General features: G+C 72.5%; 52 protein-coding genes and 2 pseudogenes (1 of these 54 running past the window's edge). 37 read left to right on the forward strand and 17 right to left on the reverse strand.

The features are described from left to right. From K7B10_RS31100 to K7B10_RS31110, 3 genes are all read right to left on the reverse strand, one after another. Positions 1-407, reverse strand: partial view of a gamma-glutamyl-gamma-aminobutyrate hydrolase family protein gene (locus K7B10_RS31100; RefSeq protein WP_229341219.1) — the 5' portion only. It extends 298 nt beyond the left edge of the window; the window shows 407 of its 705 coding nt (coding positions 1-407); it begins with the start codon at positions 405-407; the stop codon falls past the left edge of the window. 33 nt (positions 408-440) lie between these two features. Further along, entirely contained in the window at positions 441-1,910 is a 1,470-nt protein-coding gene (gene eat / locus K7B10_RS31105) for an ethanolamine permease (RefSeq protein WP_229341221.1), read from the reverse strand. A 149-nt stretch (positions 1,911-2,059) separates the two neighbouring features. Then, the gene (locus tag K7B10_RS31110) at positions 2,060-2,806 is read right to left on the reverse strand and encodes a FadR/GntR family transcriptional regulator (protein WP_229341229.1); all 747 of its coding nucleotides are present in this window, start codon (positions 2,804-2,806) and stop codon (positions 2,060-2,062) included. Between the two features lie 77 nt (positions 2,807-2,883). Here K7B10_RS31110 and K7B10_RS31115 point away from each other — a divergent pair, with 77 nt between their 5' ends. The 4 genes and pseudogenes from K7B10_RS31115 (at position 2,884) to K7B10_RS31130 (ending at position 7,942) form a co-directional block, all read left to right on the forward strand. Then, positions 2,884-4,248 carry a glutamine synthetase family protein gene (locus K7B10_RS31115; RefSeq protein ID WP_229341231.1) on the forward strand — a complete coding sequence of 455 codons (1,365 nt, stop codon included), beginning with the start codon at positions 2,884-2,886 and terminating at the stop codon, positions 4,246-4,248. Positions 4,249-4,304: 56 nt separating this feature from the next. Then, positions 4,305-5,700, forward strand: a pseudogene (locus tag K7B10_RS31120) (aldehyde dehydrogenase family protein). A gap of 7 nt (positions 5,701-5,707) precedes the next feature. Next, the gene (locus tag K7B10_RS31125; RefSeq protein WP_030860205.1) at positions 5,708-6,499 is read left to right on the forward strand and encodes a 3-oxoacyl-ACP reductase; all 792 of its coding nucleotides are present in this window, start codon (positions 5,708-5,710) and stop codon (positions 6,497-6,499) included. A gap of 141 nt (positions 6,500-6,640) precedes the next feature. Continuing rightward, complete coding sequence (locus K7B10_RS31130) at positions 6,641-7,942, forward strand: haloacid dehalogenase-like hydrolase (protein ID WP_229341239.1); 1,302 nt, start codon at positions 6,641-6,643, stop codon at positions 7,940-7,942. 42 nt (positions 7,943-7,984) lie between these two features. Here K7B10_RS31130 and K7B10_RS31135 read toward each other — a convergent pair whose 3' ends face one another. Beyond that, positions 7,985-9,190 carry an amino acid deaminase/aldolase gene (locus K7B10_RS31135; protein ID WP_229341241.1) on the reverse strand — a complete coding sequence of 402 codons (1,206 nt, stop codon included), beginning with the start codon at positions 9,188-9,190 and terminating at the stop codon, positions 7,985-7,987. Between the two features lie 181 nt (positions 9,191-9,371). On the opposite strand from K7B10_RS31135, the gene K7B10_RS31140 reads away from it, so the two are divergent. Genes K7B10_RS31140 through K7B10_RS31150 form a run of 3 tightly spaced genes read left to right on the forward strand, consistent with a single transcriptional unit; the run spans position 9,372 to position 12,093 of the window. Continuing rightward, positions 9,372-10,148 carry a hypothetical protein gene (locus tag K7B10_RS31140; RefSeq protein ID WP_229341243.1) on the forward strand — a complete coding sequence of 259 codons (777 nt, stop codon included), beginning with the start codon at positions 9,372-9,374 and terminating at the stop codon, positions 10,146-10,148. Next, complete coding sequence (mycP, locus tag K7B10_RS31145) at positions 10,145-11,341, forward strand: type VII secretion-associated serine protease mycosin (protein ID WP_229341247.1); 1,197 nt, start codon at positions 10,145-10,147, stop codon at positions 11,339-11,341. The genes K7B10_RS31140 and mycP overlap by 4 nt, the downstream gene beginning before the upstream one ends. Positions 11,342-11,343: 2 nt before the next feature. Next, positions 11,344-12,093, forward strand: coding sequence for an SseB family protein (locus K7B10_RS31150; RefSeq protein WP_229341249.1), 750 nt, complete (start codon positions 11,344-11,346; stop codon positions 12,091-12,093). Positions 12,094-12,209: 116 nt separating this feature from the next. Here the strand turns inward: K7B10_RS31150 and K7B10_RS31155 are convergent, their stop codons facing one another. Then, entirely contained in the window at positions 12,210-12,596 is a 387-nt protein-coding gene (locus K7B10_RS31155) for a DUF1844 domain-containing protein (protein WP_053688768.1), read from the reverse strand. Between the two features lie 378 nt (positions 12,597-12,974). Here K7B10_RS31155 and infC point away from each other — a divergent pair, with 378 nt between their 5' ends. From infC to K7B10_RS31205, 10 genes are all read left to right on the forward strand, one after another. Further along, the gene (infC, locus tag K7B10_RS31160; protein WP_229341256.1) at positions 12,975-13,712 is read left to right on the forward strand and encodes a translation initiation factor IF-3; all 738 of its coding nucleotides are present in this window, start codon (positions 12,975-12,977) and stop codon (positions 13,710-13,712) included. 104 nt (positions 13,713-13,816) lie between these two features. Beyond that, complete coding sequence (rpmI, locus tag K7B10_RS31165) at positions 13,817-14,011, forward strand: 50S ribosomal protein L35 (RefSeq protein WP_030860183.1); 195 nt, start codon at positions 13,817-13,819, stop codon at positions 14,009-14,011. Between the two features lie 104 nt (positions 14,012-14,115). Continuing rightward, complete coding sequence (gene rplT, locus K7B10_RS31170; protein ID WP_030860181.1) at positions 14,116-14,508, forward strand: 50S ribosomal protein L20; 393 nt, start codon at positions 14,116-14,118, stop codon at positions 14,506-14,508. Between the two features lie 149 nt (positions 14,509-14,657). After that, positions 14,658-15,524: a TrmH family RNA methyltransferase gene (locus tag K7B10_RS31175; RefSeq protein ID WP_229341258.1), complete on the forward strand. Its 867-nt coding sequence runs from the start codon at positions 14,658-14,660 to the stop codon at positions 15,522-15,524. A 55-nt stretch (positions 15,525-15,579) separates the two neighbouring features. Next, positions 15,580-16,836 carry a sensor histidine kinase gene (locus K7B10_RS31180; protein ID WP_229341261.1) on the forward strand — a complete coding sequence of 419 codons (1,257 nt, stop codon included), beginning with the start codon at positions 15,580-15,582 and terminating at the stop codon, positions 16,834-16,836. A gap of 152 nt (positions 16,837-16,988) precedes the next feature. After that, positions 16,989-18,116, forward strand: coding sequence for a phenylalanine--tRNA ligase subunit alpha (pheS, locus tag K7B10_RS31185; protein WP_229341266.1), 1,128 nt, complete (start codon positions 16,989-16,991; stop codon positions 18,114-18,116). Beyond that, entirely contained in the window at positions 18,116-20,644 is a 2,529-nt protein-coding gene (gene pheT, locus K7B10_RS31190) for a phenylalanine--tRNA ligase subunit beta (protein ID WP_229341268.1), read from the forward strand. The genes pheS and pheT overlap by 1 nt, the downstream gene beginning before the upstream one ends. A gap of 171 nt (positions 20,645-20,815) precedes the next feature. After that, entirely contained in the window at positions 20,816-21,880 is a 1,065-nt protein-coding gene (locus K7B10_RS31195; protein ID WP_229341270.1) for a PP2C family protein-serine/threonine phosphatase, read from the forward strand. A gap of 343 nt (positions 21,881-22,223) precedes the next feature. Continuing rightward, positions 22,224-23,564 (forward strand): NsdA family TPR-like regulatory protein, encoded by a 1,341-nt coding sequence (locus K7B10_RS31200; RefSeq protein WP_229341272.1) that lies wholly within the window; start codon positions 22,224-22,226, stop codon positions 23,562-23,564. Positions 23,565-23,618: 54 nt separating this feature from the next. Next, entirely contained in the window at positions 23,619-24,149 is a 531-nt protein-coding gene (locus K7B10_RS31205) for an NUDIX hydrolase (protein ID WP_229341274.1), read from the forward strand. Between the two features lie 32 nt (positions 24,150-24,181). On the opposite strand, the gene K7B10_RS31210 is transcribed toward K7B10_RS31205, so the two are convergent. Beyond that, positions 24,182-25,075 carry a 3-hydroxybutyryl-CoA dehydrogenase gene (locus tag K7B10_RS31210; protein WP_051805126.1) on the reverse strand — a complete coding sequence of 298 codons (894 nt, stop codon included), beginning with the start codon at positions 25,073-25,075 and terminating at the stop codon, positions 24,182-24,184. Between the two features lie 153 nt (positions 25,076-25,228). On the opposite strand from K7B10_RS31210, the gene K7B10_RS31215 reads away from it, so the two are divergent. Beyond that, positions 25,229-26,467, forward strand: coding sequence for a glycoside hydrolase family 10-like protein (locus K7B10_RS31215; protein WP_229341283.1), 1,239 nt, complete (start codon positions 25,229-25,231; stop codon positions 26,465-26,467). Positions 26,468-26,501: 34 nt separating this feature from the next. Here K7B10_RS31215 and K7B10_RS31220 read toward each other — a convergent pair whose 3' ends face one another. Both K7B10_RS31220 and K7B10_RS31225 read right to left on the reverse strand, forming a co-directional pair. After that, complete coding sequence (locus K7B10_RS31220; RefSeq protein ID WP_229341285.1) at positions 26,502-26,699, reverse strand: DUF1918 domain-containing protein; 198 nt, start codon at positions 26,697-26,699, stop codon at positions 26,502-26,504. A gap of 61 nt (positions 26,700-26,760) precedes the next feature. After that, complete coding sequence (locus K7B10_RS31225; RefSeq protein ID WP_229341291.1) at positions 26,761-27,771, reverse strand: DMT family transporter; 1,011 nt, start codon at positions 27,769-27,771, stop codon at positions 26,761-26,763. On the opposite strand from K7B10_RS31225, the gene K7B10_RS31230 reads away from it, so the two are divergent. Together K7B10_RS31230 and K7B10_RS31235 are read left to right on the forward strand one after the other, a co-directional pair. Continuing rightward, positions 27,770-29,209, forward strand: a complete 1,440-nt coding sequence (locus tag K7B10_RS31230) for an aminotransferase-like domain-containing protein (protein WP_229341293.1) — start codon at positions 27,770-27,772, stop codon at positions 29,207-29,209. The genes K7B10_RS31225 and K7B10_RS31230 overlap by 2 nt on opposite strands. Before the next feature lie 41 nt (positions 29,210-29,250). Further along, a complete protein-coding gene (locus K7B10_RS31235; protein ID WP_229341295.1) occupies positions 29,251-30,009 on the forward strand; it encodes an N-acetyltransferase in 759 nt (252 codons plus the stop codon). Positions 30,010-30,018: 9 nt separating this feature from the next. Here the strand turns inward: K7B10_RS31235 and K7B10_RS31240 are convergent, their stop codons facing one another. Next, positions 30,019-31,917 (reverse strand): alkyl/aryl-sulfatase, encoded by a 1,899-nt coding sequence (locus K7B10_RS31240; protein ID WP_229341302.1) that lies wholly within the window; start codon positions 31,915-31,917, stop codon positions 30,019-30,021. Between the two features lie 248 nt (positions 31,918-32,165). Here K7B10_RS31240 and argC point away from each other — a divergent pair, with 248 nt between their 5' ends. Genes argC through K7B10_RS31265 form a run of 5 tightly spaced genes read left to right on the forward strand, consistent with a single transcriptional unit; the run spans position 32,166 to position 37,077 of the window. Then, positions 32,166-33,206 carry an N-acetyl-gamma-glutamyl-phosphate reductase gene (gene argC, locus K7B10_RS31245; protein ID WP_229341304.1) on the forward strand — a complete coding sequence of 347 codons (1,041 nt, stop codon included), beginning with the start codon at positions 32,166-32,168 and terminating at the stop codon, positions 33,204-33,206. Then, positions 33,203-34,375 carry a bifunctional glutamate N-acetyltransferase/amino-acid acetyltransferase ArgJ gene (gene argJ, locus K7B10_RS31250; protein WP_229341306.1) on the forward strand — a complete coding sequence of 391 codons (1,173 nt, stop codon included), beginning with the start codon at positions 33,203-33,205 and terminating at the stop codon, positions 34,373-34,375. The genes argC and argJ overlap by 4 nt, the downstream gene beginning before the upstream one ends. Continuing rightward, the gene (argB, locus tag K7B10_RS31255; protein WP_229341308.1) at positions 34,372-35,310 is read left to right on the forward strand and encodes an acetylglutamate kinase; all 939 of its coding nucleotides are present in this window, start codon (positions 34,372-34,374) and stop codon (positions 35,308-35,310) included. The genes argJ and argB overlap by 4 nt, the downstream gene beginning before the upstream one ends. Continuing rightward, positions 35,307-36,506 carry an acetylornithine transaminase gene (locus tag K7B10_RS31260; protein WP_229341310.1) on the forward strand — a complete coding sequence of 400 codons (1,200 nt, stop codon included), beginning with the start codon at positions 35,307-35,309 and terminating at the stop codon, positions 36,504-36,506. The genes argB and K7B10_RS31260 overlap by 4 nt, the downstream gene beginning before the upstream one ends. A 7-nt stretch (positions 36,507-36,513) precedes the next feature. Continuing rightward, positions 36,514-37,077: an arginine repressor gene (locus tag K7B10_RS31265; protein WP_229341312.1), complete on the forward strand. Its 564-nt coding sequence runs from the start codon at positions 36,514-36,516 to the stop codon at positions 37,075-37,077. Positions 37,078-37,348: 271 nt separating this feature from the next. Here the strand turns inward: K7B10_RS31265 and K7B10_RS31270 are convergent, their stop codons facing one another. From K7B10_RS31270 to K7B10_RS31280, 3 genes are read right to left on the reverse strand one after another with little or no spacing between them, the layout of a single operon-like run. Further along, positions 37,349-38,017, reverse strand: coding sequence for a L,D-transpeptidase family protein (locus tag K7B10_RS31270; protein ID WP_229345554.1), 669 nt, complete (start codon positions 38,015-38,017; stop codon positions 37,349-37,351). Positions 38,018-38,050: 33 nt separating this feature from the next. Beyond that, complete coding sequence (locus tag K7B10_RS31275; protein ID WP_229341314.1) at positions 38,051-38,632, reverse strand: pyridoxamine 5'-phosphate oxidase family protein; 582 nt, start codon at positions 38,630-38,632, stop codon at positions 38,051-38,053. Between the two features lie 5 nt (positions 38,633-38,637). Then, a complete protein-coding gene (locus K7B10_RS31280) occupies positions 38,638-40,149 on the reverse strand; it encodes a hypothetical protein (protein ID WP_229341316.1) in 1,512 nt (503 codons plus the stop codon). A gap of 172 nt (positions 40,150-40,321) precedes the next feature. Here K7B10_RS31280 and K7B10_RS31285 point away from each other — a divergent pair, with 172 nt between their 5' ends. Together K7B10_RS31285 and argH are read left to right on the forward strand one after the other, a co-directional pair. Further along, positions 40,322-41,515 (forward strand): argininosuccinate synthase, encoded by a 1,194-nt coding sequence (locus K7B10_RS31285; RefSeq protein ID WP_229341318.1) that lies wholly within the window; start codon positions 40,322-40,324, stop codon positions 41,513-41,515. Between the two features lie 99 nt (positions 41,516-41,614). After that, positions 41,615-43,045: an argininosuccinate lyase gene (argH, locus tag K7B10_RS31290; RefSeq protein WP_229341320.1), complete on the forward strand. Its 1,431-nt coding sequence runs from the start codon at positions 41,615-41,617 to the stop codon at positions 43,043-43,045. Between the two features lie 150 nt (positions 43,046-43,195). Here the strand turns inward: argH and K7B10_RS31295 are convergent, their stop codons facing one another. Together K7B10_RS31295 and K7B10_RS31300 are read right to left on the reverse strand one after the other, a co-directional pair. Beyond that, positions 43,196-44,380: a hypothetical protein gene (locus K7B10_RS31295; protein WP_229341322.1), complete on the reverse strand. Its 1,185-nt coding sequence runs from the start codon at positions 44,378-44,380 to the stop codon at positions 43,196-43,198. 75 nt (positions 44,381-44,455) lie between these two features. Further along, the gene (locus K7B10_RS31300) at positions 44,456-44,965 is read right to left on the reverse strand and encodes an HAD domain-containing protein (protein WP_229341324.1); all 510 of its coding nucleotides are present in this window, start codon (positions 44,963-44,965) and stop codon (positions 44,456-44,458) included. Between the two features lie 89 nt (positions 44,966-45,054). Between K7B10_RS31300 and K7B10_RS31305 the strand changes: the two genes are divergently transcribed. The 3 genes from K7B10_RS31305 (at position 45,055) to K7B10_RS31315 (ending at position 48,721) form a co-directional block, all read left to right on the forward strand. Further along, complete coding sequence (locus K7B10_RS31305; RefSeq protein ID WP_229341326.1) at positions 45,055-45,606, forward strand: TetR/AcrR family transcriptional regulator; 552 nt, start codon at positions 45,055-45,057, stop codon at positions 45,604-45,606. Beyond that, the gene (locus K7B10_RS31310; protein WP_229341328.1) at positions 45,603-47,177 is read left to right on the forward strand and encodes an MFS transporter; all 1,575 of its coding nucleotides are present in this window, start codon (positions 45,603-45,605) and stop codon (positions 47,175-47,177) included. The genes K7B10_RS31305 and K7B10_RS31310 overlap by 4 nt, the downstream gene beginning before the upstream one ends. 68 nt (positions 47,178-47,245) lie before the next feature. Continuing rightward, positions 47,246-48,721 carry a membrane-associated oxidoreductase gene (locus tag K7B10_RS31315; protein ID WP_229341330.1) on the forward strand — a complete coding sequence of 492 codons (1,476 nt, stop codon included), beginning with the start codon at positions 47,246-47,248 and terminating at the stop codon, positions 48,719-48,721. 9 nt (positions 48,722-48,730) lie between these two features. On the opposite strand, the gene K7B10_RS31320 is transcribed toward K7B10_RS31315, so the two are convergent. Beyond that, positions 48,731-49,360, reverse strand: a complete 630-nt coding sequence (locus K7B10_RS31320; protein ID WP_229341332.1) for a lysophospholipid acyltransferase family protein — start codon at positions 49,358-49,360, stop codon at positions 48,731-48,733. Between the two features lie 304 nt (positions 49,361-49,664). Here K7B10_RS31320 and K7B10_RS31325 point away from each other — a divergent pair, with 304 nt between their 5' ends. From K7B10_RS31325 to K7B10_RS31340, 3 genes and pseudogenes are all read left to right on the forward strand, one after another. Further along, positions 49,665-50,867 carry a glycerophosphodiester phosphodiesterase gene (locus K7B10_RS31325; protein WP_229341334.1) on the forward strand — a complete coding sequence of 401 codons (1,203 nt, stop codon included), beginning with the start codon at positions 49,665-49,667 and terminating at the stop codon, positions 50,865-50,867. Positions 50,868-51,021: 154 nt separating this feature from the next. After that, positions 51,022-51,542: pseudogene (locus K7B10_RS41695) on the forward strand (cold shock domain-containing protein); the annotation flags it as partial. Between the two features lie 37 nt (positions 51,543-51,579). Then, positions 51,580-52,086 carry a GNAT family N-acetyltransferase gene (locus K7B10_RS31340; protein WP_030157307.1) on the forward strand — a complete coding sequence of 169 codons (507 nt, stop codon included), beginning with the start codon at positions 51,580-51,582 and terminating at the stop codon, positions 52,084-52,086. Between the two features lie 25 nt (positions 52,087-52,111). Here the strand turns inward: K7B10_RS31340 and K7B10_RS31345 are convergent, their stop codons facing one another. Then, positions 52,112-52,528, reverse strand: a complete 417-nt coding sequence (locus K7B10_RS31345; RefSeq protein WP_229341336.1) for a hypothetical protein — start codon at positions 52,526-52,528, stop codon at positions 52,112-52,114. Continuing rightward, positions 52,521-52,889 (reverse strand): hypothetical protein, encoded by a 369-nt coding sequence (locus K7B10_RS31350; RefSeq protein WP_123515313.1) that lies wholly within the window; start codon positions 52,887-52,889, stop codon positions 52,521-52,523. Before K7B10_RS31350 ends, K7B10_RS31345 begins: the two co-directional genes overlap by 8 nt. An 81-nt stretch (positions 52,890-52,970) precedes the next feature. Between K7B10_RS31350 and K7B10_RS31355 the strand changes: the two genes are divergently transcribed. From K7B10_RS31355 to K7B10_RS31370, 4 genes are all read left to right on the forward strand, one after another. Next, a complete protein-coding gene (locus K7B10_RS31355) occupies positions 52,971-53,159 on the forward strand; it encodes a hypothetical protein (protein ID WP_372481492.1) in 189 nt (62 codons plus the stop codon). A 364-nt stretch (positions 53,160-53,523) separates the two neighbouring features. Continuing rightward, positions 53,524-54,588 (forward strand): methionine ABC transporter ATP-binding protein, encoded by a 1,065-nt coding sequence (locus tag K7B10_RS31360; protein WP_229341343.1) that lies wholly within the window; start codon positions 53,524-53,526, stop codon positions 54,586-54,588. Then, positions 54,585-55,253 (forward strand): methionine ABC transporter permease, encoded by a 669-nt coding sequence (locus tag K7B10_RS31365; RefSeq protein ID WP_229341345.1) that lies wholly within the window; start codon positions 54,585-54,587, stop codon positions 55,251-55,253. Before K7B10_RS31360 ends, K7B10_RS31365 begins: the two co-directional genes overlap by 4 nt. 96 nt (positions 55,254-55,349) lie before the next feature. Beyond that, entirely contained in the window at positions 55,350-56,213 is an 864-nt protein-coding gene (locus K7B10_RS31370; RefSeq protein ID WP_229341347.1) for a MetQ/NlpA family ABC transporter substrate-binding protein, read from the forward strand. Positions 56,214-56,375 lie beyond the last annotated feature (162 nt).

A 56,375-nucleotide genomic window follows, 5' to 3' on the forward strand; every position in this document is an offset into this window, starting at 1 on the left:
ACGTGGCCGTCGATGTGCTGGATCAGCGTGCCGCCCAGGGCCACGTTCAGCGCCTGCATGCCCCGGCAGATGCCCAGCACCGGCAGGCCCGCCGCCAGGGCCGCCTCGATCAGGGCCAGTTCCCACTCGTCCCGCTTGGTCGCGGGGGCGCCCGTACGGGGGTCCCGGTCGGCCCCGTAGCGGACCGGGTCCACATCGGGGCCGCCCGCGACGACCAGGCCGTCCAGCCGGCTCAGCACCTCCGCCGCCGAACCGGGTTCGTCCGGCGGGAGCAGCACGGCCGCGCCGCCCGCCGCCTGGACGAGCTCGTAGTACCCGGTGGGCACGAGGGACGTGGGGACGTCCCACACCGCGTAGCGGGTGGATTCCTCCACGTAGGTCGTGATGCCGATGAGCGGCCTGGGCACGGTTTCTACCTCCAAGGGGTCGAAGAACGGCGGTCAGTCGCGGGTGAGTTCGGCCTCGGCCTCGGCCAGCGCCGCGAACTCCTCCTCCGGCGCGGAGGCCACGAGGTGGTGCCGACTGTAGAACGCGAAGTAGGCGAGGGCGACCGCGTACACACCGAGGGCGATGAACGCCGCGTCCTTGTCCACGAGGAAGGTGGCGACGAGCGCCGACAGGGCCAGGACGAAGGCCACCGAGGAGGTGGCGATGCCTCCGGGCGTGCGGTACGGGCGCTCCAGGCCCGGCTCCCGCCTGCGGAGCACGATGTGGGACAGGGCCATCAGGGCGTACGAGATGGTCGCTCCGAACACCGCGATGTTGAGCATGCGCGGGCCGTTCCCGGTGGCCGCGGCGAGGGCGAAGCCGATCGCGCCGGGGATGAGCAGGCCGAGGTACGGGGCCTTGCGCTTCGAGGTGAGGGAGAGGAAGCGCGGCAGGTATCCGGCCCGGGAGAGGGCGAAGAGCTGGCGGGAGCCGGCGTAGATGAGGGAGAAGAAGGAGGCCACGAGGCCCGCGAGACCGGCGTAGTTGACGAAGGTCTTCAGCCAGGAGAGGCCGGAGTCGCCTTCGAGTGCGACGACCAGCGGGTTCCCGGCGTCCTTGATGGCGTCGGCGCCGCGCGCACCGGTCGAGGCCAGGAAGGTGAGCAGCGCGAGCAGGACCAGGATGCCCATGGAGATCGACAGGGCCCGGGGCATGGAGCGCACCGGGTCCTTGGCCTCCTCGGCCGCCAGCGGTACCCCCTCGACGCCGAGGAAGAACCACATTCCGAAGGGGAAGGCGGCCCAGATGCCGAGCACGCCCAGCGGCAGCCAGGAGCTCGATCCGGCGGCGGTGGTGTCCACGGCGATGTCGTCGAGGTTCGAGGGGTCGAACTCGGTGAAGGCGCCCAGCGCGAAGACGATCAGGGCGAGGACGGCGATCGCCGTGACGACGAGGGAGAAGCGCAGGGCCTCGCCGACGCCCCACAGGTGGATGCCGATGAAGACCGCGAAGCAGGCGAGGTAGACCGGCCAGCCGGAGGTGAGGCCGAAGAGGTTCAGGGATTCGACGTAGTCGCCGATGAAGATGGAGATCGCGGCCGGGGCCAGGATGTACTCGATGAGGATCGCGGTGCCGGTGAGGAAGCCGCCCCAGGTGCCGAGCGCCCGGCGGGCGAAGCCGTAGCCGCCGCCCGCCGTGGGCAGGATCGCGGAGAGTTCCGCGAGGGAGAAGACGAGGCAGGCGTACATCGCGCCCATGAGGACGGTGGCGATGGCGAGCCCGCCGAAGCCGCCCTGGGCGAGGCCGACGTTCCAGCCGGAGAAGTCGCCGGAGACGACGTACGCGACGCCGAGGCCGGTCAGCAGCAGCCAGCCGGCGCTGCCGCGGCGCAGCGTACGGCGTTCCAGGTAGGTGTCCGCGCCCTCGGGGGAGGTGGTGGGTTCGGGTACGGCTGCGAGCCGTGCCTCGGTGTCGTCGGCCATGTGCGCTCCTGCCTAGGGCAATGGTTGTGGGGCGTACCTTTGCCGTAGGGGAGTGGAGTGCGCAAGACCCCTGCGTTAAACAGGGGTTACGAAAAGTTCACGAGCCGCTCCCGCCGCCCCCGTTTCCGGCCCGATCGACGGGACACCCCCTAGGCGAGGAACCCGCGCAGCAGGGCGGCCGTTCCGCAGCAGTGTTCGCGCATCACCTCGCGCGCCGCGTCGGGGTGGCGCTCCAGCACCGCCTCCACGAGCGCGCTGTGCTGCTGCTGGGAGTGCTCCAGGTTGCGCACCAGCAGCGGGATGCAGTCCAGCAGGTCGTTCACGGTGGCCCGGACGGCGGCGTACTGGGCCGTGAGGCTGGCCGATCCGGCCAGCTCGCACAGGGTGAGGTGGAACAGGGTGTCCTGGCGGCGGTAGTCGGTCAGCGGCGCGTCATGGGTGGCGGACAGCGCGCCGAGCAGACGCTCGGAACCCTCCTCGGTCAGCCCCTGGGAGGCGCACAGTCCGGCCGCGCCCACCTCCAGGACCTCGCGGAACCGCAGCACGTCCTCGATGTCCACGCCCACCACGCGCCGGCGCAGCTCGTCCTCGGTGCCGCCGGCCGGGGTGTCGGGGCGGGGGAGCACGAACGTTCCTCCGTACCGCCCGCGCCGCGCCTCCACCAGGCCCTGGTCCTGGAGCACCTTCAGCACCTCGCGCAGGGTGACCCGGCTGATCCCCATCCGCTCCGCCAGCTCCCGTTCGGGCGGCAGCCGTTCGCCGCCCGGCACCAGACCCAGCCGGACCACCTGGAGGATCTGCTCCAGGGCCTCCTCGAAACCGTTGCCCGCCCGCACCTGCCGCAGTACCGGATTCAGCCGCGCGATCGCGCCGCCTTCGCTCGCCGTGTCGGTCATCTCGGCTCCTCCCCTTCCCAAGCAATGGTTCTATTCAATACCTTAGGGCTTCTCGGCTCACCGAAGGAGAGATTCCAGTGGTAGACCGCAAGCCGCCGCTCGCGCCCGAGGAGCTCCGCGCTCTCGTGGCGAGCGGCGAGATCGACACCGTGGTCCTGGCCTTCCCCGACATGCAGGGGCGGCTCCAGGGCAAGCGGTTCGCCGCACAGTTCTTCCTCGACGAGGTCCTCGACCACGGCACCGAGGGATGCAACTACCTCCTCGCCGTCGACACGGACATGAACACCGTCGACGGATACGAGATGTCCTCCTGGGACCGGGGCTACGGCGACTTCGCCATGCACCCCGACCTCGCGACCCTGCGCCGGATCCCCTGGAACCCCGGCAGCGCCTTCCTCCTGGCCGACCTCGCCTGGAACGACGGCTCGCCCGTGGTCGCCGCGCCCCGGCAGATCCTGCGCCGCCAGCTCGAGCGCCTCGCCGGGCACGGGTACACGGCCATGGTCGGCACCGAGCTGGAGTTCATGGTCTTCCAGGACACCTACGAGCAGGCCTGGAACTCGGGCTACCGCGGGCTGACGCCCGCCAACCAGTACAACATCGACTACTCGGTCCTCGGGACCGGCCGCATCGAGCCCCTGCTGCGCCGGATCCGCAACGAGATGCAGGCCGCGGGCCTGGTCGTCGAGTCCGCGAAGGGCGAGTGCAACCTCGGCCAGCACGAGATCGCCTTCCGCTACGACGAGGCGCTGACCACCTGCGACCAGCACGCCGTCTACAAGACGGGCGCCAAGGAGATCGCCTCCCAGGAGGGCGTCTCGCTCACCTTCATGGCCAAGTTCGACGAGCGCGAGGGCAACTCCTGCCATATCCACCTCTCGCTGGGCGATGCCGACGGGCACAACGCGATGGCCGGCGACGGTCCGGGCGGAATGTCACCGGTGATGCGACACTTCCTGGCCGGCCAGCTGGCCGCGCTGCGCGACTTCTCCCTTCTCTACGCCCCGAACATCAACTCGTACAAGCGTTTCCGGCCGGGATCCTTCGCGCCGACCGCCGTCGCCTGGGGCGTGGACAACCGGACCTGTGCGCTCCGCGTCGTCGGCCACGGCCGCTCCATGCGCTTCGAGAACCGCCTCCCGGGCGGGGACGTGAACCCGTACCTCGCCGTCGCCGGCCTGGTCGCGGCCGGGCTCTACGGGATCGAGAACCGCCTCGAACTGCCCGAGGCCTGCGCGGGCAACGCCTACACGGCCGACTTCGCGCACGTCCCCACCACCCTGCGCGAGGCCGCGGAGCTCTGGGAGAACAGCGAGATCGCCAAGGCGGCCTTCGGGCCCGAAGTGGTCGCCCACTACCGCAACATGGCCCGCGTGGAACTGGACGCGTACGACTCCGCCGTCACCGACTGGGAACTGCGCCGCTCCTTCGAACGCCTGTAGCCACCACCCGTAGCCACCCTCACCGAACATCTGAGAGGCACCACGTGTCCGATGCGCTGGCCCCCTTCGCTCTGGAAGTGTTGAATCCGGCCACCGAGGAAATCGTCGCCACCGTCCCGGCCGCCACACGGGACGATGTCGACGCCGCCGTCGCCCGGGCCGCCGCGGCCCAGCGCGGCTGGGCGGCCGCCGCCGGCCCAGCGCGGCTGGGCGGCCGCCGCCCCCGCCGACCGGGCCCGGCTGCTGCGCCGCTTCGCCGCGGTCGTCGACGGGCACATCGAGGAGCTGGCCCAGCTGGAGGTCCGCGAGGCCGGACACACCATCGGCAACGCCCGCTGGGAAGCCGGCAACGTCCGCGACCTGCTGGAATTCGCCGCCGGGGGAGTGGAACGGCTCTCCGGCCGGCAGATCCCCGTCGCCGGCGGCATCGACGTCACCTTCCTCGAACCCCTCGGCGTCATCGGCGTGATCGCCCCGTGGAACTTCCCCATGCCGATCGCCGCCTGGGGCATCGCCCCGGCCCTGGCGGCCGGCAACGCCGTCCTCCTCAAGCCCGCCGAGACCACCCCGCTCACCGCGCTGCGCCTCGCCGAACTCGCCCTCGAAGCCGGGATCCCCGAGCACCTCTTCCAGGTGCTCCCCGGCCACGGGACCGTGGCCGGCGACGCGCTCGTAGAGCACCCGGGCGTCGCGAAGATCGTTTTCACCGGATCCACCCCGGTCGGCAAGCAGATCATGGCCAAGTGCGCCGACCGGGTGAAGCGGGTCACCCTCGAACTCGGCGGCAAGAGCCCCAACATCGTCTTCGCCGACGCGGACCTGGAGGCGGCCGCCGCGGCGGCGCCGATGGCCTTCCTCGACAACACCGGCCAGGACTGCTGCGCCCGGACGCGGATCCTCGTCCAGCGCTCCGCGTACGACCGGTTCCTGGAGCTGCTCGCCCCCGGCATCGAGGGCGTCGTGGTCGGCGACCCCGCCGACGAGAAGACCCAGATGGGACCGCTGATCTCCCGCGCGCAGCTGGACCGCGTACGGTCGTACGTCACCGACGACCTCACCGCGATCCGCGGCACCGCCCCCGACGGCCCCGGCTTCTGGTACCCGCCGACCCTCGTCACGGACGTCGCCCCCACCGCGCCCGTGGCGGCGGCGGAAGTATTCGGCCCCGTCGCCGTCGTCCTGCCCTTCGAGGACGAGGAGGACGCCGTACGCCTGGCCAACGCGACGGAGTACGGGCTCTCCGGCTCCCTCTGGACCCGTGACATCGGCCGCGCGCTGCGCGTCTCGCGCGCCGTCGCCGCGGGCAACCTGTCCGTCAACTCCCACAGCAGCGTCCGCTACTGGACCCCCTTCGGCGGCTACAAGCAGTCCGGACTCGGCCGCGAGCTCGGACCCGACGCCCTCACCGCATTCACCGAGACCAAGAACGTCTTCATCAGCACGGAGGCCTGAGCCCATCATGACCACTTCTGACACCGAGATCGTCTGCCGCCGCCTGGTCGGCCGTACCGCCGTCATCACCGGAGCCGGCAGCGGCATCGGCCTCGCCACCGCCCGCCGCCTGGCCTCCGAGGGTGCCAACGTGGTCTGCGCCGACATCGACGAGACGGCCGGCAAGGCCGCCGCCGAGGAGGTCGGCGGCCTCTTCGTGAAGGTCGACGTCACCAGCCCGGAGGAGGTCGAGGCCCTCTTCAAGACCGCCTTCGACACCTACGGCTCCGTCGACATCGCCTTCAACAACGCGGGCATCTCGCCCCCGGACGACGACTCGATCCTCACCACCGGCCTGGAGGCCTGGAAGCGGGTCCAGGACGTCAACCTCACCTCCGTCTACCTGTGCTGCAAGGCCGCCCTGCCGTACATGCAGCGCCAGGGCCGCGGTTCCATCATCAACACCGCCTCCTTCGTGGCCATCATGGGCGCCGCCACCTCGCAGATCTCGTACACCGCCTCCAAGGGCGGCGTGCTCGCCATGTCCCGCGAGCTCGGCGTGCAGTTCGCCCGAGAGGGCATCCGCGTGAACGCGCTGTGCCCGGGGCCGGTCAACACCCCGCTGCTGCAGGAGCTGTTCGCCAAGGACCCCGAGCGGGCGGCCCGCCGCCTCGTGCACATCCCGCTGGGCCGGTTCGCGGAGCCCACCGAGATCGCGGCCGCCGTCGCCTTCCTGGCCAGCGACGACTCCTCCTTCATCAACGCCACCGACTTCCTGGTCGACGGCGGCATCTCGGGCGCGTACGTCACCCCCCTGTAGGCCCGGGCCGGCGGGCGCCGCGGGCCCCGACCGTTCACCCGCATGCCTTCCCCCCGACAGCCGGGCGTCGCACGACGCCCGGCTGTCCTGTTCTACCGTCCGAGATGATCTTCGTAGGAACGTTAGGGAGTGTTCACCTCAGTGACCCCACGTAGCACCGTCCGACGGCTCCAGGCCGTGGGCGCCGCCGCAGCGATCGCCGCCGGCACCCTCGTCGCCACCGCGCCCGCCGCCCAGGCGGCCCACTGCACCGCCCCACGGCTCGCGGCCGGCTGGTACGGGGACAACCGGGCCCGGCTCCAGCAGCTGATCGACGAGTACGGCACGTGCAATCCGTACCGGCCCAGCCGCACCAAGCCCGTCGCGGTCTTCGACTGGGACAACACCGTCGTCAAGAACGACGTCGGCGACGCCCAGATGTACTGGCTGCTGCGCAGCGGCAAGATCCGCCAGCCCGCCGGCGACTGGACCGGCACCAGCCGCTACCTCACCCCGGCCGCCGCCCGGGCCCTCGCCGACGCCTGCGGCGCCCTCGCCCGTCCCGGCGCCCCGCTGCCCACCGGCACCCCCGCCGGCGCGGGCTGCGCCGACGAACTCGCCGCCGTCTACGGCACCGCCGCGACCCGCTCGGGCGCCGCCGCCTTCGCCGGCTGGGACCACCGCACCATCGAGCCCGCGTACGCCTGGCTGCCCCAGTTGATGCAGGGCTGGACCGCCCGTGAGGTCCGCGGCTTCGCGGCCGCCGCGCGGGCCGAGAACCTGGCCGCGCCCGTCGGCGCCACGCAGCGGGTCGGCACCGCCGACGTCACCGGCTGGGTCCGCTACTACGACCAGCAGAAGGACCTCATCGGAGGCCTGCAGAAGGCCGGCTTCGACGTCTGGATCAGCTCGGCCTCGCCGCAGCCGGTCGTCGAGGTCTGGGCCCGGGGCGTCGGCGTCGCCGCGGACCACGTCATCGGCATACGCAACACGACCACCTCCGGCGGAAAGCTCACCGCGCACCTGCAGGGCTGCGGGTCGGTCAAGGACGGCGCCGACACGATGATCACGTACATCGACGGCAAGCGCTGCTGGATCAACAAGGAGGTCTTCGGCGTGCGCGGCGCGGCCGCCGAGAAGGTCCAGCCGGCCGCCCGCCGCCAGGTGTTCGCCGCGGGCGACTCCGACACCGACATCTCGTTCCTGCGGGACGCGACCGCGCTGCGGCTGGTGGTGAACCGCAACAAGAACGAGCTGATGTGCCGCGCGTACGACGACAGCGACGGCAAGTGGATCGTGAACCCGATGTTCATCGAGCCCAAGAAGCCCAAGAGCACCCCGTACCCGTGCTCGACCACGGGCTACGTCGACCACGACGGCACGCCGGGCCCCGTCCGCCGGGGCGACACGAGCATCATCCCCGACCAGACGGACAGCGTGTACCAGGGGGTTTCCGCAAAGTAGCGCCGGCCGCCCGGAGGGCAGGCGGGAGTTTGCGGACACCCCCTAGAGGAACGTGCGGCCCTCGCCCCGATAGGTCGGGGCGGTGGCCGTCACCCGGTCGCCCTCGACGAGGTGCAACTCGTCGAAGCGTTCGCACAGTTCGCCCGCCTTGGCGTGACGGAACCAGACCCGGTCGCCGATCAGCAGATCGTCGGCCGGGCTGCCGAGCAGTGGCGTCTGCACCTCGCCGGCCCCCTCCTGGGGGTCGTAACGCAGGCCCTGCGGGAGGTACGGGACCGGGAGCCGGTCCGCGCCTGCCGCGCCCGAGGCGGGGTATCCGCCGCCCAGGACGGTGACCACGCCGACGCCGGGCCTGCGGACCACCGGCTGGGCGAAGAGGGCGGCCGGGCGGCCGCGGAAGGACGTGTAGTTGTCGAACAGCCGCGGTACGTAGAGCCCCGAGCCGGCGGCGATCTCCGTGACCGCGTCCTCGGCGGCGGTCTGCTGGACGCTGCCGGTGCCGCCGCCGTTGACGAACTCCAGGTCGGGGACGACCGCGCGCACGGCCCGTACGGCCTCCGCGCGACGGGCCGCGAGCTCCTTGCGGGCGGCGGCCTGCATGAGCCGGATGGCACGCGAGCGGAAGGGGCGCCCGGCGAGGGCGTCCCCGACGCCGGCGACGTGGCCCTCGTACCCCATGATGCCGACGACACGGAAGCCGGGCCGGGCGGACACGGTACGGGCGAGGTCCGCGAGCTGGGCGGGCTCGCGCAGCGGCGAACGGCGGGCGCCGACACGGACCCTGCCGCCGAGGAGGTGGAGGGCGGTGTCGAGTTCCAGGCAGACGCGGATCTCCTGCGTCCCGCCTTCGCGTGCCCCGTCGATCAGCTCCAGCTGGGCGGGGTCGTCGACCATGACGGTGACGGCCGCGGCCAGCTTGGGGTCGCCCGCGAGCTCGGCGAAGCCGGTGCGGTCGGCGGAGGGGTAGGCGAGGAGCACGTCCTCGAAACCGGACCGGGCCAGCCAGATGCTCTCGGCGAGGGTGTACGACATGATCCCGGCGAACCCGGGCCGGGCGAGGACCCGTTCGAGGAGCGCGCGGCAGCGGACGGACTTGCTGGCGACGCGGATCGGCTTGCCGCCCGCGCGGCGGACGAGATCGTCGGCGTTGGCGTCGAACGCGGCGAGGTCGACGATGGCCAGGGGCGCGTCGAGGTGCGCGGTGGCCCGGTCGTAACGGGCCCGGTCTCCACTGGCGGGAAGATTCATGGCGGCAGCCTGCCAGATGGTTCTACCGGTGGGTAGGGGCGTGCGGCCGCTCAACGGTCCGGGGCGGCCACCGGACGTGGCGCCCCCACCGCCGGCGGGGCCGCAGCGGCCCCGGGCGGGGCGGTGAGGGCGCGTAGAGTACGGGGTGGCAGCCGGACGGAACGGGGGGCGGAGCCGCCGGATGAGTGCGTCTACACCGCAGACCGCGGTCCTGACCGAACCCGTGGCCGAATCCGGACCGGGGCGGCGCGGGGCCGGGCGGCACGTCGCCGTCGTGGTGTGCGCCGTGCTCGGGGTCGGCCTCCTCGGGGGAGCCGGGGTCAGCGGATGGGCCGAACAGCGCGACGCCCACCGGCCCTTGGCCGCCGGAGCCGCCTACCGCAAAGCCGGATCGCTGTGGCGTGAGACGCCCGTGGACAGCCTGTTCCCGCCCGTCCTCCACGGCGCCGACGCAGGACCCGGCGGAGCCGACCGCACCTGGACCCGGGTCGCGCTCGCACCCGACTCCGACTGCGGACCCGCGCTCGCCGCCGACTGGCGGGCGGCCCTCGCCGCCACCGGCTGCACCCGGGTCCTGCGCGCCACCTACACCGACGCCACCCGCAGCTCCCTCGTCACCGTCGGCATGGTCTTCACCCCCGCCGACGCCGCGGGGATGGAGGCGCTGCGCGGACGCCTCCCGGCCCCGCCCGGCTACGGCTTCGCCGACAGCCAGCGCGCCGCCTGGACCGCGTCGGTGGTCCCGCAGGCCCCCGTCGTCGTGTACGCCGTCTCCGCGTTCACCGACGGCCGTACGCTCGACGCCCCCCGCCCCGCCGAGGACACGATGCGCAAGGACGCCACCGGAGCCGTCGCCCGGGCCGGCCTCGGCCACGAGGCCAAGGCCGTCGCCGACCGGACGCAGCGCACGCTGCGCACCCTCGCCGCACCGCCCGCCCCCGGCGGAGACCCGAGGTGACCCCCTTCCGGGCCGCCGTCGCCCTCGTGCTCGGGGCGGTGCTCGTCGGGGTCGGCGCAGGCCCGGCCGCCGCCGACAACATCCGCGACCGGCAGTGGGGGCTCACCGCGTTGCGGGCCGAGGAGGCCTGGGGGACCACCAGGGGCGCCGGGATCACCGTCGCCGTCCTCGACACCGGGGTCGACGGCTCCCACCCCGACCTGGCCGGGCAGGTCCTCGACGGGACCGATCTGATCGGGATGGGCGCCGGGCGCGGCGATCGGGCCTGGGCCCGGCACGGGACCGCCATGGCCGGGATCATCGCCGGGCACGGCCACGGCGGGAACCGCCGCCAAGGCGTCCTCGGCATCGCCCCCCAGGCCAGGATCCTCCCGGTCCGCGTGATCCTCGAAGAGGGCGACCCCGGCCGGGCCAAGGCCCGCGAGAGCAAGGGCGGCGCGCTCGCCGAGGGCATCCGCTGGGCCGCCGACCACGGCGCGAACGTGATCAACCTCTCCCTCGGCGACGACAGCGACTCCGCCCACCACGAGGCCGCCGAGGACGAGGCCGTCCAGTACGCCCTCGCCAAGGGCGTGGTCGTCGTGGCGTCGGCGGGAAACGGCGGCCGGCAGGGCGACCACGCCTCCTACCCGGCCGCCTACCCCGGGGTCATCGCCGTCACCGCCGTCGACCGCGGCGGCCGCAAGGCCGACTTCTCCACCAGCAACTGGTACGCCACCGTCAGCGCACCCGGCGTCGACGTCGTCATCGCCGACCCCGACCGCGCCTACTACGAGGGCTGGGGCACCAGCGCGGCCTGCGCCTTCGTCTCCGGCGCCGTGGCCCTCGTCAAGGCCGCCCATCCGGATCTCTCCCCGGCCCAGATCAAGAGACTGCTGGAGGAGACCGCCTCCGACGCCCCGCCCGGCGGCCGCGACGACTCCCGCGGCCACGGACTCGTGGACCCGGTCGCCGCCCTCCAGGCCGCCGACGCGCTGCGCGCCGAGCCGCCGGTCCCGCTACCCGTCGCGGCCGGGCAGCCGTACTTCGGCCCCGGCCCCGAGCCGGTCCGGGCCGCCGGGCGCGGCAACCGGCTCGGGACCCCGGTGGCCGCGGCCGCCGGGCTCGCGCTGCTCGTACTGGCCCTCGTACTGGCCCGCCGCCCGCGGGGCGCCCGACGGGACCCGGACCCGGGCCGGGATAGGGTCGGGTAACTGTGGCGAACAAAAACATTCCCGACCCCGGCTTCTCCGACGACGACGGCTCCGCCGACCCCCGGCTGAGCGCGGCCCTGGCCGCCTGGTCCGAGGACCGGGCGAAGGAGCCGCAGGTGCTGGCGGCCCTCAAGGGGGCCCGCCTGCTGGTCCCGGTGGTCGCCGTGCTCGGCGAGGTCGAGACCGACCCGGAGACGGGCCTCAAGCGCGAGAAGACCAGCGACATGGCCGTCCCGACCCTGCGCGCGGGGGACCGGCGGGCGCTGCCGGCGTTCACCTCGATCGCCTCGCTGGCCCTCTGGGACCCGGCCGCCCGGCCGGTCGCCGTACCGCTGCACCAGGCGCTGGCCGCCGCCGCGCACGAGAAGGCCGACACCGTGGTTCTGGACCTGGCCGGTCCCGTCACCTACCAGCTCACCGGCCCCGCGCTGCTCGCGCTGGCCGAGGGCCGTACCGACGCGGGGCCGCTGGCCGATCCCGCGGTGCGCGAAGCCGTACGGGCCGCCGTGGCCGCGGAGCCCGCCGTGCTCCGCGCCCACCTCGGGCCGGGCGGGGCGGACGCCGACGGCACGCTCGCGATCGTGCTGGCCCAGGGGGCGCAGGGGGCGCAGGCCCACACCGCGGCCCGCCGCGTCGCCGAGGCGCTGGCCGCCGACGAGACCCTGCGGGCCCGCCTCGTGCACGGGCTGGACCTGGCCCTGCTCCCGCAGGAGGCCCCGGCCCCGTCCGGCGAGCCGCTCTTCACGCGCTGAGCGCCTCAACCGCCGGAATCGCCGCCGAATCGCCGAATCGCCGAATCGCCGAATCGCCGAAAACGCCGAAGGGCCGGGGCAGTGCCCCGGCCCTTCGGCGTACGCGTACGGGCGGCTCAGCCGAAGACCGGGCCCGTGAACTTCTCGCCCGGACCCTGGCCCGGCTCGTCCGGCACGATCGAGGCCTCGCGGAAGGCGAGCTGCAGCGACTTCAGGCCGTCGCGCAGCGGGGCCGCGTGGAAGGAGCTGATCTCGGTGGCGCTCGCCGTGACCAGGCCGGCGAGGGCGGTGATCAGCTTGCGGGCCTCGTCGAGGTCCTTGTGCTCGGAGTCCGGCTTGTCCAGGCCCAGGTTGACCGCCGCGGCGCTCAGCAGGTGCACGGCCACCGTGGTGATCACCTCGACGGCGGGCACGTCCGCGATGTCGCGGGTCATGGCGTCGTAGTCGGGGGCGTCCGGCGTGCTGCCGGCCTCGGTGGCGGGGGTGGGGGTCGCGTCAGTCATGCCTCACACGATAAGCCGGGCCGTGCACGCCGCCGACCGGGCCCCGGGTCGGCACGACGGCGACACCGCCGGGTGAGCGGACCCGCCGCGGAATGCTATATTGGGCTGACGACCGGCCGGAGACGCATGTCCCCGGCCCACAAGTGGAGGCTCCGCTCTCCCACCCGACCACCCTCCGGGGCGGCGGGTCACCGGTCAGGTGGCATCCATCGTTCCGTACGGACGATGGAAAGCTGCCCGAGTCTGCGCCCCGCGATCGCACGCGGCGGTGCTCCGGTTGTATTGGAGCCCCTGCCTGTGCCTCGGCGGGGCATTTTTCATGTTCCGCCGCGGTCGGTCTGACGACATCAGACGTCAGCGGCTGTCTGCCAGGCAGCCGTGTGGTGCTACCGAGGAGGATCCATCAGCACCGAGCCCCGCATCAACGACCGGATTCGCGTTCCCGAGGTACGACTCGTCGGTCCCAGCGGTGAGCAGGTCGGCATCGTGCCGCTTGCCAAGGCCCTTGAGCTGGCGCAGGAGTACGACCTCGACCTGGTCGAGGTCGCGGCGTCCGCACGCCCGCCGGTCTGCAAGCTCATGGACTACGGCAAGTTCAAGTACGAGTCGGCCATGAAGGCCCGTGAGGCGCGCAAGAACCAGGCGCACACGGTCATCAAGGAAATGAAGCTCCGGCCGAAGATCGACCCGCACGACTATGACACCAAGAAGGGTCACGTCGTTCGGTTCCTCAAGCAGGGCGACAAGGTCAAGATCACGATCATGTTCCGTGGTCGCGAGCAGTCCCGGCCGGAACTCGGCTACCGACTGCTGCAGCGCCTCGCTTCGGACGTCGAGGACCTCGGGTTCATCGAGTCGAACCCGAAGCAGGACGGCCGCAACATGATCATGGTCCTCGGTCCGCACAAGAAGAAGACCGAGGCGATGGCCGAAGCCCGCGAGGCGCAGGCCGCCCGCAAGGCCGAGCGCCAGGGTGTCGCCACCGACGAGGCTCCTTCCGAGGAAGCCCCCGTCGAGGAGGGCACCGAGGTCGTCTCTGCCGAGGGCGACGCCGAGGCCGACGCCGAGGCCGAGGGCACCGAGGCCGCCTCTCCCGAGGCACCGGCCGAGGCCTGATTCCGAGGCAGCCTGTCTCGGATCACCGACACAACATGACGCTCCCTGGCGCCGGTCCCCAACCGGACCGGCGGGGGCGCCACCGACGAGGAGATAACGGCGCCATGCCGAAGAACAAGACGCACAGCGGTACCAAGAAGCGCTTCAAGGTCACCGGCTCCGGCAAGGTGCTCCGTGAGCGCGCCGGCAAGCGCCACCTGCTCGAGCACAAGTCGTCCCGTGTCACCCGCCGCCTGACCGGCACCGCGGAGATGGCCCCCGGCGACGCCGCGAAGATCAAGAAGCTTCTCGGCAAGTGATGTTCTCCGCTCCCGCGCAGGGAGCGGATGAGCGTCAAGACCGGGACCCCATCGAATTCGGGCCGTGTGAAGACACCCACGGCCCCGCTACAAGGAGTTAAAAAGTGGCACGCGTCAAGCGGGCAGTAAACGCCCACAAGAAGCGCCGGGCGATCCTCGAGGCAGCCTCCGGCTACCGCGGTCAGCGTTCGCGCCTGTACCGCAAGGCCAAGGAGCAGGTCACCCACTCGCTGGTCTACAACTTCAACGACCGCAAGAAGCGCAAGGGCGACTTCCGTCAGCTGTGGATCCAGCGCATCAACGCCGCTGCCCGCCAGAACGGCATGACGTACAACCGCCTCATCCAGGGTCTGAAGGCCGCCAACATCGAGGTGGACCGCAAGATCCTCGCGGAGCTGGCCGTCAACGACGCCAACGCTTTCGCCGCGCTCGTCGAGGTCGCGCAGAAGGCGCTTCCGGCCGACGTGAACGCCCCGAAGGCCGCTGCCGCCGCCTAAGCAGCAGGCAGCAAGCAGCACGCTTCGCGCGCAGCAAGCCCTTCACAGGCTTCAGCCCGGACCCGCAGGCCCCGTGCCTGCGGGTCCGGTGCGTTGTAGCCGATCCACCTGTTTCGACCCGCAGTACGCACGGAAGCGAGCCGACCGCCATGGGTACCCCCGCCCCCGCCGAGCTGATCTCCCCCCGATCCCCGAGGGTGGCCGCCGCCAGGCGACTGGCGCGGCGCAACTTCCGCACCAAGGAGCGCCGGTTCATCGCCGAGGGCCCGCAGGCCGTCCGCGAGGCCGTCGAGCACCGGGGCGCCGGCGGCGCGTCGACCCTGATCGAGCTGTTCGCGACCGTGGAGGCCGCCGAGCGCTACGAGGGGATCATCGAGGCCGCGCTGGCCGCCGGCGCGCGCGTCCACTACGCCTCCGACGAGGTGCTCGCCGAGGTCTCGCAGACCGTCACCCCGCAGGGGCTCGTCGGCGTCTGCCACTTCCTCGACTCGCCGTTCGAGGACGTCCTCAAGGCCGAGCCCAAGCTGGTCGCCGTCCTCGCGCACGTCCGCGACCCGGGGAACGCCGGCACGGTGCTGCGCTGCGCCGACGCCGCCGGCGCGGACGCCGTCGTCCTGACCGACGCCTCCGTGGACCTCTACAACCCGAAGTCCGTACGCGCCTCCGTGGGCTCCCTCTTCCACCTGCCGGTGGCGGTCGGCGTCCCCGTCGAGCAGGCCGTCGAGGGGCTGCGGGCGGCCGGCGTGCGGATCCTCGCCGCCGACGGGGCCGGCGAGGACGACCTGGACGCCGAGCTCGACGCGGGCACCATGGGCACTCCCTCGGCCTGGATCTTCGGCAACGAGGCGTGGGGCCTGCCCGAGGAGACCAGGGCGCTCGCCGACGCCGTCGTACGCGTCCCGATCCACGGCAAGGCCGAGAGCCTGAACCTCGCCACGGCCGCCGCCGTGTGCCTCTACGCGTCCGCGCGTGCACAGCGGGCTCCCGGAGGGTGCCGCTCCGTGACCCCCAGCTAGTAATGTGGCGGCCCGGGGGCCCACTGCGCTACTCGGAGATGTGGGGTACGGGGACATGACCGTCGGTACGAACAGCTCGCCAGGGGCCGCGACGGCGTCCGGGACGCCGTCCCTGGCGGCCGTGCCCCCGCAGGGTGCGGGCCGCGCCGCTCCGGCCGCACCCGAGGCCCGCGAACCGCGCGAGGCCCGCGAACCGCGCGAGGCCCGCGACCCGTCCGGGCCCGGCGAGGTCCCCGAGCTCACCGCGCTCGGGATCGACCCCGACGACCTCCCCGACGGGCTCGTCGTCGCCGACCACACCGGCCGGGTGATCTGCTTCAACTCCGCCGCCGCCCGGATCACCGCGCTGGCCCCCGGCGAGGCGCTCGGCGCACGCATCGACCGGGCGCTGCCGCTGGAGGACCTCGACGGCCGCCGCTGGTGGGCGCTGACCGATCCGTACGGGGGCCTCGCCACCCGGCGCGGCCAGCCCGAGCGCAACCTCCTGCTGCCCGGCGGCCGCGAGGTGCTCGTCTCCGCCCGCTACGTACGCGCCCATCCCACCGGCCCGCTGCGCCGCCTCGTCGTCACCCTGCGCGGCACCGAGGCGCGCCGGCGCACCGAGCGCAGCCACGCCGAGCTGATCGCCACCGTCGCGCACGAGCTGCGCTCGCCGCTGACCTCCGTCAAGGGGTTCACCGCGACCCTGCTGGCCAAGTGGGAGCGGTTCACCGACGACCAGAAGCGGCTGATGCTGGAGACCGTCGACGCCGACGCCAACCGCGTCACCCGCCTCATCGCCGAGCTCCTCGACATCTCCCGCATCGACTCCGGCCGCCTGGAGGTGCGCCGCCAGCCGGTGGACATCGCCACTGCCGTGGGCCGGCACGTACAGGCGCTCACCGCGAACGGCCAGGCGCCCGAGCGGTTCCTCGTACGGGTCGGGTGCGCGCTCCCCGACCTGTGGGCCGACCCGGACAAGATCGACCAGATCCTCGGCAACCTCCTGGAAAATGCGGTGCGGCACGGCGAGGGAACCGTCACCATCGACGTATCGCCGACCAGCCTGACGAACGCAGCGGGCAAGACCGAGAAGGGAACCGCCGTCACCGTGACCGATGAGGGCCCCGGTATCCCCGAGGAGTCGATGGGCCGCGTCTTCACCCGCTTCTGGCGGGGCAGCAAGCGCGGCGGCACCGGCCTGGGCCTGTACATCGTCAAGGGCATCGTCGAGGCCCACGGCGGGACCATCACGGTCGGCCGCGGCCCCGGCGGCGGCGCCGAGTTCCGATTTATCCTGCCCGTGGGGGCGCCTGCCTACCTCACGCAGTAACCCTGCGGAGCGTCTCGCCAGGCGGCCCACGGGCTCCTTCACCCCCAGCGACCTTTAGACTCGTCCTTTGGCACCTTTGTGTCCTTGTGCCGAGCGCGTCGAGCGTGTCGCGCGGGGGACCCACCAGCCAGCCATCGGAAGTACGGGAAGAGATGTCGGCACCGAACAAGTCGTACGACCCTGTCGAGGTCGAGGCACTGAAACCGGAAGAGATCGAGCGCATGCGGGACGAGGCGCTCGCCGCCTTCGCGACCGCCGGCGACCTCGACGCGCTGCGTGAGGCGAAGACCGCGCACATGGGCGACCGCTCGCCCCTGGCGCTCGCCAACCGCGAGATCGGCGCCCTGCCGCCGCAGGCCAAGGCCGAGGCGGGCAAGCGCGTGGGCCAGGCCCGCGGCGCCGTGAACAAGGCCTTCGGGGCCCGCACGGTCGAGCTCGAAGCCGAGCGCGACGAGCGGGTGCTGGTCGAGGAGGCGGTGGACGTCACGCTGCCCTACGACCGCGTCCCCGCCGGTGCCCGGCACCCCCTGACCACGCTGATGGACCGCATCGCGGACATCTTCACGGCCATGGGCTACGAGGTGGCCGAGGGCCCCGAGGTCGAGGCGGAGTGGTTCAACTTCGACGCCCTCAACTTCACGCCCGACCACCCGGCGCGCCAGATGCAGGACACCTTCTTCGTCCAGGGCCCCAAGGGCACCGAGGGCGACGAGTCCGGCGTCGTGCTGCGCACCCACACCTCCCCGGTGCAGGCGCGCTCGCTGCTCGACCGGGAGCCGCCGGTCTACGTGGTGTGCCCGGGCCGGGTGTTCCGCACCGACGAGCTCGACGCGACGCACACCCCGGTCTTCCACCAGGTCGAGCTGCTCGCGGTGGACGAGGGCCTGACCATGGCCGACCTCAAGGGCACCCTGGACCACATGGTCCAATCGCTCTTCGGCAAGGACATGACCACCCGGCTGCGCCCGAACTTCTTCCCGTTCACCGAGCCGTCCGCCGAGATGGACATGCAGTGCTACGTGTGCCGCGGCGAGTCGGTGGGCAACCCCGACCGCCCGTGCCGCACCTGCTCCAGCGAGGGCTGGATCGAGCTCGGCGGCTGCGGAATGGTCAACCCCAAGGTGCTCATCGCCTGCGGTGTGGACCCCGAGAAGTACAGCGGGTTCGCCTTCGGGTTCGGCATCGAGCGGATGCTGATGTTCCGCCACAACGTCGAAGACATGCGAGACATGGTCGAGGGTGACGTCCGGTTCACCCGGCCGTTCGGGATGGAGATCTGATGCGGGTCCCGCTTTCTTGGCTGCGGGAGTACGTCGACCTGCCTGCGGGCGAAACCGGTCGTGACGTACAGGCCAAGCTCGTAGATGCCGGCCTGGAGGTCGAGAGGGTCGAGCAGCTCGGCGCCGGCCTCAAGGGTCCCCTGGTCGTCGGCCAGGTGCTGACCATCGAGGAGCTCGAGGGCTTCCGCAAGCCGATCCGTTTCTGCACGGTCGACGTCGGCCAGGCCAACGGCACCGGTGAGCCGCAGGAGATCGTCTGCGGCGCCCGGAACTTCTCCGTCGGCGACAAGGTCGTCGTGGTCCTGCCCGGCGCGGTGCTGCCCGGCGACTTCGCGATCGCCTCGCGCAAGACGTACGGCCGCACCTCGCACGGCATGATCTGCTCCGGCGACGAGCTGGGCATGGGCGACGACGGCACGCACGGCATCATCGTGCTGCCGCCCGAGCACGAGGTGGGCACCGACGCGATCGAGCTGCTCCAGCTCGTCGACGAGGTCCTCGACATCGCCGTCACCCCCGACCGCGGCTACTGCCTGTCCATGCGCGGCGTGGCCCGCGAGACCGCCACCGCGTACGGCCTGCCGCTGCGCGACCCGGCGCTGCTCGACGTGCCCGCGCCGAACTCGTACGGCTACCTGGTCAAGATCGACGACCCGGCCGGCTGCGACCGCTTCACCGCCCGCACGGTGACCGGCCTCGACCCCGAGGCGAAGTCCCCGATCTGGCTCACGCGGCGCCTGCAGAAGGCCGGCATGCGGCCGATCTCGCTCGCCGTCGACGTCACCAACTACGTGATGCTCGAGCTGGGCCAGCCGCTGCACGCCTACGACCGTTCCCGCCTGGACGGTGCCATCGGCGTGCGCCGGGCCGAGCAGGGCGAGAAGTTCACCACCCTCGACGGGGTCAAGCGCACGCTCGACGCCGAGGACCTGGTGATCACCGACAACAGCGGGCCGATCGGCCTCGCCGGTGTCATGGGCGGCGCCAACACCGAGATCGCCGACTCCGTGACCGACCCCGAGACCGGCATCGTCTCGGGCACCACGGACGTCGTGATCGAGGCGGCCCACTTCGACGCCCTGACGATCTCGCGCTCCGCCCGCCGCCACAAGCTCGCCTCCGAGGCCTCCAAGCGCTTCGAGCGCGGCGTCGACCCGCAGGCGGCCTCCGCGGCCGCGCAGCGGACCGTCGACCTGCTCGTGCTGCTCGCGGGCGGCACCGCCGAGGCCGGCGTCACCGAGCTCACCGCCCCGGGCGCCCCGCGCACCATCGCGATGCGCGCGGACCACCCGGACCGGGTCGCGGGCATGGACTACGGCCGCGAGACCGTCGTCCGCCGCCTCCAGGAGGTCGGCTGCGACGTCTACGGCCAGGACGAGCTCGTCGTCACCGTCCCCTCGTGGCGGCCCGACCTCGCCGAGCCCAACGACCTCGCCGAAGAGGTCATCCGGCTGGAGGGCTACGGGAACCTCCCGTCGACCCTCCCGAAGCTGCCCTCCGGCCGCGGTCTGACCGCCCGCCAGCAGCTGCACCGCCGGGTCGGCCGTGCGCTGGCCGGTGCCGGCTACGTCGAGGCGCTCAGCTACCCGTTCGTCGGCGAGGGCGTCTTCGACCAGCTCCAGCTGCCGGCGCACGACGCGGCCCGCCAGGTCGTCAAGCTGGTCAACCCGCTCTCCGACGAGGAGCCGGCGCTGCGCACCACGCTGCTGCCGGGCCTGCTGGGCGCGCTGCGCCGCAACGACAGCCGGGGCAGCCACGACCTCGCCCTCTTCGAGACGGGCTCGGTCTTCCGGGCCGGCCCGCAGCCGGGTGTCGCCGTACGACTGCCCGTCGACCGCCGTCCCACGGCCGAGGAGATCGCCACGCTGAACGCCGCCCTGCCGGCCCAGCCGCGGTACGCCGCGGTCGTGCTGGCCGGTGCGCGCGAGCAGGCCGGCTGGTGGGGCAAGGGCCGCCCGGCCGACTGGGCGGACGCGGTGCAGGCCGCGCGCTCGCTGGCCGCCGAGGCCGGTGCGGACCTCGTCGTGCGACAGGGCCAGTACGGGCCCTGGCACCCGGGCCGGTGCGCCGAGCTGATCGTCACCCTGAACGGGGTGGAGACGGTCATCGGGCACGCCGGTGAGCTGCACCCGCGCGTCGTCAAGGCGATGGGCCTGCCGGCCCGCACCAGCGCCATGGAGCTCGACCTGGACCGCCTCGCGGCGGCCGGCGGCGAGGCCGTGGTGGCGCCCCGGATCTCCACCTTCCCGGTGGCGACCCAGGACGTCGCGCTGATCGTCGACGCTTCTGTCCCGGCGGCCGAGGTCGAGACCGCGCTGCGCAAGGGCGCCGGCGAACTGCTGGAGTCCCTGAGGCTGTTCGACGTGTTCACCGGTGAGCAGGTCGGCGAGGGCAAGAAGTCCCTGGCGTACGCGCTGCGCTTCCGCGCGGCCGACCGCACGCTGACCGCCGAGGAGTCCACGGCCGCGCGCGACGCGGCGGTGGCGCTGGCGGGCGAGCGTACGGGCGCGGTGCTGCGCGGGGCGTAACCGCTGCGTGGAGCGAGGTGCGAGGGGCGTGTCCGGTGATCCGGACACGCCCCTCGCGCATGGGAGGGAGCGGGAGGACCCCGCTCACTCATTCGGGTGAGAACGCAGGTGACCCGTGTCCCGGGCTTCCCGCTGTCGACAGAATCGACGCGGCCGAGGGGAGCCGGAACGATGATCACGCGCGGGGAGACGCCCCAGGTGCGTCGGGCATGCGTCCTTGCATGGGGCGCCGCCGCGGTGTCCTGGGAGCTGTCCACCCCCGGGCGGCTGGGCGCCAGCCTGGCCAGCTGCGCGGCGTTCCTGTTACTGGCCACCGGGTGTGCCCTGCACGTCCGGCGCGAGCTGACGGCGGAGCTGCGGCGCACGCGGGAGATCGCGGGCGCGGCGCAGCGGGCCCTGCTGCGGCCCCTGCCGGGGAGGATCGGGAGCCTGACGCTGGCGGCGGCACAACTGTCGGCGAGCCGGGGCGCGTCGGTGGGCGGGGACCTGTACGAGGCCGTGCCGACCGGGTACGGGGTCCGGGTGGTGATCGGGGACGTACGGGGGCACGGGCTGCCGGCGCTGGGCGCGGCGGCGGCGGTGCTCGGGGCCTTCCGGGAGGCGGCGTACGACGAACCCGCGCTCGGTGGGGTGCTGGCCCGGATGGAACGGGCCCTGTCCCGGCACGTCCTGGCGCAGGACGCCGCGGAGGAGTTCGTGACGGTGCTGCTGCTCCAGATCGCGGAGGACGGCTCCGTCCAGGCCCTGAACTGCGGCCACCCGTGGCCGTACCTCCTGCGCCAGCCGCAGCCGCTCGAAGCCTGCGGGGCGTGCGGCCCGAGCCGGGCGCGCGCGGCCCCGCGGGCGTTCGGGGCGAGGGTCCGCGCGGAGCCCGGGGAACGGGGAAGGGCCGGGGCGGGGGAAGGCCCCGCGCGGCGGCGCACGGTCGTGCGGCGGTTCCACGGGGGTGAAGTGCTGCCGCCGCTCGGGGTGGTGCCCGTACCGCCGGATCCGCGGCCGCACGACTGCGGGCAACTGTGGCCCGGAGACGTCCTGTTCCTGCACACCGACGGCGCCGAGGACGCGCGCGACCGCGACGGGCGGTTCTTCCCGCTGCGCGGCGTGCTCGCGGAGCAGGCCGACGACACGCCCGCGCGGCTGGTCGCGGGCGTGCACGCCGCACTGCTTCGCCACACCGGCGGGCAGCTGACCGACGACGTCGCACTTCTGGTGCTGCGCAACGACCGCAACCCCTGAACCGGAGGGGACCGCACACCGGGCCCGGTGGGAGGGCCCGGCGCGCGTTCCACGGCCCCTGCCGGGGCCCGGCGACCAACCGGGTGCCGACGGAGCCGGAGCGCGCCGCCCGCCTGCCATGGAGTGTCGGGCAGACAGCAAGGCGGGCGGCGCGGTGCGGGTCGTCGCACTGTACGAGGGGGAGCCGACGACCCGGGCTGCCTCTTTGGCGAGGCTCTTAAGTGAACCGCTCCCAGGGCTCGTTGCGGCAGGGTGCGTATCGCATTTATGCGCGTACTCGGTTCACACCCCGTGTGAACCGCGCACCCACTAGCCTGGGACCGAAGAGCCCTTGGAGGGGCCCATGCAGCCCAATGCCCTTCTCGACGCCCTCCTCGCCGAGGCGGGCATGTCCCACGCCGGACTCGCGGCGCACGTCAACCAGGCGGGCCGGTCCCGCGGACTCGCCCTGCGCTACGAACACACCGCCGTCACCCGGTGGTTGAAGGGACAGCGGCCGCGCGGCCAGGTGCCCGACCTGATCTGCGAGGTGCTCGGCGGCCGGCTCCGGCGCCCGGTGTCGCTGGACGACGTCGGGCTCGGCGTTCCGGGCCAGCCCGTCTCCCCGCACGGCTCCCCGCTGAGCGGCTTCGTCGACCGGGCCGCCGCCCTGTGGCGCTCCGACGAGCAGGGCCGTGTCCAGCTGCTCACCGCCGAGGCCGTCACCGGGACGCCCGCCGTCATCCCGGTCTGGGAGTGGGAGAACCCGCCCGAGGACGCCGACGTCTCCCGGGACGGGCCGAACCGGATCGGCCCGCAGCACATCGAGATCCTCCGGGCCGCCCGCGCGCACTACGAGCTGATGTACCGGCGCGCCGGCGGAGTGGCCACCCGGGCCCGCATCGTCCGCTTCCTCGGCAGCGAGACCGCGCCGATGCTGCGCGGGAGCTACCCCGACGGGCTCGGCCGCCAGCTGCACCGGGCGACCGGCTCCCTCGTGGCGGTGGCCGGGATCTGCGCGTACGACTCGGACGCCCACGGGCTCGCCCAGCGGTACTTCCACCAGGCGCTGCGGCTCGCGAAGGCCAGCGGGGACCGGGGGCTCGGCGCCTACGTCATCGCGCTGATCGTCAACCAGTCCCTGCACCTGCGCGAGTACCGCCAGGCCGTCGCCTTCGCCGAGGCCGCGCTGCGCGCCGCGGGCCGGCACACCACCCCGGCCCTGGCCGCCGACCTGTACGCCATGCAGGCCAAGGCGTACGCGCAACTCGGCGACACCACGGCCGCGTTGGCCTGCATCCGCAATGCCGAGGCGGCCGCCGAGCGGATCCGGCCCGGTACGGAGCCGGACGAGACGGGGTACGTCCAGCCCGGGCTGGTCAACGTGCAGGTGGCCGAGGCGCTGCTCAGCCTCGGCGACCTGCACGCCGCCCACGAGCAGGCGACGGCGGCGGTCGGGACTCCGGCGCACGACCGCGGGCGGGTCCACCGGCTGGCGATGCTCTGCGAGATCCAGCTGCGCCAGGGAGAGGCGGACCGGGCGGTGGCGGCCGCGGCCGAGATGGCCGAGCGGGCCAAGGGGATGGAGTCGCTGCGACTGCGGGACCGGTTGCGAGCGGTCCGCGAACAGCTGCTGACCAGCGGATGTTCCGGCGCGGAGGAGACCGCGCAGCTGATCGACGGGGCGCTGCGCGTTCCCCTGTGAGCGCGCGAACTGCTGCCATGTTGCCACCTACTCGAACGGAAGGTGGCAACAACCGTGCAGTGGACGAACCTGAGTGAGCAGACCGTGTACAAGAACCGCTGGTTCGACGTGAACCTCGCCGATGTGGAACTCCCCGACGGCCGGCACCTGGACCACTTCGTGATCCGGCTGCGGCCCGTCGCCGTCGCCACGGCCGTCAACGAGGCCAACGAGGTGCTGCTGCTGTGGCGGCACCGGTTCATCACCGACAGCTGGGGCTGGGAGCTGCCCGCGGGCGTGGTCGAGGACGGCGAGGACATCGCGGCGGCCGCGGCCCGGGAGATGGAGGAGGAGTCGGGCTGGCGGCCCGGTCCCCTCCAGCACCTGATGACCGTCGAACCGGCCAACGGGCTGACCGATGCCCGCCACCACCTCTACTGGGCGGACGGGGCGACGTACATCGGACATCCCGAGGACGACTTCGAGTCCTCACGCCGCGAGTGGGTACCCCTCAAACTCGTGCCGGACATGATCGCGCGCGGCGAGGTCCCGGCCGCCAACATGGCGGCCGGGCTGCTGCTCCTCCACCACCTGCGGCTCGGCTGACCCCGCCGGCCGCGGGTCGCGGCGGTACGGGATCAGCCGTACGGGTAGAAGCCCGAGCCGGTCTTGCGGCCCAGGCGGCCCGCGTCGACCATCCGCTGCAGCAGCGGGGGAGCGGCGTACAGCGGCTCCTTGTACTCCGCGTACATCGAATCGGCGATCGAGGCGATCGTGTCCAGGCCGATCAGGTCGGAGAGCTTGAGCGGGCCCATCGGGTGGGCGCAGCCCAGCTCCATGCCGTTGTCGATGTCCTCGCGGCTCGCGATGCCGGACTCGAACATCCGGATCGCCGACAGCAGGTACGGGACCAGGAGCGCGTTGACGACGAAGCCCGACCGGTCCTGGGCGCGGATGGCGTGCTTGCCCAGGACCTTCGCCACCAGGGCCTCGGCCCGCTTGACGGTCTCGTCGCTCGTGGTCAGCGCCGGGATCAGCTCGACGAGCTGCTGCACGGGGGCCGGGTTGAAGAAGTGGATGCCGATGACCTGGTCGGGCCGCGAGGTCGTGACGGCCAGCTTGACCAGCGGGATCGAGGAGGTGTTGGAGGCGAGGATCGCGTCGGGGCGGGTGATCACCTGGTCGAGGACCTGGAAGATCTCCGTCTTGACCTGCTCGTTCTCGACGACGGCCTCGATGACGAGGTCACGGTCGGCGAACTCGCCGAGATCGGTGGTGAAGGTGAGGCGGGCCAGGGTGGCGTCCCGCTCCTCCTCGCTGATCTTGCCGCGTTCGGCGGCCTTGGTCAGGGAGTTGTGCAGCCGGGTGCGCCCGATCTCCAGGGCCTCGCCGGTGGTCTCGGCGACCTTCACCTCGAGGCCGCTGCGGGCGCACACCTCGGCGATGCCCGCGCCCATCTGGCCACAGCCCACTACGCCGACCCGTGTGATGTCGGAAGGGAGGTCAGTCACTTCGTGCCTTTCGCTGCTCATCCGTCGGCGGGTCCCCCGTGCTGCGCAGTGTCACTGCGATCCGGCGCCCGCCACGCCCCACGACGTTACCCCCGACCTTGACCTTGACGGGGGGCCGGGGCGGGCATGCTGTCAGATGCAGGGCACTGTCACGCAACGGAACGGGGTCATCACATGGCGTACATCGGGCGTCGGGGGCTGCTGGCGGGGGCCGCCGGGCTGCTGGCGGCGACGGGCGGGGCGGCCCCCGCACGGGCGGCCCGGGGGCGCCGGCCGCGCGGGAAGGCGGCCGCCGAGTTCCGCGCGATGTGGATCGCCTCTGTGGAGAACGTCGACTGGCCCTCCGAGAGCGGGCTGGACGCCGCGGACCAGCGCGACGAGCTGATCCGCCTCCTCGACACCGCCGTCGCCCGCCGACTCAACGCCGTGGTCCTCCAGGTCCGGCCCGCCGCCGACGCGATGTGGCCCGGGGCCCGGGAGCCCTGGTCGCAGTGGCTGACCGGGGAGCAGGGCGAAGACCCCGGCTGGGACCCGCTCGGCACGGCGGTCGCCGAAGCCCACGCCCGGGGGCTGGAGCTGCACGCCTGGTTCAACCCGTACCGGGTCGCCAACCACACCGATCCCGGCCGCCTGGCCGCGGACCATCCGGCCCGGCGCAACCCCGGCTGGACGGTCGCGTACAACAAGAAGCTGTACTACAACCCCGGGCTGCCCGAGGTGCGCGCCTTCGTGCAGGAGGCCATGCTCGACGCCGTCTCCCGGTACGAGGTGGACGGGGTGCACTGGGACGACTACTTCTACCCGTACCCCGTCGAGGGGGAGGAGTTCGACGACGACGACGCGTACGCGCGCCACGGCGGCGGCTTCGCCTCCCGTGCGGACTGGCGGCGCGGCAACACCGACGCGCTGGTCCGCGAGATGTCCGGGCGGGTGCGGGCCATCCGCCCGGCGGCGCGCTTCGGCATCAGCCCCTTCGCGGTCTGGCGCAACAGCGAGCGGGACCCGCTCGGTTCGCCGACGCAGGCGGGCGTCGAAACGTACGACGACCTGTACGCGGACACCCGCAAGTGGGTGCGGGAGGGCTGGATCGACTACATCGTGCCGCAGGTCTACTGGCAGATCGGGCACCCGACCGCCGACTACGCCAAGATCGTCCCCTGGTGGGCGAAGACCGTCGCCGGCACCGACGTGGAGCTGTACGTGGGCGAGGCCCTGTACCGCTGCGACCGCGACAGTGCCACCGCGGCGTGGCGCGATCCGAAGGAGCTGTCCAAGCACCTGACCTTCGCCCGGGACTACCCCGAGGTCCGCGGCCACGTCTACTTCTCGGCGAAGCAGGTGGTCGCGGACCCCAATGGTGCGATGGCCAGGGTCGTTGCCGACCATTATCCGACGGCCGTGCCGCCGAGGTGACGCATGGGCCGTGCCGGCCGCGTCGAGTGGGCAGTCAGGGCATGGGCTCCGTCGGGTGCTTCACGACGCAGTCGGGGCCCGGAGACATGACTGCCTCGTGGCCGTCCGCGAAACGGACCCGGTAGGGAGGGGTGCCGTTCTCGCCGAGTACCTGAGTGATTTCACCGACCTTGTCGTGCTGCCCCACGATCCTGCCGTGCTGCACCAGCTGGTCGCCCTCGGTCGCGCGCATTGCTGACCTCCTCGGAGGCGGTCTGAATCCGGTGACAGCAGTTTACGGCGGTTCGTGCGCATTAGGCCCGCTGGGTCACGGCGATGCAGACCAGGACCGCGCAGGCGGCGGCCGGGGCGGCGGGGGAGAGGTGCTCGCCCAGCAGCGCCACCGACCAGACCAGGGTCAGCAGCGGCTGGGCGAGCTGGAGCTGGCTGGCCCGCGGGGCGCCGATCTCCGCCATCCCGCGGTACCAGACGTACAGGCCGAGGAAGGTGGAGCCGGCCGCCGCCCAGAGGAGGCCGGCCAGTCCGTGACCCGTCAGGTGCACCGGCTCGTACGCGAGCCCCAGCGCGGAGCCGGCCAGGCTGAGCGGCAGGCACAGCACCAGCGCCCAGCCGATGACCTGCCAGCCGGGCAGGACCCGGGCCAGGCGTCCGCCCTCGGTGTACCCGGCCGCGCACACCAGCAGGGCCCCGAAGAGGTAGCCGTCCCCGGCCGAGAGGGCGCCGCCGCTCTGGGCCACGGTGAAGCCGAGCACGACGGCGGCTCCGGTCACGGCCGCGCCCCAGAACCGGCGCGATGGGCGGGCGCCGGTCCACAGCGCGGACACGGCGGCCGTGGTGAGCGGGAGCAGGCCGACCACGACGGCGGCGTGCGAGGTGGTGGAGGTGGTCAGCGCCAGGGTGGTCAGCAGCGGGAAGCCGACGACGACTCCGGCGGCGACCACGGAGAGGCCCGCCCAGTGCGCCCGTGCGGGCAGCGGCACCCGACCGGCCAGCAGGAAGGCCCCCGCGATGAGCGCGGCCAGGAGGCTGCGCACGGCGACGAAGGACCAGGGGCCGAAGCTCTCCAGGCCCCAGGCGGTGGCGGGGAAGGTCAGGGAGAAGGCGATGACGCCGAGTGCGGCGAGGGCGGTGCCTCCGGTGACGCGTCCCGCGAGACGACCGCGTCCGTCGGGACCACCGCGCCCGCCGGGTCGGCCGGGTCCGCCTGGACCACCGCGCCCGCCGAGCCCGTCAGGCCCGGACCGGTGCGCGGGGCGCTCCACCGCTATCGCCGAGTGAGGAGTAGCGCTATTCTGTGCTGTCATGTATGAGCGTAGCAGTGTGGCGGAGTTGGCGGATTCCCTGCGATCCGAGCTGGACCGCTACTCGGTAGGTGGAAAGCTCCCGTCGAGCCGGGCCCTCGTGGAGCGCCACCGGGTCAGCCCCGTCACCGTCTCCCGCGCCCTCGCGCAGCTGGCCGCCGAGGGACTGGTCGTCACCCGGCCCGGCGCCGGGGTGTTCCGGGCCCTGCCGCGTACCGCGGAGCCCGTGCCCGGGGACACCTCGTGGCAGGAGGTCGCCCTGAGCGCGGAGGGCGCCGGCGAGGTGGTCCCGCGTTCGGTGGACGCCTCCGGGGTGCTGGCCTGCCTGGCCGCGCCGCCCTCCGGGGTGATCGGTCTCAACAGCGGCTACCTGCACCCCTCCATCCAGCCCGAGCGGGCCATGGCGGCGGCGCTGGCCCGGGCCGGCCGGCGCCCCGGGGCCTGGGAGCGGCCGCCCATGGAGGGACTGCCCGAGCTGCGCGACTGGTTCGCCCGGGAGATCGGCGGGGCGGCCGGGGCCGTCGGAGCCGCCGATGTGCTCGTCACCGCGGGCGGCCAGAGCGCGCTCACCACCGCCCTGCGGGCGCTGGCCCCGCCCGGGGCGCCGATCCTCGTGGAGTCCCCGACCTACCCCGGGCTGCTGGCCATCGCCCGGGCCTCCGGATGCCGGCCGGTGCCCGTCCCGGTGGATGCCGAGGGGGTCCGGCCGGAGCTGCTGGCCGCCGCCTTCGAAGCGACCGGCGCGCGCGTGTTCGTATGCCAGCCGCTGTTCCAGAACCCGACCGGTGCCGTGCTGGCTCCCGGGCGGCGGGCCGAGGTGCTGCGGATCGCGCGGGCCGCCGGGGCCTTCGTGGTGGAGGACGACTACGCCCGGGCGCTGGGCCACGACGACGCCGGTCCGCTGCCCCCGACGCTGGCCGCCGAGGACCACGACGGGGTGGTCGTCCACGTCCGGTCCCTGACCAAGGCCACCTCGCCCAGCCTGCGGGTCGGTGCGCTCGCCGCCCGGGGCCCGGTGCTGGACCGGCTACGGGCCATCCAGATCGTGGACTCCTTCTTCGTGTCCCGGCCGCTCCAGGAGGCCGCCCTTGAGCTGGTCGGCGCGCCCGCCTGGCCCCGCCACCTGAGGTCCGTCGCCGCCGAGCTGCGTCACCGGCGGGATCTGCTCGCAGGGGCGCTGCGCCGGGAGCTGCCCGGGCTGACCCTGCCGCATCTGCCCTCGGGCGGCTACCAGTTGTGGGCGCGGATGGCCGAGGGTGACGACGACGCGGCGTTCGCGGCGGCGGCCCTGCGCGCCGGGGTCGCGGTCGCCGCCGGCCGCCCGTACTTCTGCGCGGAGCCGCCGGGTCCGTACGTACGGCTCAGCTTCGCCGGGGTCTCGGGCGCGGCGGAACTGGGCGAGGCCGTACGGCGGCTGCGCTCGCTCCGGGCGCCGGCCTAAATCGCTGGAGCTGCGCCGTTCCACCGCTCTAACCTGCGGCCATGGACGGAATCAAGATCACCACCCTTGCGCAGCGACCCGAACTGGCCGGGCGGCTCTGGGACATGAAGGACACCTGGCCGGAGTTCGCCCAGCACGACTCGATCGCCTGGCTCCTCTACCCGAGGATGGTCAAGGAGCTGGCCGACTACGTCCTGGTCGCCACCGACGGGGACGCCGTGGTCGCCCGCGGCTTCAGCGTGCCCTTCGCGCAGCACGCGCCCGGCCGGGACGGGGTGCTGCCCGCGCGGGGCTGGGACCAGGTCCTCATGTGGGCCTTCTCCGATCTGCGGCGCGGGGTGGCCCCCGACACGGTGAGCGCCATCGAGATCACCGTCGCCACCGACCGGCTCGGCGAGGGGCTGTCCGGCCGGATGCTGGCCGCGATGCGGGACAACGCTCGCGCCCGGGGCTTCGCCGAGGTGGTGGCCCCCGTCCGGCCCAGCGGGAAGCCGGCCGAGCCGGACACCCTGATCGAGGAGTACGCGTACCGCACGCGCGAGGACGGCCTGCCGTACGACCCGTGGCTGCGGGTCCACGTCCGCGCGGGGGCGGTGATCGACTCCGTGGCCCCGCTGTCGATGACCATCACCGGCTCGCTCGCCGAGTGGCGGGAGTGGACCGGGCTGCCCTTCGACACGACGGGGCCGGTGCGGGTGCCGGGGGCGCTGGCCCCGGTCCGCTGCGAGGCCGAACAGGGCTACGCGGCGTACGTGGAGCCGAACGTCTGGGTCCGCCACGTGCTGGCCGGCCCGGCGTAGGGGTTCTCCTCAGGGCGTGACGATCGCGAAGTCGGGGTCGGGCCCGGTGAGGTGGGCGGTCAGCTCGGCGAGCCGGGCCGGATCGCCCGAGACCTCGGCCCGGCCCCGGTCGACCAGGTCCGCGAGCGCGGTCCGGCCGAGCAGGAGGGCGCGCAGGGCCGGCTCGTCCAGGGTGATCTCCACGTCCGGCTCGCCGGCGGCGGGGCCCAGCCCCCGGACGTGCGTGAGCACGCCGTTCCTCAGGCGCAGGGTGCTGGGATCACGGCCGTCGGTGAACCGCCAGCGGACGGTGACGTCCGCGTCCCAGCTGCCCGGGCCGTCGACGCGGATCGCCAGGGAGTCGAAGAGCTGGTCGAGCGTCAGGGTGTTGATCAGGTCCTCGGAGGCGGTGGAGGCGGAGGTGCCGACCGGGCCGTGGCGCAGTTCGTGGGCGCCGGTGAGGAAGAAGTTGCGCCAGGTGCCGTTCTCGCTGCCGTAGCCGAGCTGCTCCAGGGCGTCCGCCTGCAGGGCGCGGGCCTCGGAGTCGTCGGGGTCGGCGAACAGGACGTGGCCGACGACCTCCGCCACCCAGCGGAAATCACCCTGCGCGTAGGACTGGCGGGCACGGCGCAGTACCTCGTCGGCGCCGCCCATGAAGTCGACGTAGCGGGTGGCGGCCTCGGTGGGCGGGTGGGCCCACAGGCGGGCCGGGTTGCCGTCGAACCAGCCCATGTACCGCTGGTAGACGGCCTTGGCGTTGTGGCTGACGGAGCCGTAGTAGCCGTGGGTGTGCCAGGCCCGTTCCAGAGCGGGCGGCAGCCGCATCTCCTCGGCGATCTCCGGCCCGGTGAGCCCCTGGTTGATCATGCGCAGCGTCTGGTCGTGGAGGTAGGCGTACAGGTCGCGCTGCTCGGAGAGGAAGGCGAGGGCGTCCTCGCGGCCCCAGACCGGCCAGTGGTGCGAGGCGAACACGACGTCGGTGGCGGCGCCGAAGAGCTGGATGGTCTCGGTCAGGTACCGGGCCCAGCCGTGCGGGTCGCGGACCTGCGCGCCGCGCAGCGTGAGCAGGTTGTGCAGGGTGTGGGTGGCGTTCTCGGCGGTGCACAGGGCCGCGTGGTCGGGGAAGTGGATGTTGAGTTCGGCCGGGGCCTCGGTGCCCGGGGTCATCTGGAACACCATGCGGATCCCGTCGACGGTCTCGCTCTGCCCGGTGCGGGCGATGGTGAGGGTCGGCGGGATGAGGGTGACCGTGCCCGTGGACGTCGTGGGGCCCAGCCCCGAGCCGATCTGCCCGCGGGGGCCCTTGGGCAGGGCGGCGCCGTACATGTACGTGGCGCGGCGGCTCATGGCGGTGCCGGCGTAGACGTTCTCGCTGACGGCGTGCTCCAGGAACCCCTCCGGGGCGAGCACCGGCACCCCGGCCGCGACCTCCTCGACGCTGACGATCCCCTTGACGCCGCCGAAGTGGTCGGCGTGGCTGTGGGTGTAGAGGACACCGGTGACGGGTCGCTCGCCGCGGTGGCGGCGGTACAGCGCGAGCGCGGCGGCGGCGGTCTCCGCTGAGATCAGAGGGTCGATGACGAGGATGCCGCGCTCGCCCTCGACCACGGTCATGTTGGACAGGTCGAAGCCGCGCACCTGGTGGATCCCGGGGACCACCTCGAACAGTCCGTGCCCCCTGACCAGCCTGCTCTGGCGCCACAGGCCCGGATGGGCGGTGGGCGGGCAGTCCCCGTCGAGGAACCCGTAGGCGTCCAGGTCCCACACCACGCGGCCGTCCGCGTCCCGGATCCCGGCCTCGTCGACGGTGCCCAGGAATCCGCGGCGTTCGTTCTCGAGATCACGGGTGTCCGCGAACTCCGGTGCCCGCGCCGCGGCGCCGTTGGCCTCCGCGACGACGGCTTCGGCGTCCCCGGGGGCGGCTGTCATTGCGCGCCGCCACCGCAGAGGGCCGCGGCGCGGGCCGCGGCGGCCGGTCCGAGGAGCAGGGGGGAGACCGCCGGCGGCGCCAGGACGGCCATCCGAACGTGCTGCCTCATCGTGAAGCCTCCCAATCGGTGTCGGGGAACCCACCGTCATCCTCCCGTGCGCTGCCGCGGCCCGCAGAGTGATCACTGCAGGCCTTTGCATAAAACTGCGGCAGTACGTATAGTCATGCCATCGAGGAGGAGGGTCCGATGGTGGTACGTGTAGCGGTGGCCGGAGCGAGCGGGTACGCGGGCGGAGAAGTCCTGCGCCTGCTGCTCTCCCACCCCGAGGTGGAGATCGGCGCCCTGACCGGCAACTCCAACGCCGGACAGCTCTTCGGCAGCCTCCAGCCGCACCTGGTGCCGCTCGCCGGCCGCACCCTGGAGGCGACCACGCCCGAGGTCCTCGCCGGCCGGGGCCGTCGGCATGACGTCGTCTTCCTGGCGCTGCCCCACGGGCAGTCCGCAGCCGTCGCCGCGGAGCTCGGCCCGGATGTCCTCGTCGTCGACATGGGCGCGGACCACCGGCTCAAGGACTCCGCCGACTGGGACGCCTTCTACGGGGCCCCGCACGCCGGCACCTGGCCCTACGGGCTCCCCGAGCTGCCCGGTGGCCGCGCCGCGCTGGAGGGGTCCAAGCGCATCGCGGTTCCCGGGTGCTTCCCCACCGCCGTCACCCTCGCCCTGTTCCCGGCGTACGCCGCGCAGCTGGCCGAGCCGGAGGCCGTGATCGTCGCCGCCACCGGCACCTCCGGCGCCGGCAAGGCGCTCAAGCCGCACCTGCTCGGCTCCGAGGTCATGGGCTCCGTCAGCCCGTACGGGGTGGGCGGCGGGCACCGGCACACCCCCGAGATGGTGCAGAACCTCAGCCCGATCGCCGGGCGGAAGGTCTCCGTCTCCTTCACGCCGACCCTCGTGCCGATGTCGCGCGGCATCCTGGCCACCTGCTCCGCCAAAGCCCTCCCCGGCACCACCGCCGACGCGGTGCGCGCCGCGTACGAGAAGGCGTACGCGGACGAGCCCTTCGTGCACCTGCTGCCCGAGGGGCAGTGGCCGGCGACCTCGTCGGTCCACGGTTCCAACGCCGTCCAGATCCAGGTCGCGTACGACGCGTCCGCGCAGCGGATCATCGCGATCAGCGCCATCGACAACCTGACCAAGGGCACCGCCGGTGGCGCGGTGCAGAGCATGAACATCGCCCTCGGGTTCGCAGAAGAGCTCGGGCTTTCCACGATCGGAGTCGCGCCGTGACCGTTACGGCAGCACAGGGATTCACGGCCGCCGGCATCGCGGCCGGGATCAAGGCGAACGGCAACCCGGACCTGGCCCTCGTGGTCAACAACGGTCCGCGCCTGGCCGCGGCGGGCGTCTTCACCTCCAACCGCGTCAAGGCCGCGCCCGTGCTCTGGTCCGAGCAGGTCCTGCGCGGGTCCGTCATCAGCGCGGTCGTCCTCAACTCCGGCGGCGCCAACGCCTGCACCGGGCCCAAGGGCTTCCAGGACACCCACGCCACCGCCGAGAAGGCCGCCGCCAGCCTCAATGAGCACGGCCCGGGCGGCGAACACAACGCCGGCGAGATCGCCGTCGCCTCCACCGGCCTGATCGGCGTCCTGCTCCCCATGGACAAGCTGCTGCCCGGCATCGACACCGCCGTCGCCGCCCTCTCCGCCGACGGCGGCGAGGACGCCGCCATCGCCATCAAGACCACCGACACCGTGCACAAGACGGCCGTCGTCACGCAGGACGGCTGGACCGTCGGCGGCATGGCCAAGGGCGCGGGCATGCTCGCCCCCGGCCTCGCCACCATGCTCGTCGTCCTCACCACCGACGCCGACGTGGACGGCGCCACCCTCGACATGGCGCTGCGCTCCGCCACCCGCACCACCTTCGACCGGGTCGACTCCGACGGCTGCATGTCCACCAACGACACGGTGCTGCTGCTGGCTTCCGGGGCCTCCGGCCGGGTGCCGGCGTACGAGGCCTTCGCGGAGGCCGTCCGGACCGTCTGCGACGACCTCGCCCGCCAGCTGATCGGCGATGCCGAGGGTGCCAGCAAGGACATCCGCATCGAGGTCGTCGGCGCGCTCACCGAGGGGGACGCGGTCGAGGTCGGCCGGTCCATCGCCCGCAACAACCTGCTCAAGTGCGCCATCCACGGCGAGGACCCCAACTGGGGCCGGGTGCTCTCCGCCATCGGCACCACCCGTGCCGCCTTCGACCCGGACCGGCTGAACGTGGCCATCAACGGCGTCTGGGTCTGCAAGAACGGCTCGGTCGGCGAGGACCGCGACCTGGTCTCCATGAAGGACCGCGAGGTCCGCATCACCGCCGACCTGGCCACCGGCTCCGAGTCCGCCGTGATCTGGGCCAACGACCTGACCGCCGAGTACGTCCACGAGAACAGCGCCTACAGCTCATGAGCGACGAGAAGGCCGGCCAGCCCGGCACCGGAACCGCACGCAAGCACACCGCGCTGCCCAAGGCGCAGATCCTCATCGAGGCCCTGCCCTGGCTCACCCGCCACAACGGCAAGGTCGTCGTCATCAAGTTCGGCGGCAACGCCATGATCGACGAGGACCTGAAGGCCGCCTTCGCCCAGGACGTGGTCTTCCTGCGCCAGGCCGGCCTCAAGCCGGTCGTGGTGCACGGCGGCGGCCCCCAGATCAACGCCCAGCTCGACAAGCACGGCCTGGTCAGCGAGTTCAAGGCGGGCCTGCGCGTCACGACCCCCGAGGCCATGGACGTCGTGCGGATGGTCCTGGCGGGCCAGGTCCAGCGTGAGCTGGTCGGGCTGCTCAACCAGCACGGGCCGCTCGCCGTCGGCATGACCGGCGAGGACGCCCACACCATCACCGCCACCCGGCACACCCCGGAGATCGACGGCGAGCTCGTCGACATCGGCCGGGTCGGCGAGATCACCGCCATCGACACCGGCGCCATCGAGGCGCTCCTGGCGGACGGCCGGATCCCGGTCATCTCCTCCATCGCGCGCAGCGCCGAAGACCACCACGTGTACAACGTGAACGCCGACACGGCGGCCGCGGCGCTCGCCGCCGCGCTGGGCGCCGAGACGCTGATGGTGCTCACCGACGTCGAGGGCCTCTACGCGGACTGGCCCAGCAGCGACGAGGTCATCAGCCGGCTCACCGTCAGCGAGCTGGAGAAGCTGCTGCCCGAGCTGTCGAGCGGCATGGTGCCCAAGATGGAGGGCTGCCTGCACGCCGTACGGGGCGGGGTGAGCACGGCCCGCGTGATCGACGGACGGGTGCCGCACTCGATCCTGCTGGAGATCTTCACCGACGAGGGAATCGGCACGATGGTCGTGCCCGACGCACAGGGAGGGGAACCCGCGTGACCGGCAACCAGGAGTTCGCTGCCCGCTGGCAGGGTGCGCTGACCAACAACTACGGCACCCCGGCGCTGGCCCTCGTACGCGGCGAAGGCGCCCAGGTCTGGGACGCGGACGGCAAGCAGTACACCGACTTCGTCGGCGGCATCGCGGTCAACGCCCTCGGCCACGCCCACCCGGCGATCGTCGAGGCCGTGACCGCGCAGATCTCCACCCTCGGCCACGTCTCCAACCTCTACGCATCCGAGCCGGTCCTCGCGCTCGGCGAGCGGCTGCTCCAGCTCTTCGGACGCCCCGGCCGGGTTTTCTTCTGCAACTCCGGAGCCGAGGCCGTCGAGGCCGCCTTCAAGATCGGCCGGCTGACGGGGCGGACCCACATGGTCGCCACCGACGGCGGCTTCCACGGCCGGACGATGGGCGCCCTCGCGCTCACGGGCCAGCCCAAGAAGCGGGCCCCGTTCCTGCCGCTGCCCGGCGAGGTCACGCACGTACCGTACGGCGATGTGGAGGCCCTGCGGGCCGCCGTCACCGAGGAGACGGCCCTCGTGGTCATCGAGCCGATCCAGGGCGAGAACGGCGTCGTCGTCCCCCCGGCCGGATATCTGACGGCCGCCCGGGAGATCACCCGGGCCACCGGCACCCTGCTCGTCCTCGACGAGGTGCAGACCGGGGTCGGGCGCTGCGGCCACTGGTTCGAGCACCAGGCCCACGAGGGTGTCGAGCCCGATCTCGTCACGCTCGCGAAGGGTCTGGGAGGCGGACTGCCGATCGGTGCGGTGGCCGCTTTCGGGCCGGCCGCGGAACTGCTCCAGCCCGGCCAGCACGGCACGACCTTCGGCGGGAACCCCGTCGCGTGCGCCGCCGGGCTCGCCGTCGTCGACACCATCGCCGCCGAGGGCCTGCTCGATCAGGTCAAGGCGCGCGGGGAGCGGCTGCGCTCCGGAATCGAGGCCTCCGGGCACCCGCTGGTCTCCCATGTCCGTGGTGAGGGCCTTCTCCTGGGTATCGTGCTGACCGGGCCGCTCGCACCGCAGGTGCAGCAGGCGGCCCAAGATGCCGGCTTCCTGGTCAACGCGCCCGCCCCCGACGTCGTACGGCTCATGCCCCCGTACGTACTCTCCGAGGCCGAGGCGGACGCGTTCGTCCGGGCCCTGCCCGGCATCCTCGACACAGCCAACGGGGACGGACGCACCGGGGAATGAGACGACGATGAGCCACGCGCAGGACCACGAGGAGTGGGGCTCCGCCCGGACCGAGTCCGGGGGCGGGCCGTCCGTTCCGCAGACCCGCACCGCCCGCCACCGCCGGATCGTGGACATCCTCAACCGGCAGCCGGTCCGCTCGCAGAGCCAGCTGGCCAAGCTGCTCGCCGACGACGGGCTGAGCGTCACCCAGGCGACGCTCTCCCGCGACCTCGACGAGCTGGGCGCGGTGAAGATCCGCAACACCGGCGGCGAGCTGATCTACGCGGTGCCCAGCGAGGGCGGCTTCCGCACCCCGCAGGCACCGCTCGGCGAGTCGGCGAAGGAGGAGCGCATGCGGCGCCTCTCCGGGGAGCTGCTGATCTCGGCGGAGGCCTCCGCGAACCTCGTCGTCCTGCGCACCCCGCCGGGCGCGGCCCAGTTCCTCGCCTCCGCGATCGACCAGGCCGAACTCCGCGAGATCCTCGGCACGATCGCCGGAGACGACACGCTGATGCTGATCAGCCGTGACCCCTCGGGCGGCCAGGCCCTCGCGGACCACCTGCTGAGGCTGGCCCAGAAGGAGGGCTGACCGCCCCGGGGGCCGGCCCCACGGACCGTCAGCTCCCGTGCGGCGGGGCGGATATCCGCTGTGCCGGCCGCTGCCGGCCGTCCTAGGGTCGGCGTGTGCATGCCTACACCCTCGCCAGTGTCGCCGTGCCCGTCACAGCGGGGCTGTACGGGCTGGTCGGCGTGATCCGCGGCCGCGCGGCGGTGCGGCACCGCCGTGCCCTCGACCGGTGGGCCGTCGTCCTGGGGCCGCCCGCGCCGCCGCCGGACCCGGGCCGAGACCGGCGGGCACCTCAGTACCGGGTGACGGCGAGCGGTCCCTCCCCGGTCCCGATGACGATGTGCGGGCGGCGGCGCGGGTCGGCCCAGCGCAGGATCGCGCGCATCGCCCGCTCCGGCACGGACACGCAACCGGCCGTCGCCCCCTTGCCGTTGACGTGCAGGAAGATGCCCGCGCCCCGGCCGTGCACCGGCTGCTCGTAGTTGAAGCCGATCACCAGAGCGTGCGCGTACTGCTTCTCGTACGTGACCAGGTGCTCCGCCTCGCCGGGCGCGCAGTCCGCGGGCAGCGGCTCGGTCCACCGGTTGTACGCGGCCGACGCGTTGTCCTGGCACCACCAGGAATCGGGGGTCACCCGCCGGTAGCGGAACTCCGTCCCGGCGGGTGCGCGGCGGATCCCGAAGGCGTAGGGGAGCTCGAACAGGCCCGTCGGCGTCGTGTTCGTGCCCTGGGTGCGGCTCGCGCCCTCGGTCAGCCCGTTCGCACCGAAGCGCGCCTCGGCGCCGCCGGCCTCGTACCAGCGCCCCGCCCGGCGGTCCCACCAGGTCAGCCGCCCCGTGGTGGATCCGGGGGCGGGCGCGACGGCGGTGATGAGCTGGCTGCCGCCGCCGGTGTCGGCGAGGCGTGCGGGCAGCGGCGCGGGCCCGTACGGGCCCTGCGCGAGCAGGCTGGTGACGATCAGTGAGCCGGTGGCGAGAGCGGTACGCAGCACATGTCAGACGGTACGGGGCGGAAGGGGCAGCGGCAGCGCAGGCAGGCCGTCGAGGCTCGATCCGATGAACTCCTTCTTCTCGCAGTACGCGCTGAACTCCTCGTCGCTCTTGCGGCCGAAGTACTCCGCGTGGAGGGTGCGCTCGCCCTGGTACTCCATGAACGGGACGGCGTACCCGCACACATCGGCGATCCGGCGGGCGCGCACCACGATGACCGCCCGCGCCGAGGGCCCGTCGGCCGCCCCGAACAGGCCGATCAGCTCACCCCAGCGGGGGTCGTCGCGGAACACGGCCTCGCCCTCGCCGTGGATCCGCACGATGTTGGGCGGCCCGCTGAACGCGCACCACATCAGCGTGATCCGGCCGTTCTCGCGGACGTGCGCGATGGTCTCGGCGCCGCTGCCGCCGAAGTCGAGGTAGGCGAGGGTCTGCTCGTCGATGACGACGAGCGTGCCCGCGCGGCCCTTGGGGGACAGATTGACGTGGCCGTCCCCGGCGAGCGGGGCGGTGGCCGTGAAGAAGACCGGCTGCTCCTCGATGAAGGTCCGGATCCGGCCGTCTATGCGTGCGTAGAGCTTTCCCATACGGATCAGTATCCGATCGGCCCGGATCCGGTGCGGCCAATTCCGAGCTGTGAGCGCATCCGACCCATGACGTGATCGCTGAACAGTCCGGTGCAGCGGTCCAGCAGGGCGCCGACCTCCGGGTCGCGCAGCGGCAGCGCGGGCGGCCGGTACGGGGACCACAGGCTCTGCACGCGCTGCGCGGCGACCCGCCGCAGCCCCGGGTCCGCGTCCGTCAGCAGCTCCACGGAGGCCCGCAGCCCGAGGACGCCGCCGCGGGCGTGCAGCACCCGGTAGGCGGCCCGGCGGGTGTGCGCGGGGCGGCCGGGCGCGATCCGCTCCAGCAGCCGGTCGGCGGGCAGCCGGGCCGCGACCCCGGCCAGGCTCACGGACGCCTCGCGGGCGACCGCGGCCGACGGGTCGTCGAGCAGCGGCCACAGCAGGTCCACGTCGGTGGTGTCCAGCGTGCGCAGCCCGGCGACCGCCGCCGCCCGCACCGCCCCCGCGGGGTGGTCCAGCAGCGCGCGCAGCAGCGGTGCGTCCGCCCGCGCGGCGCATTCGGCGAAGCCGGTGACGGCGTGCGCGCTCACGCCGGCCGGGTCCTCGACGAGGGCGCGGCAGTGGACGTACGGGTCGCCGCCGTCCTGCTTGACCAGCCAGCGCGCGCAGGCCCGTACCAGCCCGGAGCGGTCCGCCAGGAAGCCGGCCGCCTCGGCGCCGCGGCCGGCGCGGCGCAGCGCGGTGACCCCGCCGGCCCGGACCATCGGCATGTGCCCGCGCAGCAGGAGGTCGACCGCCTCGTCGTCGGGCCCGTCGGCGGCCAGCGCGGCCAGCGCCGCGTCCGCCCACAGCCGGGCCGTCGCGGGATCCCGCTCCTGCCCGGCCCGCCGGGCCAGCTCCCGTACGCCGAACAGCCCGGAGCCGAGCGTGACGCGCGTGGCGAACCGCCGGGTCGGCAGGTCCCCGCTGCGCCGCAGCCAGCCGAGCACGGTGTCGGGCTCCTCGCCGGTCATCGTGCGCGCGGGCCGCGCCGCACGGCCCCACCGCGCGGGGCGCGCCGGACGCCAGTAGGGGGCGAGCACCGGCTCCGGCGCGCGCAGGGCGGTCTCGAACAGCTCCAGCGCCCAGGCGCCCTGGTCGCGCTCGCCGAGCCGCAGCACGAGCGGCATCAAGGTGACCAGGGTGTCCGCGGGGCGTGCGGCCAGTGCCTCGGCGAGCACCTGCCGGGCGCGCTCGCGCACGGCGGGAACCCAGTCGGCGCAGCGGATCGCGACGAGCGGGAGCGGCGGCTTCGGCACCCGCAGCGCGGCCTCGCGGACCCGGCCGTCGGGGTGGCACAGGCGCACCTCGATGCGGTCGGCGCCGCGGGGCCCGGGGAACCAGGGGGAGTGGCCGCGGCGGATCTCCGCGTCGAAGGCGATCCAGGAGACCGGAAGGACGGGTCGGCGGATGCCGCCGATCCCGAGACGTCCTCCGTTCAGCAGTTCCGCCGCCGCGGCCCGCCCCTCCTCGGCCTGGCGCTGCGTGTCGGCTCCCATGTGCCCTCCCTCTGTGGTGCAGACGCCGATCGTAGGCCCTGTGTGCCGCCTCCGCCCCTGATATTCGTGCTGGTCAGCAACGTGCAGCTACGGTCGATTGACGAAACATACGGAGCAGTGCATAGTTATGCCTGCACCTGGATGTACCGCTGGAGCCCGTAAGGAGAAGCCCGTGACCGAGCGCGTCGTACTCGCCTATTCAGGCGGACTGGACACCTCCGTCGCCATCGGCTGGATCGCCGAGGAGACGGGCGCAGAGGTCATCGCCGTTGCCGTGGACGTCGGCCAGGGCGGCGAGGACCTGGACGTCATCCGCAAGCGCGCGATGGCCTGCGGCGCCGTCGAGGCCGAGGTCGCGGACGCCAGGGACGAGTTCGCCGACGAGTACTGCCTCCCGGCGATCAAGGCCAACGCCCTCTACATGGACCGGTACCCGCTGGTGTCGGCGCTCTCCCGGCCGGTCATCGTCAAGCACCTGGTCGCCGCCGCGAAGAAGCACGGCGCCGGCGTCGTCGCCCACGGCTGCACCGGCAAGGGCAACGACCAGGTCCGCTTCGAGGCCGGCATCCAGACCCTCGGCCCCGACCTGAAGTGCATCGCCCCGGTCCGGGACTACGCGATGACCCGGGACAAGGCCATCGCCTTCTGCGAGGCGCAGAACCTGCCGATCGCGACCACCAGGAAGTCCCCGTACTCCATCGACCAGAACGTCTTCGGGCGCGCCGTCGAGACGGGTTTCCTGGAGGACATCTGGAACGCGCCGATCGAGGACGTCTACGAGTACACCGCCGACCCCGCCGAACCGCGCGAGGCCGACGAGGTCGTCGTCTCCTTCAAGGAGGGCGCCCCCGTCGCCATCGACGGCCGGCCCGTCACCGTGCTCCAGGCGATCCGGGAGCTCAACGCCCGGGCCGGAGCCCAGGGCGTCGGCCGGATCGACATGGTCGAGGACCGCCTCGTGGGCATCAAGTCCCGCGAGGTGTACGAGGCCCCCGGCGCGATCGCGCTGATCACCGCCCACCAGGAGCTGGAGAACGTCACCGTGGAGCGCGAGCTGGCCCGCTACAAGCGGCAGGTCGAGCAGCGCTGGGGCGAGCTGGTCTACGACGGCCAGTGGTTCTCCCCGCTCAAGCGGGCCCTGGACGGATTCATCAACGAGGCCAACCAGCACGTCACCGGTGACATCAGGATGACCCTGCACGGCGGCCGCGCCGTGGTCACCGGCCGCAGGTCGGACGAGTCGCTGTACGACTTCAACCTGGCGACCTACGACTCCGGCGACACCTTCGACCAGTCCAAGGCCCAGGGTTTCATAGAGATCTTCGGCCTCTCGTCGAAGATCGCGGCACGCCGCGACCTGGCCTGAGCCCGACTCGTTACGCCAGTACCAAGTCGGCCTCCCCGTAACCTCCGCGACGGGGAGGCCGACGCACATCCACGCACACGTTCTTGAGGAGCAGCAGCTGTGAGCAGCAACAACGGTGGTGACGTCCGGCTCTGGGGCGGCCGGTTCGCCGACGGCCCCGCCGAGGCCCTCGCGAAGCTGTCCGCGTCGGTCCACTTCGACTGGCGCCTCGCGCCGTACGACATCGCCGGGTCCCGCGCCCACGCCCGCGTGCTCGCCAAGGCGGGCCTGCTCACGGCGGACGAGCTCGACCGCATGATCGCGGGCCTGGACCGGCTCGAAGCCGACGTCGCCGACGGCTCCTTCACCGGCACCATCGCCGACGAGGACGTGCACACCGCCCTGGAGCGGGGTCTGCTGGAGCGGCTCGGCGCCGACCTCGGCGGCAAGCTGCGGGCCGGCCGGTCCCGCAACGACCAGGTGGCCACCCTGTTCCGGATGTACCTGCGCGACCACGCCCGGATCGTCGGCGCTCTGATCGCCGAGCTCCAGGACGCGCTGGTGGGCCTCGCCGAGACGCACCACGACGTGGCCATGCCGGGCCGGACCCACCTCCAGCACGCCCAGCCGGTGCTCTTCGCGCACCACGTGCTGGCCCACGTCCAGGCGCTGTCCCGGGACGCGGAGCGGCTGCGGCAGTGGGACACCCGGACCGCGGTCTCCCCGTACGGCTCCGGCGCGCTCGCCGGCTCCTCGCTGGGGCTGGACCCGGAGGCGGTCGCCGCCGACCTGGGCTTCGAGCGGGGCTCGGTCGGCAACTCGATCGACGGCACGGCCTCGCGCGACTTCGTCGCCGAGTTCGCCTTCATCACCGCGATGATCGGGATCAACCTGTCCCGGATCGCGGAGGAGATCATCATCTGGAACACGAAGGAGTTCTCCTTCGTGACCCTGCACGACGCCTTCTCGACCGGGTCGTCGATCATGCCGCAGAAGAAGAACCCGGACATCGCGGAGCTGGCGCGCGGCAAGTCGGGCCGGCTCATCGGCAATCTGACGGGCCTGCTCGCCACGCTGAAGGCGCTGCCGCTGGCCTACAACCGGGACCTCCAGGAAGACAAGGAGCCGGTCTTCGACTCCTGCGACACCCTCGAAGTCCTGCTCCCGGCCTTCACCGGGATGATGGCCACCCTCACGGTCAACCGGGAGCGGATGGAGGAGCTGGCTCCGGCGGGCTTCTCCCTCGCCACGGACATCGCGGAGTGGCTGGTCAAGCAGGGCGTGCCGTTCCGCGTCGCGCACGAGGTGGCCGGCGAGTGCGTGAAGGAGTGCGAGGCGCTCGGGATCGAGCTCGACGAGCTCACGGACGAGCAGTTCGCGAAGATCTCGGAGCACCTGACCCCCGAGGTCCGCACGGTACTCAACGTGCCGGGCGCCCTCGCCTCCCGCAACGGCCGCGGCGGAACCGCCCCCTCGGCGGTCGCGAAGCAGCTCGCGGAGCTGAAGGCCGACCTGGTCATCCAGCACGCCTGGGCCACCCACAAGCAGTAGCCGCACGGCGCTGCCCCTTCTGTTCCCGCGGCCATGCGGCCCGCACGCCCGCGGCCCCTCCGGGGCCCGGGCCCTGCACCCCCGCACGCCGCGGAACGCCCGCGGGGGCGGTCGGAGCCCAGGCTCCGGCCGCCCCCGCGTCCTGCCCGCTCAGCGCACCGGGTGCTCCGGTTCGTAGTTGGTCAGCACGCAGCCGTCGACCCGGGACTTCTCCAGCCGGTACCCGGCCGGGGCGGAGAAGCCCGGCGCGCAGTTCAGGTAGAGGAACTGCAGCTGGTACAGGCCGAACCGGGCATCCGGGTCGTTGGTCTCCACCGCGATGTTCTCGCCGACGAGCAGCAGGCTCGCGGTGGCCCGCAGCTTTCCGTCGTCCTTCAGGTCGGCCAGCTGGGCGGCCTTGGCCCTGGTCTGGAGCTTCCTCATGTCCCCGACGGTGTCGAGCCAGCTCAGGTTGACGGCGCGCTGTGCTCCGGCGGGCTGACCGCACAGAGCACGGCCCGTGATCCCCCAGTCCAGTGCGTTCCCCTTCACCGCGGGCTGGTAGTCGATGGACTCGATGGCCACCGCCTCGGGGTCCGTGGAGAAGTGCTTCTCACATTCCCTCAGGGTGCTCCCCACGAGCTTGCGCAGTTCGGCGATGCCGCCCGCGCGGGCGAGACCGAGGCTGCCGGTCTTCGGCTGGCCGGGCTTCTCGGTGTCGCCGGCCGCCGGGTCCTGAGGGCTCTCGAGGTTCGGACTGCCCGAGCCGTCCTCGGTGGCGAAGAAGTCGGTGAGGCCGCAGCCCTCCACCAGCGGCTTGCGGTACTGGTACCCCTCGGGCGTGCGGCCGCCCGGGTTGCAGACCAGGACGCGCAGGTCGGAGCGGACCAGGGCCAGGGCGGTCTTCGGCTGGGTGGGGAAGGCGACGAAGCCCTCGCCGACGAGGACGTTGCTGAAGAGCCCGTAGGATCCGTCGCCCCCGGCGATCCGGTCCATGACGTACTTCTTGTAGCCCGCCTGGAACTCCTTCATGTCCTTCGGGACGGCAATGGCGATGTCGCCCTTCTCGGGCTTGTCGCTGCACACGCCGACCTCGGTGACCGACCACTGGCCGACCTTGGGGAAGTCGCCGCTCGGCATCCTCGGGTCGTCGGGCTTCGCGCTCAGGTCCTCGCACGAGGTGAAACGGCGCATGTACCGCTGCGCCTCGGCGAGGGGGCCTTCGGTGACGGCCGCCGCGTTCGCGGTGGCGGCGGGCGGGGCGGCGTCCTCGCTCCCCTCGCACGCGGAGAGGGTGGAGAGACAGGCGAGGGCGGCAGTCGTGGCGAGGATCCGCCGGGTCCGCTGGATGTGCATGGGTCGCTTTCGTCGGAGCCGCTGATCATTGCAGGGGGTGGCATGAGCATGCTAAATGCTCCGGCGGCCCGCCCGTCACCCCGCCCAGCGCGCCAGTGTGTCGAAGTCCGGGCGGGTCAGGCCGATCCGCTCGTCGATGCGCATCAACAGCGCCCGCGCCGGATGGCGCTGGTCGGCGTACTCCCGGTCCAGGTCGGTGATGTCGTCGTCGATCCACGCGAACTCCCGTGCGCCCGCGTACTCCAGGACGTACTGCGTCTTCCAGAAGGTCCCGCGCGGGGCCCGCCCGTGCATCTGCGGCCAGTCGATGTACGGGAGCCGCGGCAGGCCCAGGTGCGGGCCTATCCAGTCGTTCGCCTCGTCCTTCCAGGTGGTGGCCCAGACCAGCTCGTACGAGCGCGCCAGCGCGAGCAGCTCCGCTCCGTGGGCGTGGTTCAGCCAGACCCGGAGCGGCCGCCGGCTCTCGGCCTCCGCCCATCCGGTCGGGCGCATCCGGTGGGTGGAGTACCCCTGAGGGCGGCGCTGGGCCTGGGCCGCGTACGGGTTCAGCGGGCCGTCGACGTCGATCAGCAGCAGCGGCTTCATGGGGTGAGGATTCCTCTCCGGCCGCCCGGGGGCAGCTCATTTTCGGCTCGGATGAGACAGGCGCGTCTCATTCGGGGTATGCTTGTCTCATGGCCATGGATCGTGACCAGGTGCTCCGCGACGCCGCAGCCCTGCTCTCCCGCAAATCGACCGCCACGATGGACGAGGTCGCCCGCGCCGCAGGCATCGGGCGCGCGACGCTCCACCGGCACTTCGCGGGGCGCGACGCCCTCGTGAGGGCCCTCGAGGAGCTCGGCATCCGCCAGTTCGAGGCGGCCTTCGACAACGCCCGCCTCGACGAGGGCACGGCGGTCGAGGCCCTGCGCCGGCTCGTGGCCGAGTCCGAGCGCGACGCCCAGCTGCTGGCCTTCCTCGTCACCGAGAACCAGCTCTTCGAGGGCGATCAGATCAACGAGGGCTGGGCCCGGCTCGACGCCCGCGTCAGCGCGCTCTTCCGGCGCGGACAGGCGGAGGGCGACATCCGGATCGACCTGAGCCCCGCCTGGCTCACCGAGGCCCTCTACGGCCTCATCGGCACCTGTGCCTGGGCCGTCATGGACGGCCGGGTCGCCGCGAAGGACTTCCAGTACATGATCATCGAGCTGCTGCTCGGTGGCGCACGACGGAGCGTGGAGAAATGAGCCGCACGGAACAGCTGACCCAGAGGCAGGGGACGGGGGCGAGCAGGGCCGGGGGAACCGGGGAGAACACGGGGAGCAAGGGGCGCTGGCTGGCGCTCTGCGTGCTCGTCCTGGCCGTCCTGCTGGTCGCGGTGGACGCCACCGTACTCGGCCTCGCCACACCCTCCATCAGTGAAGACCTCAAGCCCTCCGGCACCCAGCTGCTGTGGATCGGCGACATCTACTCGTTCGTCATCGCCGGCCTGCTCGTCTCCATGGGCTCCCTCGGTGACCGCATCGGCCGCAAGAAGCTGCTCCTGATCGGCGCCACCGCCTTCGGCGCCGTCTCCGTCCTCAACGCCTACGCCACCAGCCCCGAGATGATGATCGTGGCCCGCGCCCTGCTCGGCGTGGCCGGCGCGACGCTGATGCCCTCGACCCTCGCCCTGATCCGGAACATATTCCACGACCCCAAGGAGCGCAGCCTCGCCATCGGCATCTGGGGTGCCACCGCCTCGGCCGGCGCGGCCGTCGGGCCCGTCGTCGGCGGAGTCCTGCTCCAGCACTTCTGGTGGGGCTCGGTCTTCCTCATCAACGTCCCCGTGATGGTCGCCCTGGTCCTCGTCGGCATCAAGCTGCTGCCCGAGTCGAAGAACCCGGTGTCCGGCCCCTGGGACCTGCTGAGCGTCGCCCTCTCGCTCGTCGGCGTCATCGGAGTCGTCTACGCCGTCAAGGAGATGGCCACCCACGGCATGACCCGGGGCGTCGCGGTCGCCGCCGTCCTCGGTGCCGCGTGCCTGTACGGCTTCGTCCGCCGTCAGTTCAGCCTGCCGTCGCCCCTCCTCGACATGCGGCTCTTCAAGCACCGCGGTTTCTCCGGCGCGGTCCTCGCCGACCTGCTGACCGTCTTCGGCCTCTCCGGCCTCGTCTTCTTCCTCTCCCAGTTCCTCCAGCTGGTCCAGGGCCGCGACACCCTCGAGGCGGGCCTCGCCGAACTGCCCGCCGCCGTAGGCGCGGTGGTCACCGGCCTGGTCGCCGGCCGCTACGCCCGCCGGTACTCGGTGCGGTCGGTCGTCACCGGCGGCCTCGCGGCCATCGGGCTCGCGCTCGGCGCGCTCACCCTCGTCCACAAGGAGAGCGGCTACCCGCTGCTCGGCGCGGCCCTGCTGGTCGTCGGCCTCGGCGCCGGCTTCTCCTTCACGGTCACCGCCGACGTGATCCTCTCCAGCGTCCCCAAGGAGCAGGCCGGTTCGGCCTCGGCCGTCTCCGAGACGGCGTACGAGCTGGGCGCGGCCCTCGGCATCGCCCTGCTCGGCTCCATCGTCACCGGCGTCTACCAGAGCTTCACCGCCCCGGCCTCGGTCCCCGGACCGGTCGCCGACGCCGCGCACGAATCGCTGGGCGGCGCCGTCGAAGCCGCCAAGGCACTGGACCCCGCGACCGCGCAGACGATGGTCGGCGCGGCCCAGGACGCCTTCGTGGACGGGCTGCGGCTCGCCTCCGGCGTGGGCGCGGCCGTACTGCTGGCCACCGCGGCGGCGGCCTGGTTCCTGCTCAGGGGCCAGCGGCTCCAGGACGGCATCGAGCACTGACCGACCCCAAGGGGTGCTGTCGTGAACAGAGTTGACACTCCGTGGACCCGCAGGACACCATCCCCGCGATGGAGATCAACGAGCTGACGCCGGCGGAACGCCGCGTATGGGACGCATTCCCGCGCGGCGAAGGCGTCGACTTCCGGGAACATCCCGAGGACAGCTCCGTCGACGGGGCCGGGTGGGGCCCGGAGCGCACCGTACGCGCGGACGTGCTGCGCGCCCTCTTGCTGGGCGCGGCCACCGCCGAGGAGGGCCGGGTCGCCGGACTCAAGATCAAGGGTGCGCGGATCGTCGGCGACCTCGACCTCAGGTACGCGGTCGTCGACCACCCCATACGCCTGCGCGACTGCTGGTTCGAGCGCAAGCCCCTGCTGTACGGGTCCCGGCTGAAGGCGCTCGTCCTCGGCTACTCCACCCTCCCCGGCCTCACCGCCGCCACGATGCGCGTCGAGGTGGTCCTGCGGCTCTCCTGCTGCCGGATCACCGGCCCCGTCCGGCTGCAAGGCGCCAAGGTGGACGGCGGCCTCTTCCTCCAGGGGGCGGTGATCGGACCGACAACGGGCGACGAAGCGGAGGAGCCGCCGCTCCAGCTCAACCACATCGAAATCGGCACCGACATCATCGCGAACGACCTGACGGTCCACGGCGAGATGCGGCTGAACGGCGCCACCGTGGGCGGACAGGTCCAGCTCGACAGGGCCCGTCTGCTCACGCCCGGCGGCATGGCCCTGCACGCCGAGACGCTGACCGTCGGAACCGACCTGCGCGCGCACCGCCTGCACGCCCGCGGCATGGTCAACCTCACCGGCTCCCGCATACCCGGCCAGGCACATCTGACCCGCGCCGACCTCGCCAACCCCGGCGGAACCGCACTGCGCGCCTCCAGCTGCGCCATCGGCGAACTGTGGCTGCGCCACTGCCCACCGATCCAGGGCGACGTGAACCTGCGCCGGTCCACCTTCGACCTGCTCCACGTCGAGCCCGGCTCCTGGCCCGAGCGGATCGCCATCGACGGCCTCACCTACCGCACCCTCGCCCCGCACCTGCCGCCCGAGCAGCGGCTGCCCGCGCTGGAGCGGGAGGAGTCGGGATACCTCCCCTACGCGTACGAGCAGCTCGGCGCGGCCTACCGCACGGTGGGCGACGAGGCGGGGGCCCGCACGGTACAGCTCGCCAAGCTGCGGCGGCACCGCGGCACCCTGCCCCGGCACGCCAGGGCCTGGGGACTGCTGCAGGACGCCACCGTCGGCTACGGGTTCCGGCCGCTCCGGGCCACCGGCTGGCTGGTCGCGCTCCTGCTGACGGGGACGGTCGCCTACTCGGTCACGCCCCCCAGGCCGCTGAAGGCGGGGGAGGCCCCCGACTTCAACGCGGTCTTCTACACGATCGACCTGATGCTGCCGATCATCGGCTTCGGGCAGGAGTCCGCCTATGCGCCGAGCGGCTGGTACCAGTGGCTCTCGTACGTGCTGATCGTGACCGGCTGGGTCCTCGCCACGACGACCGCGGCGGGCGTCAGCCGGTCACTGCAACGGCAGTAGGAGCCGGAGCTACGCGGCCTTCGCCTTGGTGGCGTACATGTCCACGTACTCCTGGCCCGAGAGCCGCATGACCTCCGCCATCACCGAGTCGGTGACGGCGCGCAGCACGTAGCGGTCGCGGTCCATGCCCTCGTAGCGGGAGAACTCCATCGGCTCGCCGAAGCGGACGGTGACCCGGCCCGGGCGGGGCATGCCCTTGCCGCCCGGCTGGAGCTTGTCGGTGCCGATCATCGCGAAGGGGACCACGGGGGCGCCGGTCATCAGGGTGAGGCGGGCGATGCCGGTGCGGCCGCGGTAGAGGCGGCCGTCGGGGGAGCGGGTGCCCTCGGGGTAGATCCCGAAGATCTTGCCCTCTTCGAGGATGCGGCGGCCGGTCATCAGGGCGGCGACGCCGCCGTTGGCGCCGTCACGGTCGACCGGGATCATGCCGGCCCCGGTGAAGAACCATGCCATGGCACGACCCTTGATGCCCTTGCCCGTCACGTACTCGTCCTTGCCGATGAAGTGGACCGTGCGGTCGCACACCAGCGGAAGGATCATGGAGTCGATGAAGGTGAGGTGGTTGCCCGCCAGGATCACCGGACCGGTGCCCGGGATGTTCTCGATGCCCTCCACACGGGTGCGGAACATCATGCGCATGACCGGTCCGACAGTGGCTTTGATGAGCGATGTACGGAACAACGTGAGCCCTCCGGCATCGAAACGCGATTTTCGCACCACACGGGGGTAGTGCAGGTGAGGACGATACTCGCGGGTCACCGCCGAGCGCACATCGGGTTCACGAGGTGGATACGCAGTGTTGACGCACGTTTCCGCCATGTTCCCCCCGGGCCCACCCCCGCGCCACCGGCCGCTGCCTACGATGCGCACGCCCAATCGGGCCGGTCGGGCCCGCAGAAACCGGGTACCGCCCCGGCCCCCTCAGACGACTGGAGTGGCACTCATGACGCAGGGTGGGGCAGCACGGCGCACGGTCCTGGGGGCGGCCGTCCTGGCGGCGGGCGGCGGCATGGCCGGAATTTCGGCGGGATCCGCCTCCGCCGCCGAGGGAGCGGGGGCCGCGGACGCGGCGCAGGCGGCTCGGGCGACCCACGCCGACGACGTACGCCGCGGCGGCTACCGGGACCTCCCCGTCCCGCTGGTCATCGGCCACCGCGGGGCCTGCGGCTACCGGCCCGAGCACACCCTCGGCTCGTACCAGCTCGCCCTCGACCTGGGCGCGGACGTCGTCGAGCAGGACCTGGTGCCCACCAGGGACGGCCACCTGGTGTGTCGGCACGAGAACGAGATCGGCGGCACCACGGACGTCGCCGACCACCCCGGGTTCGCCTCCCGGCGTACGACCAAGTCGATCGACGGGGTCGCGGTCACGGGCTGGTTCACCGAGGACTTCACCCTCGCCGAGCTGAAGACCCTGCGGGCGAAGGAACGCATCCCCGCCGTCCGTCAGCGCAACACCCTCTACGACGGCCGGTGGGACGTGCCCACCTTCGAAGAGGTGCTGCGCTGGGCCGACCGCGAGGGCAAGCGGCGCGGCAGGCGCGTGTGGCTGCACGTCGAGACCAAGCACCCCACGTACTTCCGGTCCCTGGGCCTGGGTCTCGAAGAGCCCCTCGCCAAGCTGCTGCGCCGCTACGGCCGCGACGGCCTGGGCGCTCCCCTCTTCCTGCAGTCCTTCGAGCCCTCCAGCATCCAGCGGCTCTCCCGGCTGGTGTCCGCGCCGCGCGTGGTCCTGCTGTCCGCCGCCGGCACCCGGCCCTGGGACTTCGAACAGGCCAAGGACCCGCGCACGGTGTCGGACCTGGTCAAGCCCGAGGGCCTGAAGTGGATCGCCGGATTCGCCCAGGGCATCGGCCCCACCATGGACCTGATCCTCCCGCGCGACGCGGCCGGCAAGCTCGGCGCCCCGACCACGCTGGTCAAGGACGCCCACGCCCGCGGGCTGGTGCTGCACCCCTACACCGCGCGCAACGAGAACACCTTCCTGCCGGCCGAGTACCGCAAGGGCACCGACCCGAACGCGTACGGAGACGCCTTCGGCGCCTTCAAGAGGTACTTCGAGCAGGGAATCGACGGCATCTTCACGGACAACGCGGACACCGGACTGCTCGCGGCGGAGGCCTTCCGGCGGGGGCGCGGCCGCTGAGGAGCGAGGGTCGGGTTTCGGCCGAAGTCGAGGTCCCACACCGTCAACAGATAAGCGGAATATCACGTACGGGTGGGCTGTGCCGGGTGCGGAAACCGCCGGGCGCGGCCCGCGCGTCCCGCCCGGCATGGACCTGCTGAAGGACTCCGACCTGCTGAACGAACTGGGCCCGCTGCTCTCCGCCGAGGCGGCCGCGGAGGCCCCGGGCGCCGGAGTGGAAGCGGCCGATCTGGAGCAAGCCGTCTGGGTCATCTTGGCACCGTGAAGTGGTTCAACTCGGAAAAGGGCTTCGGCTTCATCGAGCAGGACGGTGGCGGCCCGGACGTCTTCGCCCACTACGTGCGCGCCGAGGCCCGGCTCGCCCGCCGCCGCGCCCGCCGCGAGATTCCGTACGGCGGCCGGCCCGGCAGCGCGGGCGCCGAGCCCGAAGACGCCCTGCTGCACGGGGAGGAGAACCGGGCCCTCCGATCGGCGGTCGCCCGATTGCCCGGACGGTGTCCGGAGCTCATGGGGGCACTTCTTTCGCCCAGAGACCTCACCTACCGTGAAATCGCAGGAGAGTTGGGTATCTCACAAGGAAGTTTGGGACCCGTCCGTTCCCGTTGCCTGGGATGTCTGCGCAGAATGCTCGCGTCAGAGGTTGCGGCTCCTCGCCTTCGGGGAAGGGAGCGGTAGACCAATGGGCCACCAGGTGAGCGGGAGGCATGCGCACATGGGCATGAGCGTGACCATTTCGGCGGCAGCTGCCGAGGACACTGAGCAGATCCTCAAACTGCAGTACCTGGCGTTCCAGCGTGAGGCCGAGCTGTACGGCAACTACCGCATCCAGCCGCTCACCCAGACCCTGGACTCCCTCAAGGCGGAGCTGGAGTCGGACACCGTGCTCGTGGCCCGGCTCGGCGACGAAGTGGTCGGCACCGTGCGCGGCAGCGTCGACGAGGACGGCACCGGCAAGATCGCCAAGCTCTGCGTCCACCCGCGCCTGCAGGGCCACGGGCTCGGCGCCCGGCTGCTGCGCGCCGTCGAGGAGGCCCTCGCGGGCCACGCCGAGACCACCCGCTTCCGCCTGCACACCGGCCACAAGAGCGAGTCCAACCTGCGCCTCTACCGCAAGGCCGGTTACGTACAGGTCGGCGGTCGCACGGCCTCCGACGGCGTGCGCCTGGTCATCCTGGAGAAGGAGGCCACCGACGCGGCCGACTTCGCGGTCAGCGCCTGACGCTGCCGACCCCTGAGCCCAGTGTTCAGCGCTTGGCGCGCAGCCAGAGCATCCCGGTGATCGGCAGGATCACCGGGATGAACAGGTAGCCCATCCCGAAGTCCGACCAGACGGTCGCGTCCGGGAACGCCTCGGGGCGCACCAGCGTCCAGGTGCCCACGGCCAGTACGCCGGCCAGCTCGGCGGCGCAGCAGAAGAGCGCCGCCCTGCGCGCCGTCTCCCCGCCGCGCACCAGCGAGTACGTGATGAACGCGTAGACCAGGGCGGCCGCGCCGGACAGCGAGTACGCCAGCGGCGCCCGGTCGAACTCGGTCGAGATCTGGTAGGCCGAGCGCGACAGCGCGCCCACCACCATCACCCCGTACAGCCATACCAGGAGCAGTCCGGGTCCGGAGACCAGCCGCTTGCGTCCGCCCGGAGCGGCGGTCGTCGTGTCAGGCACCGGGGGTCCCCCAGATGTCGTAGAGGCGTACTTCGAGGACGGCGAGGACGAGCGCGCCCGCGGCCACCGTCACCGAGCCCCACTTGGTCCGCTCGCTCAGCGAGAGCAGGCCGGCGGCCGGGACCGCCGCGAAGGCGCCCACCAGGTAGGCCACGAAGATCACCGTGCCTTCGTCGGGCTTGCCGCCCCGGGCCAGCTCGACCACGCCGACCACCAGCTGGGCCAGGGCCAGCAGGGTCACCACGCCCATGCCGATGAAGTGCCAGTCCTTGGTGGGCTGGTCCCGCAGGGCGGCGAATCCGCACCAGGCGGCGAGGGCGAGTGCGGCCGCGCCGAGGGCGACCGTCAGGGCGTCGAGCATGCAGCGAGGGTATTACGGGCCGAAAGGCCCGGTGCGCGCACCCCTGCGCGCGGGCTTTGCCGGTCGAGGACGCGGCGGGCGGTGTCGTCCTGCCCGCCCGGTACGAAGGAGCCGCTCCCGGCCCTGCCCGCCGGGGTGCGGACGGTGGCCTTGGCCACAACGCATCCCGCCGCCGAGCTCGATGCGGACGTGGTCGTACGGCACCTCTCGGCCGTGTCCGTGCAGGTCAGCGACGGCCACATGACGGTGTCGGCGGACGTCCGGGACTGACCGAGGTTGTCCGGTATGCGGCCGGATTCCGTCCGGTATGCGGACAGTTTTGATCGGTGACGGGATACGTCTGCTTTACTGGGGCCCATGACCACGACGAGCAGCCGCACCCTTGCGACCGAGGCGACGATGACGCCCGGTGCTCGTTGTATGTGTCGAATGTGCGCCTTCTGAGGGCCCTCTCCTGAGTCTCGCGCCCCGAAGCGGGACCCGGCCGAGCCCGTCCGGACACCACGGACCGCTCCTGCCCCGCGCATGCGTCGACGCCGCCCTTTTGTGACGGTTCGACCCGTATCGCGTCCCCAGATGTTTGCCCCGTGCCGGCACCCCGCTGCGCCGCGCACTCGACAGCGACGGAATTCCTGTGATCACCACATCGGGCCTCACGAAGGTCTACCAGTCCCGTGGCCGCGAGGTCACCGCCCTGGACGGCGTCGACCTGCACGTCCGCGAGGGCGAGGTCTACGGAGTCATCGGCCAGAGCGGCGCCGGCAAGTCCTCCCTGATCCGCTGCGTGAACCTGCTGGAGCGTCCCACCACCGGCACCGTGACCGTCGACGGCGTCGACCTCACCGCGCTCGCCGGCCGCGGCCGCCGCGCCGGCAAGGAGCTCCGCGAGGCCCGCAGCCGCATCGGCATGGTCTTCCAGCACTTCAACCTGCTGTCCTCGCGCACCGTCCAGGGCAACATCGAACTGCCCCTGGAGATCCTCGGCGTCTCCGGCCGCGAGCGCTCCCGCAAGGCCCTCGAACTGCTCGACCTCGTCGGCCTCTCCGACAAGGCCAAGGCCTACCCGGGCCAGCTCTCCGGCGGCCAGAAGCAGCGCGTGGGCATCGCCCGCGCCCTGGCCGGCGACCCCAAGGTGCTCCTCTCCGACGAGGCCACCAGCGCCCTGGACCCCGAGACCACGCGCTCGATCCTCCAGCTGCTGCGCGACCTCAACCAGCAGCTGGGGCTGACGGTCCTGCTCATCACCCACGAGATGGACGTCGTCAAGACGGTCTGCGACTCGGCCGCCCTCATGAAGCGGGGCCGCATCATCGAGTCCGGCACCGTCGCCGAACTGCTCGCCACCCCCGGCTCCGAGCTCGCCGGCGAGCTCTTCCCCGTCAGCGGCACCGCAACCGGCCCCGACCGCACGGTCGTCGACGTCACCTTCCACGGCGAGGCCGCCACCCAGCCGGTCATCTCCCAGCTGTCGCGTACGTACAACATCGACATCTCGATCCTCGGCGCCGCGATGGACACCGTCGCCGGCCGCCAGATCGGGCGCATGCGCATCGAGCTGCCCGGCCGCTACGAGGACAACGTCGTGCCCGTCGGCTTCCTGCGCGAGCAGGGCCTCCAGGTGGACGTGGTCGAGGAAGAGGACGCCGCCGCCGCGATCGAGAACGAACTGGCCGCACTGGTCAAGGATGGTGCGAAGTGACCTGGTCCGAGATGCAGCCCCTGCTCACCCAGGGCACCTACGACACCCTCTACATGGTGCTGTGGTCCACCCTGGTGACCGTCCTCGGCGGACTGCCCATCGGCATCCTCCTCGTCCTCACCGACACGGGTGGCCTCCTGCAGAACCGGCCGCTCAACAAGGTCCTCGGCGTGATCGTGAACATAGGCCGCTCGCTGCCGTTCATCATCCTGCTGATCGCCCTGATCCCCGTCACCACGGCCGTCGTCGGCACGTTCATCGGCCCCACCGCCATGATCGTCCCGCTGGCCATCGGAGCCATCCCCTTCTTCGCCCGCCTCGTCGAGACGGCCGTCCGCGAGGTGGACCACGGCCTGATCGAGGCCGTCGAGTCCATGGGCGGCGGCGTCCCCACCCTCGTCGGCAAGGTGCTGCTCCCGCAGGCCCTGCCCTCGCTGATCGCGGCCGTCACCACCACGCTGATCACCCTGATCGGCTACTCCGCCATGGCCGGAGCGGTCGGTGGCGAAGGCCTCGGCTCCAAGGCCATCACGTACGGCTTCCAGCGCTTCGAGACCGGCTTCATGCTCGCCACCGTCGTGGTCCTGATCGCCATCGTCACGGTGATCCAGCTCATCGGCGACGGCGTGGTACGGCTCCTCGCCCGGCGCGGCCGGACAGCCTGAACCGCGCCCACCGCACCCCCAGAACCCCCCTCTCCGAAAGCCCGCACTTGTCGTGCTTGGGCCTCCATCCGGAAAAAAGCAAGAAAGGCACTCTTCGTGCGCAAGAACATCAAGCTCACCGCTTTCGCCGCCGCCTCCGCCGCGCTCGCCCTCGGCCTCACCGCCTGCGGCAGCTCCTCGGACCCGTCCTCCACCAAGGCCGACGGAGGCAAGGTCGACGAGAGCAAGCCGCTGGTCATCGCCGCCTCCCCGAGCCCGCACGCCGACATCCTGAACTTCGTCAAGGACAAGCTGGCGGCCAAGGAGGGCCTCAAGCTGGAGGTGAAGGAGTTCACGGACTACGTGCTCCCCAACACCGCCACCGAGCAGGGCCAGGTCGACGGCAACTACTTCCAGCACAAGCCGTACCTCGACGACTTCAACAAGAAGAACGGCACCCACATCGTGCCCGTCGTGAACGTGCACCTGGAGCCGCTCGGCCTCTACTCCAAGAAGGTCAAGGCCCTCGCCGACATCAAGGCCGGCCAGACCATCGCCGTCCCCAACGACACCACCAACGAGGGCCGCGCGCTCCAGCTGCTCGCCGCGAACAACCTGATCACCCTCAAGGAAGGTGTCGGCACCGGCGCCAAGCTGTCCGACATCACCGACAAGAAGGGCCTGGAGTTCAAGGAGCTGGAGGCCGCCACGGTCCCGCGCGCCCTGAACGACGTGGACGCCGCGGTCATCAACGGCAACTACGCCCTGGAGGCCAAGCTCGCGCCCGCCAAGGACGCGCTGGTCCTGGAGAAGGCCGAGGGCAACCCGTACGCCAACTTCCTCGCGGTGAAGGCCGGCAATGAGAAGGACCCGCGGATCGAGAAGCTCGCCAAGCTTCTCAACTCCGACGAGGTCAAGAAGTTCATCGAGGACAAGTACCAGGGCTCGGTCGTCCCGGCCTTCGGCGCCCCCGCGGCCTGATCTCCCGCCCCGCCGCCGATCGCCGCCGCCGATCGCCGCCACTGATCGGCACCGCTGTTCGGCCCCGTACGCCCCTCGTGGGAGTGCGGGGCCGAGCGCTGCCCGCTTCCGGGCAACCCGGCCGCCACATCCCACCGCCGATGCTGCATGCTGTGCCTACGG

The organism is Streptomyces flavotricini (assembly GCF_020639365.1).
Classification (GTDB): Bacteria; Actinomycetota; Actinomycetes; order Streptomycetales; family Streptomycetaceae; genus Streptomyces; species Streptomyces flavotricini.

Bases quoted from the DNA above. Each gene is read 5' to 3' on its own strand.
- argC (WP_229341304.1), top strand. From the start codon at position 32,166: ATGGTGGTACGTGTAGCGGTGGCCGGAGCGAGCGGGTACGCGGGCGGA.
- K7B10_RS31215 (WP_229341283.1), top strand. From the start codon at position 25,229: ATGGCGTACATCGGGCGTCGGGGGCTGCTGGCGGGGGCCGCCGGGCTG.
- K7B10_RS31180 (WP_229341261.1), top strand. From the start codon at position 15,580: ATGACCGTCGGTACGAACAGCTCGCCAGGGGCCGCGACGGCGTCCGGG.
- K7B10_RS31350 (WP_123515313.1), bottom strand. From the start codon at position 52,889: ATGCTCGACGCCCTGACGGTCGCCCTCGGCGCGGCCGCACTCGCCCTC.
- K7B10_RS31240 (WP_229341302.1), bottom strand. From the start codon at position 31,917: ATGACAGCCGCCCCCGGGGACGCCGAAGCCGTCGTCGCGGAGGCCAAC.
- K7B10_RS31235 (WP_229341295.1), top strand. From the start codon at position 29,251: ATGGACGGAATCAAGATCACCACCCTTGCGCAGCGACCCGAACTGGCC.
- K7B10_RS31195 (WP_229341270.1), top strand. From the start codon at position 20,816: ATGATCACGCGCGGGGAGACGCCCCAGGTGCGTCGGGCATGCGTCCTT.
- eat (WP_229341221.1), bottom strand. From the start codon at position 1,910: ATGGCCGACGACACCGAGGCACGGCTCGCAGCCGTACCCGAACCCACC.
- K7B10_RS31325 (WP_229341334.1), top strand. From the start codon at position 49,665: ATGACGCAGGGTGGGGCAGCACGGCGCACGGTCCTGGGGGCGGCCGTC.
- K7B10_RS31220 (WP_229341285.1), bottom strand. From the start codon at position 26,699: ATGCGCGCGACCGAGGGCGACCAGCTGGTGCAGCACGGCAGGATCGTG.
- K7B10_RS31125 (WP_030860205.1), top strand. From the start codon at position 5,708: ATGACCACTTCTGACACCGAGATCGTCTGCCGCCGCCTGGTCGGCCGT.
- K7B10_RS31135 (WP_229341241.1), bottom strand. From the start codon at position 9,190: ATGAATCTTCCCGCCAGTGGAGACCGGGCCCGTTACGACCGGGCCACC.
- K7B10_RS31305 (WP_229341326.1), top strand. From the start codon at position 45,055: ATGGCCATGGATCGTGACCAGGTGCTCCGCGACGCCGCAGCCCTGCTC.
- argB (WP_229341308.1), top strand. From the start codon at position 34,372: ATGAGCGACGAGAAGGCCGGCCAGCCCGGCACCGGAACCGCACGCAAG.
- K7B10_RS31310 (WP_229341328.1), top strand. From the start codon at position 45,603: ATGAGCCGCACGGAACAGCTGACCCAGAGGCAGGGGACGGGGGCGAGC.
- K7B10_RS31155 (WP_053688768.1), bottom strand. From the start codon at position 12,596: ATGACTGACGCGACCCCCACCCCCGCCACCGAGGCCGGCAGCACGCCG.
- K7B10_RS31275 (WP_229341314.1), bottom strand. From the start codon at position 38,632: ATGGGAAAGCTCTACGCACGCATAGACGGCCGGATCCGGACCTTCATC.
- K7B10_RS31110 (WP_229341229.1), bottom strand. From the start codon at position 2,806: ATGACCGACACGGCGAGCGAAGGCGGCGCGATCGCGCGGCTGAATCCG.
- K7B10_RS31175 (WP_229341258.1), top strand. From the start codon at position 14,658: ATGGGTACCCCCGCCCCCGCCGAGCTGATCTCCCCCCGATCCCCGAGG.
- K7B10_RS31140 (WP_229341243.1), top strand. From the start codon at position 9,372: ATGAGTGCGTCTACACCGCAGACCGCGGTCCTGACCGAACCCGTGGCC.
- K7B10_RS31200 (WP_229341272.1), top strand. From the start codon at position 22,224: ATGCAGCCCAATGCCCTTCTCGACGCCCTCCTCGCCGAGGCGGGCATG.
- pheT (WP_229341268.1), top strand. From the start codon at position 18,116: ATGCGGGTCCCGCTTTCTTGGCTGCGGGAGTACGTCGACCTGCCTGCG.
- K7B10_RS31225 (WP_229341291.1), bottom strand. From the start codon at position 27,771: ATGACAGCACAGAATAGCGCTACTCCTCACTCGGCGATAGCGGTGGAG.
- K7B10_RS31280 (WP_229341316.1), bottom strand. From the start codon at position 40,149: ATGGGAGCCGACACGCAGCGCCAGGCCGAGGAGGGGCGGGCCGCGGCG.
- K7B10_RS31230 (WP_229341293.1), top strand. From the start codon at position 27,770: ATGTATGAGCGTAGCAGTGTGGCGGAGTTGGCGGATTCCCTGCGATCC.
- pheS (WP_229341266.1), top strand. From the start codon at position 16,989: ATGTCGGCACCGAACAAGTCGTACGACCCTGTCGAGGTCGAGGCACTG.
- K7B10_RS31265 (WP_229341312.1), top strand. From the start codon at position 36,514: ATGAGCCACGCGCAGGACCACGAGGAGTGGGGCTCCGCCCGGACCGAG.
- K7B10_RS31320 (WP_229341332.1), bottom strand. From the start codon at position 49,360: ATGCGCATGATGTTCCGCACCCGTGTGGAGGGCATCGAGAACATCCCG.
- K7B10_RS31210 (WP_051805126.1), bottom strand. From the start codon at position 25,075: ATGAGCAGCGAAAGGCACGAAGTGACTGACCTCCCTTCCGACATCACA.
- rpmI (WP_030860183.1), top strand. From the start codon at position 13,817: ATGCCGAAGAACAAGACGCACAGCGGTACCAAGAAGCGCTTCAAGGTC.
- K7B10_RS31315 (WP_229341330.1), top strand. From the start codon at position 47,246: ATGGAGATCAACGAGCTGACGCCGGCGGAACGCCGCGTATGGGACGCA.
- K7B10_RS31300 (WP_229341324.1), bottom strand. From the start codon at position 44,965: ATGAAGCCGCTGCTGCTGATCGACGTCGACGGCCCGCTGAACCCGTAC.
- K7B10_RS31295 (WP_229341322.1), bottom strand. From the start codon at position 44,380: ATGCACATCCAGCGGACCCGGCGGATCCTCGCCACGACTGCCGCCCTC.
- K7B10_RS31340 (WP_030157307.1), top strand. From the start codon at position 51,580: ATGGGCATGAGCGTGACCATTTCGGCGGCAGCTGCCGAGGACACTGAG.